This window comes from Variovorax sp. OV084, from assembly GCF_900111625.1.
Classification (GTDB): Bacteria; Pseudomonadota; Gammaproteobacteria; order Burkholderiales; family Burkholderiaceae_C; genus Variovorax.
This window is the reverse complement of the sequence record NZ_FOII01000007.1, coordinates 111,559-166,727: the sequence shown is the minus strand read 5'-3', so window position 1 is coordinate 166,727 and position 55,169 is coordinate 111,559. Positions and strand designations below refer to the sequence as shown.

The window sequence follows — 55,169 nt, the reverse complement described above, 5'->3', positions numbered from 1 at the left end:
CGCGGTCGAGCCAGGCCTCGGCCATGCCGCTGCCGCGCGTCATGTTGGGCGGGACTTCGCTGGCTGCGTTCATCGCGCCGCTGAAGCTCGCGACGTTCGACTTCGACATCATTCCGCAGCCGACCAGCGCGGCACTGGCCACCCCGGTGATGAGGGCTGCGCGCAAAAGGGTGCCATATTTGGTCATGAGCTTGATCTCCTGAGTTATGAAAGCCTCCACAGCATAGGCAGCACGGCGGGCTTGGCTTGTCGGCCACCACCCCGACTTTGACGGCCGCCTAACGGCTGATAAAGGGCTGAAAAAGGGCTGAAAGGCTGAAAGAAAATGCAACGATGACTTTCAACGCCCTCCCCACCGCCCGCGACGTGGTCGATTTCTGGCGCGAAGCCGGCCCGGACCGCTGGTTTGCCAAGAACGACGCCTTCGACGCCGACTTCGCCGCCCGCTTCTCGCACGCCCATCAGGCCGCAGCCCGCGGCGAGCTCGACCACTGGACATCCGACGCCGAAGGCGCCCTGGCCTTGCTGGTGCTGTTCGACCAGTTTCCCCGCAACACCTGGCGCGGCAGCCCGCACATGCTGGCCACCGACGGCAAGGCGCTGGCCGTGGCGAAGCAGGCAGTCGAATCAGGCTTCGACCTGCAGTGCGAACCGGTGCTGCGACGTTTCTTCTACCTGCCCTTCATGCATTCCGAAGTGCTGGCCGAGCAGGAGCGCTCGGTCGAACTCAACGCGGCGCTCGACGCCAATACGCAGCGCTACGCGGTGCTGCACCGGGACATCATTGCGCGCTTCGGCCGCTTTCCGCACCGCAACAGGATGATGGGGCGCAGCACCACGGCGGAAGAGCAGAAGTACCTCGACGAAGGCGGCTTCGCCGGCTGAAGCGAGGCTCAGGTGTCGTTGTGCGGCAGCGGCACGTTGCGCGTCGGCGACGGGTTCGGGTCGGCGATGCCCTTCGTGTCCTTCATCGAGCCGTAGGTACGCGCATAGACCCAGGTGAACTCGGCCCCCAGCAGGAAGATCTGCGCCGAGTAGTAAACCCACACCAGCACCACCACCAGCGAGCCCGCGGCCCCGTAGCCCGAGGCCACGCTGCTCTTGCCGATGTACAGCCCGATCAGGTGCTTGCCCACAGTGAAGAGTAGCGCCGTGACCGCCGCCCCCACCCACACGTCGCGCCACTGCACCTTGGCGCGCGGCATGATCTTGTAGATCATCGCGAAGATCGCCGTCACCATCGCGAAGCTGAAGACGAAGTTGACGGCCTGCGCCGTTGTCTCCCACGCTCCGAACACAGGCGACCACCACTTGCCCAGGGCCGCGAGCGCCGCACTCGCCACCAGCGACACCATCAGCAAAAAGCCGATGCCCATGATCATGCTGAACGACAGCATCCGCACGCGCAGCATGTTGAACAGCCCCTTGTTCTTGGCGCGGGCCGGCGCGCGCCAGATGCGGTCGAGCGCGTCCTGCAGTTCGCCGAAGACGGTGGTGGCGCCCAGCACCAGCAGCCCGATGCCGATCACCGTGGCGACGATGCCTTCGGCCGGCTTGTTGACGGCCTTCAGCATGCCCTGCACCGCAGCCGCACCCTGCTCGCCCATCAGGCCCGAGAGCTGCGCGAAGATCTCGCCGCGCGCGGCCTCCTGCCCGAAGACCAGGCCGGCCACCGCAATCACGATCAGCAGCAGCGGTGCAATGGAGAACACTGTGTAGTAGGCCAGCGCGGCGCCCATGCTCGGGGCGTAATCGTTCGACCAGGAGTTGAAGGCCCGCTGGCAGAGATCGAAGAGTGCGCGCAGTTGCTTGACCATGCTGAAGTGTCCCTGTGGAATCGCCCGGCGCCATGTCGATCCGGCGCCCGGCATGTTGAAAGCGTGCCTACGATAATCGCTCCACATGCACCCGTCTCCCCCCGCTGCCCAGCCCCAGTCGCCACGCGACCTTTTTGTTTCATTCACCTGGCTCGCGTTGCAGGGCTTCGGCGGTGTGCTCGCCATCGTCCAGCGCGAGATGGTCGAGAAGAAGAAATGGCTCACGCCCGAGCAGTTCCTCGAAGACTGGGCCGTGGCGCAGGTGATGCCGGGTCCCAACGTGATCAACCTCGCTCTGATGATCGGCGACCGCTACTTCGGCTTGCGCGGCGCACTCGCCGCCCTGGCGGGCATGTTGACCATTCCGCTGGTCGTCATCCTTGCGCTGGCCGTGCTGTATGCGCACTTCGCCGGCAACCCGCAGGTGGCGGCCGCGCTGCGCGGCATGGGCGCGGTGTCGGGCGGACTGATTGCCGCGACCGGTATCAAGCTGGTGCCGCAGTTGCGCAAGCATCCGCTGGGCTTTGCAACCTGCCTCTCCTTCATGGCGCTGGTGTTCGTGGCCATTGCGGTGTTCAAGATCCCGCTCGGATGGGTGCTGCTGGTGGTCGGTGGCGTCGCCTGCGTGTGGACCTGGAAGAAGATCGCGCCATGACCATCACGATGCAATGGCACGACTGGCTGGCCCTGTTCGGTCAATACGCGCTGCTGTCGCTGCTGTCGATCAGCGGCGCCATCACCACGGTGCCCGACATGCACCGCTACCTCGTAGTCCAGCACAGCTGGCTCACCGATGCGCAGTTCAGCTCCTCCATTGCCATCGCGCAAGCCGCGCCCGGCCCCAACGTGCTGTTCGTGGCGCTGATGGGCTGGAACGTCGGGCTCAACGCGGGCGGCGGCATCGGCGCCGGGCCCTCGGCCTGGCTGCTCGGCTTCTTCGGGCTGATGCTCACCATGGTCGGCATCATGCTGCCGAGCACCACCCTCACCTACTTCGCCACGCGCTGGGGCCACCGCAACCGCACGCGCCGCGAGGTGCGCGCCTTCAAGCAGGGCATGGCGCCCGTGGTGGTGGGCCTGCTGATCGCCACCGGCTGGGTGCTGGCGGCGGGAAACCATGCCGGCAATGCGCCTGCCTGGCACCTGTGGCTGCTGACCGGCGTTTCCGCCCTTATTGTCTGGCGCACGCGCATTCACCTGCTCTGGCTGCTCGGCGCCGGGGCGGCGCTGGGCGCCGTGGGCTTCGTCTGATCCTTCGTCTCATCTATTTCTTCTTCAGGAACACTCGACATGTCGCAACTCCGCCCGCTCGGCCGCTCCGGCCTCCTGGTTTCCCCGCTCGCCTTCGGCGGCAACGTGTTCGGCTGGACCGTCGACGAAGCGGCGTCGTTCAAGCTGCTCGATGCCTGGCTGGATGCGGGCTTCAACTTCGTGGACACCGCGGACGTGTATTCGGCATGGGTGCCGGGCCACACCGGCGGCGAGTCGGAGACGATCATCGGCAAGTGGCTCAAGCACAGCGGCAAGCGCAATCGCGTGGTGCTGGCCACCAAGGTCGGCAAGCCGATGGGCGAAGGCAAGGTGGGCCTGGCGCCCAAGTACATCCGCGAAGCGGTCGAGGCCTCGCTCAAGCGCCTGCAGACGGACTACATCGACCTCTACCAGTCGCACGACGACGATGCCGGCACGCCTCTCGAAGAATCGCTCGGCGCCTTCGACGACCTGATCAAGGAAGGCAAGGTGCGCGCCATCGGCGCCTCGAACTACAGCGCACCGCGGCTGGCCGAGGCGCTCGACGTGTCGGAACGCCTGGGCATCGCCCGCTATGAAAGCCTGCAGCCGCTGTACAACCTGTACGACCGCGCCGTGTTCGAAGATGCGCTGGAGCCGCTGTGCATCAAGCGCGAAGTGGGCGTGATCAACTTCTACGCTCTGGCCGCCGGCTTCCTCACGGGCAAGTACCGCACCGAGGCCGATGCCGCCAAGAGCGCGCGCGGCGCCAACACCACGAAGAAGTACCTCAACGAGCGCGGCCTGCGCATCCTCGACGCACTCGACAAGGTGGCCCAGCAGTACAACGCCAAGCCGGGCCAGGTCGCCATCGCCTGGCAGATCGCTCGGCCGGGCGTGACGGCGCCCATTGCCAGCGCCACCTCCATCGCGCAGCTCGAAGAGCTCGTGGTCGCGACGCAGCTGAAGCTCGACGCGGGCACCATCGAGATGCTCGACCGCGCCAGCGCCGAAGCAAAACACGCTGCCTGAGCGGCTCCCGGCGATGAGCGTGTTCGACACCATTGCAGCGCCCGCACTCGAGCACTTCGTCGACCTGCGCGTCGAGGTGGGCGTGCCGCAGGTGCTGGGCAACAGCCCGCGCGGACTGCGCCGCGTGGTGCCGATCACGGGTGGCGAAGCCATCGGCCACGGCTGGCGGGCGCGCGTGCTGCCGGGCGGCAGCGACTTTCAGCTGATAGTGAGCGACACGCTTTCCGAGCTCGACGCGCGCTACGGCCTGGAGACCGATGCCGGCGATATGGTCTACGTGCAGAACCATGCGATGCGTTCGGCCTCGCCCGAGGTGATGGGCAAGCTGCTGCGCGGCGAGACGGTCGATCCGTCGCAGGTGTACTTCCGCTGCAGCCCGCGCTTCGAGACCGCCTCGCCTTCGCTGAAATGGATCAACGAGCGCATGTTCGTCGGCGCCGGTGTGCGCCACCCGGCCGAGGTGGTGATGCGCTTCTTTGCGCTGGTCTAGCTGCTAGCCGTCGACCGGATTCATCGGCGTCGCAAGAATGCGCTGGTAGAAGGCCACGTCGAGCCAGCGGCCGAACTTGAAACCGGCCTGCCGCACCGTGCCCGAATGCTCGAAGCCCAGGCGCTCGTGCAGCGCGATGCTGCCGGCGTTGGCTGCATCGATGGCACCGACCATCACATGCACGTCGCGCGCGATGGCCTCGGCAATGATCGCTTCCATCAGCGTGCGGCCCAGGCCCTCGCCGCGGTGCGCGCTGTCGACATAGACCGAGTGTTCCACCGTGTACTTGTAGGCGGGAAAGGCACGGAACGTGCCGTAGCTGGCGAAACCCAGCAGCTTGCCGGCATCGTCCACGGCACCGATCACGGGAAAGCCGTTGGCGCGCTTGGTGGCGAACCACGCGACCATGTTCTCTGGCGTGCGCGGCTTGTAGTCGTACAACGCGGTGGAAGTGACGATGGCCTCGTTGAGGATGGCCAGGATCGCGGCGGAGTGCGCTTCTTCTGTGCAGGGGATGAGACGCATGGTGTCCTCGTTGAAATTTCGTTCAATATAGGAGAATAATAATCTCATATGAGAAACGATTCATCTCCTGCCGACACGCCCGGCCAGAACATCGACATGCTCATCGCCACCCGGCTGCTGGCGCTGAGGCAGGCGCAAGCACTGAGCCTCGCGGAGCTGGCTGAGCGTTCGGGCGTGAGCAAGGCCATGATTTCCAAGGTGGAGCGTGCGCAGAGCAGCCCCACGGCCGTGCTGCTGGGCCGGCTGGCCGCCGGGCTTGGGGTGCCGCTGGCGCAGCTCCTGACGGAAGAGAAAGAGCAGCCACAGCGCCTGCGCACGCGCGCCGAGCAAGAAATCTGGCGCGACCCGAAAGCCGGCTACCTGCGGCGCCAGGTCGCCGAGCGTCATGCGGGCAGCGGCGTCGAGTTGGTCGAGGTCGAGCTGCCGCGCTCGGCGCAGGTCGACTACCCGCGCTGGAGCGGCAAGCCCTACCGGCAATGCCTGTGGATGCTCGAAGGCGCGCTGCGGGTGGACTACGGCGACGAGCGCTTCGAACTCGCACCGGGCGACTGCCTCGACTTCGGCGTGGACCGGCCGCTGGTCTTCAAGGCGCTGGGGCGCACCGCCTGCCGCTATCTGCTGGCGGCAAGCCCGGAGTAGCCGCACGCGCAGGGTAGGCAAGCTCCGACACGCACTGGCGGTCGACGCCTGTGTGGCACCTGCCACCCCTCGGGATACTGCAAGGCATCTCAGCTTCCAGAGGAACGACGATGTCATTCGCGCTCTACATGATCGGTTTCGTGATCTTCCTGGGCGGCCTCATCTGGGGCGCCTCCGTCGCCGGCGTGCCGACGCTCTACATCGGCATCGGGGCGGTGATCCTGCTGGGGATCGGCATCTTCAGCGCGGTGAGCCGCACGCGTGGCAAGGATCCGTCCTGACCGGCCGGGTGCATCCATTAGGTTCACACAGGCTTCACGCCGCACGCACATGGCGTAGCTAACTTCGCATGCGCACCGCAGACCGCGGTGCGCATCGAATCCAGTTGGCTGCCCCATGCACACTTCTTCCAGCTTCTTTTCTCCCCTCGCCTCCTCATCCTGCGCAGCGCCCCAGCCGGCCCCGGCTCCGGCAGCAAGCCCCGGCAACATCAAGGTCGACCTTCTCGTCGTGGGCGCGAGCTTTGCGGGCCTGGCCTGTGCCCGGGCCGCGGCCCTTGCAGGCCTCAGCGTGATGGTGCTGGAGAAGAAGACCACCGCCGGCGCCAAGCTGCACACCACCGGCATCATCGTCAAGGACGCGGTCGACAGCGTGCCGTGGCTGGCCGAAGTGCCACCCGCGCTAGTGCGCCGCATCGAAGGCGTGCGGCTCTATGCGCCCAACATGCGCCACGTCGACCTGCACGCGCCGGGCTACTGGTTCTGGGCCACCGACGCGCCCGCCCTGCTCGACTGGATGGTCAGCTCGGCCCGCGCCAGCGGCGTCGACGTGCGGCTGGGCACGCTGTTCGAGCAGGCGCTGTGGCTCAACGGCCGGTGGGAAGTGCCGGTGACGCAAGGGCCCTGCATCACGGCCACCTACCTCGTGGGCGCTGACGGCCCCCACTCGCGCGTTGCCAAGGCGCTGGGCCTGTCGCGCAACACGCGCTTCCTCTACGGCATCGAGCACGAGTACCAGGGCGCGCGTATGGCGCCCGGCCTGCTGCATTGCTTCATCGACCGCAAGCTCGCGCCCGGCTATATCGGCTGGGCGCTCGACGGGGTCGGCGTGAGCCAGATCGGGCTGGCGCGCCGCATGGTGCACAACAGCGCGGGCGCGCTGAAGCTCGATCCGCTGCTGCGCAAGATTGCCTCGGTGGTCACGCCCGGCGACGCCCCGCCGGTCGCGGTGCGCGCGGGAATGATCCCGTGCGGCGGCGTGCTGCCGGTGGTGGCGCGCGAGCGGGCCCTGCTGGTGGGCGATGCGGCGGGCATGGTGTCGCCGGTGACTGCCGGCGGTATCCACACAGCGCTGCTGCACGGGGAGCGCGCGGGCGAGGCCGTAGCGCGCTTCGTGCGCGGCGAGGCCGGCGACCCGGCCACGTGGTTCGTTCGTGGCTACCCGGGCTTCCGGCTCAAGCGCGCGCTGCGCTGGGCCTTCGACCATTTCCAGAGCGACTGGATGTTCAACCACCTGCTGGGCACGCCGCAGATGCGACGGGTGGCGGAGCTCATCTACTTCCACCGCAAGGGTGGATCGCTGCCCAAAAGCTAAAAGAGACGGCGCTCAGGCGCCGCGCTGGCGCATCGCCTCGTAGAGGCACACGCCACTGGCCACCGAGACATTCAGGCTCTCGACCGCACCGGCCATCGGAATACTCACCAGCTCGTCGCAGGTCTTGCGCGTGAGCTGCCGCATGCCTTCGCCTTCGGCACCCAGCACCAGCGCCAGCGGGCGCTTGAAATCGCTCTGGTAAATGGTGCCCGGCGCGTCGTCGCTGGTGCCCACGCACCAGATATTGCGTTCCTTGAGTTCGTTCAGGGTGCGCGCGAGGTTGGTGACCATGAAGTAAGGCACCGTCTCGGCCGCGCCGCTCGCCACCTTGGCCACGGTGGCGTTGATGCCGGCCGCGTGGTCCTTGGGCGCGATGACCGCATGCGCGCCGGCGCCATCGGCCACGCGCAGGCAGGCGCCGAGGTTGTGCGGGTCGGTCACGCCATCGAGCACCAGCAGCAGGGGCACGGTGCCGGCCTCTTCGAGGCCCTCGAGCAGTTCGTCGAGCGAGCGGACCTGGGCCACGGGTTCAACCCGTGCCACCACGCCCTGGTGGCCGTGGCTGCCGCTGAGCTTGGACAGCCGCAGGCCGTCGGCCTCGACCAGCCGCACACCGGCTTCCTGCGCACGCGCGATGAACTGTTTCATGCGCGCATCGCGCCGGCTGGCGTCGAACATCACTTCGAGCACCGATTTAGGCGCGGTCTTGATGCGCACGCCCACGGCATGGAAGCCGAAGATCACTTTGGGGGAAGACATCCCTGGATTATCCCTACCCCCGGGACCTGGCCATTTCGCGTGGTCAGGCGATCGGCAAACCACTGAGCGCGCGGGTACGCTCGTCGTGCAGTTCCTGCACCGCCAGCGCGCTCGGATGCACCTTCGCACCGTTGCCCACGCTCTCCAGGTACTGGCAGGCCGCATGGCCCTCGGCTGCCTTTTCGTAGCGCGCGATCCAGGCGTCGCGCGCAGGCAGCTTCTCGGGCGACACCGGCCATATGCCCGGCTGGGGCCGCATGTGTTCGCCGATGCCGATGCGCCAGGGCTTGGCGCTCACCCGGGCACGAAAGCATTTCTGGTTGCGGCACATGCGTGCGTAGACCTTGTCGACGCCCATTGCATGAAAGCAGTCGGCCACCGCGGTGTCGGTCGGATCGAAGACGTCGTGCATCGCCAGCACCCGGAAGCCTGCGGGCGTGCGGTAGATGCGCAGGTGCCAGTCGGGGTGCTGCTGCATGAAGCGCCCGATGCGCTCGGCCGCCCGCTTCTCAGGCGCGGGGTTGCCGCTGTGCTCGCCGCGCTTCTTGCGCTGGCCGATGACCCATGCCACGACGAAGACCACGATGCCCGCGATCAGCCCGCCCAGCCAGGTCTTGGCGGCCCAGCCGCCGACCACCCCGGCGATCAGCGCCGGCACCAGCGCAAAGCCGAACACGCTGCCGCGCAAGGGCTCCTCGAAGTCGATGTCGACGAACAGCACGTCGGGCGTGTTGAGGCAGCGCGCGCCGTAGGTGTTGCGCGTGATGACGGTGTCGCCCTGGCGCTCGACGATTTCCTCGCGGATCGGCATGCCGTCGGCGCCGTTGTAGGGCATCTTGCGTTCGCGGCGCTCGAGCTTCTCGCCCTTGTGGACGATTCGATCGAAGGCATCGCGCGTGCGCTGGTCGGCGTGCGCCTGCGCGGCCAGCGGGCTCTCGTCGGACCAGCCGAAGCGGCGCACGGTGAACTGCTTGCCGGCCACGCTCTCCTGGATACGGCCTTCGGCCCAGAACTGGGGAACGATCATCGACTCAAGCCTTTCCGGCAATCAACAACCAGGCCATGACCGCCGCCAGCACGATGATCAACGCCGGCAGCCATTTGTAGCCGTCGCCATGCACGCGGCCCGGTTCCTCCATCTGGCGGCGGGGCATGTGCTGGGTCAGGGGGCTGAAACTTCCGAGCGCCGGATCGTCATGGTTGTCGACCAGCCGCTTGGCCGCAGACAGGCTCAGGCCCGTGGCTTCGCGCGTGAGGCGGATGGCCTCGATCTTGTTGCCCTGCGCCAGGGCTGCGAGTGCGATGGAGGGCATGGAGGCGAAGCCGCGGTCCTGCATGGCGGCGGCAGGCGCACCGCGTCCGCTGGCTTCGCCTTCCCCCCGCTCCAGCCTGTCGGCGTAGCGATCGACAGCGTCCTTGGCCGACTTGAGGTCCACGCCCGTGCGGGCGCGCACGATCTTTATGGCCTCGATCATCCTGCCGCGCTGCAGCGCCAGGACGGCGTCGGGCGGAAGCTCCTCCATGAATATCTCCTGTGTGGCTGGCTATTTACTTATGTTTAATAGCTTATTGCGCTTGTCAGGCGGGCGCCAGAGCCACTTTTTCATTAAGTGCGACACGACCGGCCTCGATGGTGATGCGTCGCTCGCATCGGGCCGCGATGCCCCGGTCGTGGGTGACGAGCACGAGCGTGGTGCCGAGTTCGCGATTGAGGTCGAACATCAGCCGCATCACCTGCTCGCCGGTGGCGAAGTCGAGGCTGCCGGTGGGCTCATCGGCCAGCAGCAGCGCCGGTTGCACCACGAAGGCGCGGGCCAGTGCCACGCGCTGCTGCTCGCCGCCCGAGAGCACCTTGGGGTAGTGCCCGAGCCGCTGGCCAAGGCCGACGCGGCCGAGCATTTCGGTGGCGGCCTTGCGCGCATCCTTGCGGTTGGCCAGCTCCAGCGGCAGCATCACGTTTTCGAGCGCGCTCAGGTTGCCGAGCAGTTGAAAGCTCTGGAACACGAAGCCCACGCGCTGCGCGCGCACGGCGGCGCGCTCGTCCTCGTCGATGGCGAAGATGTCTTCGCCGGCGATGCGCACCGTGCCGCGCGTGGGCGTGTCCAGCCCCGCGATGATCGACAGCAGCGTGCTCTTGCCGGAGCCCGAGGCGCCGACGATGGCCGCGGTTTCCCGCGCGCCGAGGGTGAAATCGATGTCCTGCAGAATGTCCAGCGTGCCGGCCGAATCGGTGACGGACTTGAAGACATGCTCGACGGCGACAATTGCATCAGACGGGGGTTGGGACATGGAAAGGCTTTGGTTTTGAATCGACGTGACTTTATCTTGACCACCGCCGCGCTCGGCAGCGCGGGGCTATGGACGACCGCGGCGCAGGCCCAGGCTCAGGCCCAAGTACCGATGGCTGGCAAGCCGGTGATCCTGGTGCTCGGCGATTCGCTGAGCGCAGAGTACGGCCTCAAGCGCGGCGAAGGCTGGGTACCCTTGCTGGAAAAAAGGCTTGCGCAGCAGAAGATCGCGGCCACCGTGGTCAACGCCAGCATCAGCGGCGACACCAGCTCCGGCGGGCGCTCGCGCCTTGCTTCGCTGCTGGCGCAGCACAAGCCCAGCCACGTGGTGCTGGAGCTCGGCGCCAACGACGCGCTGCGCGGCCTGCCGCTCTCCGACACCGAAAGCAACCTGATGCAGATCACCAAGGCCGCGCAGGCCGCGGGCGCGAAGGTGCTGATCGTCGGCATCCAGGTGCCGCCGAACTATGGCGGCGACTACACGCGGCGCTTCGAGGCGGTGTTCTCCAAGGTGGCGGGCGCGACCAAGTCCGCGCTCGTGCCCTTCCTGCTCAAGGGCGTGGCCGATGCGCCTGACGCGCTCTCGCTGTTCCAGGCCGACCGCATCCACCCGACGGCCGCGGCGCAGCCGCAACTGCTGGACAACGTCTGGCCCGAGCTGCGCAAGCTGCTGCCGAAATAATCAAGAAAAAAGCCGCCGCAGGCGCAGGCCTGCGGCGGCTTCTTGATGGGTACGCCAGGAGCGGATCAACCGTTCTTGGTGGGCAACTCGGGCACCGTGGGTGGATCGCGTTCGAGCGAGGCCACGTCGGTTTCCGGATCTCCGGGGGCCAAGCCGTCGCTGCTCGGATTGAGTTTGCGGTTCGCCTTTTCCCGGAGCTTTTCTTCCTTCTTCTTCTTCTTGGCCAGCTCTTTCTGGCGCTTCTCGTAGCCGTAATTGGGTGTTGCCACTGCTTCTCCTTGGGCGAGGCAGTCAGGGTGACTGCGCGTGGCCTACTGTAAGCGATAACGGTGCAGTCCCAAGACGGTACCCACTGACGCTCCCAGAGAGTGAGAAGCGATTTTTTACATCCGCGCCAGCGCCTGCTGCAAGTCGGCGCGCAGGTCCTCCACGTCTTCGAGGCCGATCGAAAAACGAACGAGCGTGCCCTTGTAAGGCCAGCGTGCCACGGAGGCATCGCGCATCAGGCCGATGTCGTACGGCACCACCAGGCTGATGGGACCGCCCCACGAATAGCCGAGGCGGAACAGCTGCAGGCTGTCGCAGAAACGGTCGACCTGCTCGGTGCTGTAGCGCTCGTCGAACACCACCGAGAACAGGCCTGCGGCCAGGTCGGTCTCGCCGCACAGCGCGCGCCAGTGCACGTGCCCGGGCGAGTCTTCGAGCGCGGGGTGCAGCACCTGCGCGATCTCGTCGCAGCCGTTGAGCCAGCCGGCCAACTCGCGCGCCGCGCGGTCGTGGGCGGCATAGCGCAACGCGATGCTGGGCAGCGAGCGCAGCAACGTCTCTACGTCGCCCACGCCGATGCCGAAGCCCATGCGCATGTGCGTGAGCTTGAGCGCGCGGTGCAGCCGCTCGTCGCGCGTGATCACGCTGCCCATGAGCACGTCGCCGCCGCCGCTCGGGTACTTGGTGAGCGCGTGCACCGAGATGTCGACGCCCTGCCCGCTGTCGTTGAAATCGAAAGGCGCAAAGGCCAGGCCCGCGCCCCAGGTGTTGTCGAGCGCGGTCATCACGCCGCGCGCGCGGCAAACGTTCACGAGCGCAGGCAGGTCGGGAAACTCCATCGTCACCGAGCCCGCCGCCTCGACCCAGACCAGCCGCGTGCGGTCCGACAGCTTGGCCGCGAGGTCGGCCGGATTCATCGCGTCGTACATGCGATGGGTAATGCCGAAATTCGCCAGTTCGCCGGTGGCCAGCGCCTTGTTGGGACCGTAGGCGTTGTCGGGGATCAGCACCTCGTCGCCGGTCTTGAGGAAGGCGAACGACACCAGCGCGATGGCCGCAAGCCCGCTGGGCACGAGCAGGCATTCGGTGCCGCCTTCGAGCGTGGCCAGGCGCTCTTCGAGCGTGAAGGTGGTGGGCGTGCCGTGCAGGCCGTAGGTATAGCCAGCCTTGGTGCGCCAGTCGCGCGCGCGCATGGCGGCCACGTCGGCGAAGAACACGGTCGATGCCTTGAACACGCCGGGCTGCGGCGCGGCGAAGGTGGCTGGCGGAACGTAGGGGTGGTGGATCAGGGTCGTGGAAGGCTTGCTCATGGAGCGATGCTAGCGCGAGCGCCGCATCCGGGGATTTCGCGGACGCGGTGATTGCGCCGCGTGGCGGCTCGGCAGACACTTCCCGCGTCATGCAGCTGACCCGACCACCCTCCCCCCATCTGCGGCCCTTTGTGCGGCTCCTGTGGGCCTCCGCGCCCGATGAGCCGCACGAGGGACGGCCGGGCGCGCGCGAACACGTGCTGCCCACGGGTGGCATGCACCTCGTGTTCCGGCTTTCGGGGCCGCCCTTGCGCCTGTTCCAGGACGATGCCGATGCGCGGGGCTTCACGGTGGGCCATGCCATGGTGGGCGGAGCCCGCTCGGCGTTCTTCGTGCGCGACGTGTCGGTGCAAACACGCTCGGTGGGCGCCATGCTGCAGCCGGGGGCGGCCAAGGCGCTGCTCGGTGTACCCGAGGACGCGCTGGCCGACCGCCACACATCGCTGGACGCGCTCTGGGGCGCGGACGCTGACTTCGCGTTAGAGCAGTTCCACGGCACCGACTCGCTGACGCGGCAACTAGCGATCGCCGATGCCCTGCTGGGCGCACGCCTCGCCGCCTCCGCCATGCACGGACTGCATCCTGCGGTGGCGCAGGCACTGGCCAGCATGGCAAGCGCGAGCGCCCGTGACGACGATGCGCAGGCCGGCGCCATCCGCGAACTGGTGAAGCAAAGCGGCTACAGCCACCGGCGCTTCATCGCTCTGTTCCGCGGCATGACTGGCCTGGCGCCCAAGCAGTACGCGCGCATGCGGCGCTTCGACCGCGTGATCGGGCAGTTCGCCATGGACCCCACCCAGCCCTGGGTAGATCTGGCGCTGCAGGCCGGCTACAGCGACCAGGCGCACTTCAACCGCGACTTCATGGCCATCGCCGGTATGTCGCCGCAGGCGTACCGGCGGGCAGCGCCAGCATCGTCCCGGCATGTGCGAATCTGACTACTCACCCGCAGGTCAAATTTGTTCAAGACTTGAAAAGCAACGGTCGCCAGAATCGCAGCCGTCTCATCAACCCGACTGGACAAGAGCATGGCCATCCACGAACTGTTTCCGTACCTCTGCGTCCACGATGCCGGCGCAGCCATCGAGTTCTATTGCAAGGTCTTCGAGGTGAAGGAAATCTTTCGCCTGACCGAGCCGAGCGGTCGCATCGGCCATGCGGAGCTGGACTTCAACAATGGCGCGATCCTGATGATCTCGGACGAATTCGCCGAATTCAACATCCACAGCGCAAAGACGCTGGGCGGCACGGCCGTCACGCTGCACCTGCACGTGGACGATGCCGACGCGGTGGTGGCGCGCGCGGTCGCCGCGGGCGCCACGTTGAACATGGCGCCGCAGGATCAGTTTTATGGGGAACGTTCCGGCGTCTTTCACGACCCCTTCGGCCATCGCTGGAACGTGGGGCACAGCATCGAGAAGCTGACGCCGGAAGAAATGCAGCGGCGCTATACCGCGATGCTCAGCGACGCCGGGTGAGCCGGCAGCGCCGCTTATTGCCGAAGGGTCGGCCGATGGATCAGACCGACCACTTCTCGATCAGCTTCTCGGCGCCCATGGAGTCGTAGCCTTCGAAAGGCTGGTGGATCCACGGGTTGGTGGCAAGGAATTCCACCTGGTAGTCGGGCGTGAAGGTCGACAGCGCCTTGGTCCAGATCACCGCGCTGCGCAGCTCGGTGATGGGCGGGTAGTTGTTGCGCAGCATGTCCATCACGGCATGCAGCGTGTGCCCCGAGTCGGCCAGGTCGTCCACCAGCAGCACGCGGCCGGCAATCTCGCCCTTGGGCGTGGTGATGAAGCGGGCGATGTCGAGGTGGCCCTGCACCGTGCCGGCGTCGGCGCGGTACGAGCTGGTCGACATGATCGCCAGCGGCTTGTCGAAGATGCGCGAGAGCACGTCGCCAGGGCGCATGCCGCCGCGCGCCAGGCACAGGATAGTGTCGAACTGCCAGCCCGACTGGTGCACCTTGATCGCGAGCTTTTCGATCAGGTTGTGGTACTCGTCGTAGCTGACGTAGAGATGCTTGCCGTCTTCGGTCAACATGGTTCTTCTTTTCCTCTTCAGTCGGCCAGGTAGGGGTGGCGCATCATGATCGTGTGGTCACGGTCGGGGCTGGTCGACACCATGTGGATCGGCACGCCAGTGACCTGCTCGATGCGCTGCAGGTACAGGCGCGCATTGATCGGCAGCTTGTCGTACTGCGTGACGCCGACGGTGCTTTCACTCCAGCCTTCGAGGGTTTCGTAGATCGGCGTGCAGCGCTCGATCTCGTCAGCGCCCATCGGCAGGATGTCGGTGATTTCGCCGTCGAGTTCGTAGCCGGTGCACAGCTCGAGCTTTTCGAGGCCGTCCAGCACGTCGAGCTTGGTGATGCACAGGCCCGACAGGCCGTTGACCTGCGCCGAGCGCTTGAGCAGCGCGGCGTCGAACCAGCCGCAACGTCGGCTGCGACCGGTGGTCACGCCCTTTTCGGCGCCCACGGTGCTCATGTGGTAGCCCGGGGTGCCGGGCGTGGCCCAGTCGAGTTCGGTGGGGAACGGACCGCCGCCCACGCGCGTGCAGTAGGCCTTGGTGATGCCGAGGATGTAGTGCAGCATGCCCGGGCCCACGCCCGAACCGGCAGCGGCATTGCCGGCCACGCAGTTGCTGGAAGTGACGTACGGGTAGGTGCCGTGGTCAACGTCGAGCAGCGTGCCCTGCGCGCCTTCGAACAGCAGGTTGGCGCCGTTCCTGTGCGCGTCGTTCAGCTCGCGCGAAACGTCGGCCATCATGGGCTTGAGCAGCTCGGCGTGCCTCATGGCCTCGTTGAAGACTTCGTCGAAGTCGATGGCCGGGGCGCTCAGCACCTGCGTCAGCACGTGGTTGTGCAGGTCGAGCAACACGCGCAGCTTGGCCGCGAAACGCTCGGGGTGCTTCAGGTCCTGCACGCGCAGGGCGCGGCGGGCGATCTTGTCTTCGTAGGCCGGGCCGATGCCGCGGCCGGTGGTGCCGATTTTCTCGATGCCGCCCTTTTCGCGGTAGGCCTCGCGCGCGATGTCCAGCGCGGCATGGAACGGCAGGATCAGCGGGCAGGCCTCGCTGATGCGCAGGCGCGAACGCACCTCGACGCCAGCCTTCTCCAGCCCTTCGATTTCCTCGAACAGCTTGGCGGCCGACAGCACCACGCCGTTGCCGATGTAGCACTTGACGCCAGGCCGCATGATGCCGCTCGGGATCAGGTGCAACGCGGTTTTCACACCGTTGATGACCAGCGTGTGGCCCGCGTTGTGGCCGCCCTGGAAACGGACCACACCCTGGGCGCTTTCCGTCAGCCAGTCGACCAGCTTGCCTTTGCCCTCGTCGCCCCATTGGGTGCCGACGACGACCACGTTTCTTCCGGTGGTTACGCTCATGCTCGTTCCATTACTTCAAAAATTCAGATCGCTCGGACATTCCACTGGCCAGCTTGCTCGACGAGCTCGCGGTCGCAGTGGAATTCATCGATTTCGCTGCCATGGCCCGGCAGCACGCAGACTACCGTTTCGCCGGCCTTGCGCAATTGGGCAATTGCCTGACGCAGCCCGGCCGCGTCGCTCCAGGGTGCACGGATGGCGGCGCGCAGCGGGCGGGCCGGCAGCACGCCAACCAGTTCGCGCACGTCGAGGCTGAAGCCGACCGCCGGACGGTTGCGGCCGAACACGGCCCCCACCTCGTCGTAGCGGCCACCACGAACCAGCGAATCGGCCGCGCCGGGCACGTAGATGCCGAAGCGCATGCCGCTGTAATACGCATAGCCGCGCAGGTCTGCCAGGTCGAAGCTGATCTGGCGACCGGCCACGCCCTGCAAACCGGCGGCGAGCTGCTTCAGGTCGGCCAGGGCAGCACCCACTGCGGGCGTGCCTTTCAGGGCCTTGGCGGCCTCGTCGAGCACCGACGCGTCGCCGTACAGCTGGATGAGGGCACGCAGCCCCTCGCGCGAGGCGGCGGGGAAATCCTTGGTGAGCGATTCGAGTTCGCTCGCGTCCTTGGCGGCCAGCGCTGCATGCACCCGGGCCAGCGCGGCCGCATCGACCGGCACGCCAGCGAACAAGGCGCGCACGATGCGAGCATCGGCCAGGTCGACGATCACGCCGTCGCGCAGGCCGGCGGCATCGAGGCAGTCGAGCGCCAGCAGCAGGGTTTCGGTGTCCGCTTCGAGACCGGCATGGCCGTAGATCTCGGCGCCGAACTGCAGGGGCTCACGGGTGGCGTGCGGGCGATCTGGCCGGGTGTGAAGCACCGGACCGCAATAGCACAGGCGGGCAACACCGTCACGGTTCAGCAGGTGGGCATCGATGCGCGCCACCTGGGGGGTGGTGTCGGCACGCAGGCCCATGCTGCGGCCGGAAAGCTGGTCGACAAGCTTGAAGGTTTGGAGATCGAGTGCCTCGCCGGTGCCCGAGAGCAGCGATTCGAGATGCTCGAGCAGCGGCGGCATCACCAGCTCGTAGCCATAGCCACGGGCGGTATCGAGCAGCTGGCGTCGAAGTTCTTCGATGTGGCGCGCCTCGGAGGGCAGCACATCGGCAATGTGATCCGGGAGGACCCAGGCGGACATGGGGATCGGGGGCGTGGTTAAACCGGGATTCTACCGGGACCGCGACCAGCCCAAGACTAGGCCAGGATCCAGAGCAGTATCAAACCCAGCAGGATGCTGCAAAGTCCGAAGAAACGAAGCTGACCGTCGCGCAGCTGCATGAGCTGCCCGAAGCCGCGCCGCCACCCTCCCGGCGAGACGAAAGGCAGGATGCCTTCGATCACCAGGACGAGCGCCAATGCGCTCCAGAAAGTGTCGGCGCTCACGGCTCCTGGCGAAGAATCAACGACGAGATGCGTTGGTGGTGGAGCCCGAGCCTTGCATGGCGCGGAAGAAGTCCGACGATGGGTCGAGCACCATCACGTCGCTCTTCTTGTTGAAGCTCTGCTTGTAGGCATCGAGGCTTCGGTAGAACTGCGCAAACTGCGGATCGCGGCCGAAGGCTTCGCTGTAAGCGGAAGCGGCCTGGGCATCGCCCTCGCCCTTGATCTTCTGGGCGTCGCGGTAGGCGTTCGCCACGATCACCTCGCGTTGGCGATCGGCATCGGCGCGAATCTTTTCGCCTTCAGCCGTACCGGTCGAACGCAGCTCGTTGGCCACGCGCTTGCGTTCGGCTTCCATGCGGCGATAGACCGATTCGGTGATGGCCTCTACATAGTCGACACGCGTGATGCGCACGTCGACCACGTCCACACCCCAGGGCTTGGCGCCCTTCACCACCGACAGCACTTCGCGCTGCACGTCGGCCATGAGGGCTTCGCGGCGCACCGAGATCAGGTCGCGCACGGTGCGCTTGTTGATGTTCTCCTGGAACGCATTGCGCACCACGCGGTTGAGCTGCATTGCACCGGCGTTCTCGTCGAGGCCGACGTTACGGATGTAGGCCTGCGGGTCGGAGATGCGCCAGCGCACGTACCAGTCGATCACCACGCGCTGCTTCTCGGCGGTGAGCATGGGCTCGGTGTCCACGCTCGACAGCGTCAGCAGGCGCTTGTCGATGTACGACACGTTCTGGAACGGCGGCGGCAGCTTGAAGTTCAGGCCGGGCTCGGTAATGACCTGCTTGATCTGGCCGAGGGCATAGACCACGCCGAACTGGCGCTGGTCGACCACGAAGAGGGTCGAGCTTGCCAGCACGAGCAGCACGAGGATCGACGTGGCGATGAATCCGATTCTGTTCATATTCTTTCGGGCCTTTCTCAACGCACGTCGCGGTCACGCGAGCGGCCATCGCGGCCACGCACGTCGGTCGTCGCAGGGGCCACCGGGATCACCGAGGACTGGGCCGGCGCGGTGCCGGCAACGTTGGGACTGGCCGCATCGACCGGGGTGGCCGCGGCGGCGCCGCTGTTGCCACTCATCTGCATGAGCTTGTCGAGCGGCAGGTACAGCAGGTTCGAGCCCTGCTTGCTGTCGACCAGCACCTTGGTCGTGCTGGCGTAGATCTGCTGCATGGCGTCGGTGTACATGCGGTCGCGCGTCACCTGCGGGGCTTTCTGGTACTCGGCCAGCACCGCGCTAAAGCGGCCTGCATCACCCTGGGCCTGCGCCACGATCCGCGCCTTGTAGGCCTCGGACTCTTCCTTCAGGCGCGAAGCCGTACCGGTGGCGAGCGGCACCACGTTGTTGGCGTAGGCCTGTGCATCGTTCTTGGTGCGCTCGCGCTCCTGGCCAGCCTTGAGCACGTCGTCGAACGCAGCCTGCACCTGCTCGGGCGGACGCACGCCGCCCTGCTGCAGGTTGATGCCGACGACTTCGACGCCGATCTTGTAGCGGTCGAGGATGGTCTGCATCAGCGCACGCACGCGCGGTGCGATCTGGTCGCGCTCTTCGGCCAGCGCGGCGTCCATCTTCATCTTGCCTACCACCTCGCGCACGGAGGTTTCGGCCACCTGCACGACGGTGTCGGCAGGCGACTTGCTCTCGTAGAGCCATGCGCGCGGGTCGCTCAGGCGGTATTGGACGGCGAACTTGATTTCGACGATGTTCTCGTCTTCGGTCAGCATGGCCGATTCGCGCAGGCCGGTGGAGCGCACGATGGCATCGCGGCCCACGTCAGCGGAGCGGATCTGCGTGGTCACCACCACTTCGTGGCGCTGAATGGGATACGGCAGGCGCCAGTTGAAGCCTGCACCCACGGTGCTCTTGTAGCTGCCGAACTGCGTGACGACGGCCTGCTGGCCTTCGTTCACGATGAAGAAGCCAGTGCCGAGCCAGATCAGGACGGCCACTGCGGCCACGAGGCCGAGGCCGAATCCTGCGTTTTTCATGTCGGGCCTGTAGCCGTTGCCACCACCGCCGCTGCTGCCGCCGTTGGGACGGTTGCCGCCACCCTTGCCGCCGAAGAAGCCACCGAGCTTGCGATTGAGGTCACGCCAGAGTTCGTCGAGGTCGGGCGGGCCCTGGTTGGGGCCTTGTCCGCGGGGACGGTTGTCGTTGCTGTTGTTGCCCGGAGGCGGAGGCGTCGGTGCGCCCGGGGGATTGGCATCGGGGGGGCGGTTGCCGGCCGGGCGGTCGCCGTTGGAGGACGACGGCTCGTCGCCGCGCCCCCATCGGCCATCGTTCAGGTTGAACATGCCCAGAAACCCTCTCCGCGCTGGCTTTGAATTCATTCGCTTCGTTCTCTTGTCAGTGGCGGGATTGTGCCCAATCAATCGGCTGCATCGTGCAATTCAGCGTTTGCCCCAGGGGTCATCGTATCGGCTACGGAACCCGACTGCCGGGCGAGCTCGGCGCGCAGCAGCGGCACGCCCTCGCCGCTCTTGGCGCTGAGGAAGATGCGGGGGACCTGCACGCCGTCGATTTCCATCTCGTCCTGCAGATGCAGCGGATGTTGCGCGCTTTCAAGGGCGTCGAGCTTGTTGAATACCAAAAGCTGCGGAACGGTGTCGGCACCGATCTCGCGCAGCACCGCCTGCACCTCGGCCATCTGCTCGGGGTAATGCGGGTTGGAGGCGTCGATCACGTGCAGCAGCAGGTCGGCGTCGACCGCCTCCTGCAGCGTGGCCTTGAAGGCATCGACCAGGCCGTGCGGCAGGTCGCGGATGAAGCCCACGGTGTCGGAGATCGACACCTGCCGCCTCCGTCCATCTTCGGTATTGCCCAGGTAGAGGTTGCGCGTGGTGGTGTCGAGCGTGGCGAACAGCTGGTCAGCCGCATAGGCGCGGGCCTTGACCAGCGCATTGAACAACGACGACTTGCCCGCGTTGGTGTAGCCCACCAGGGAGATGTTGAAGGTCTCGCGGCGCTCGCGCTGGCGGCGCTGCGTGCCGCGCTGCTTCTGCACCTTGGCGAGACGCTCGCGTGTGCGCTTGATCGACTCGCTGATCATCCGGCGGTCGAGCTCGATCTGCTTTTCACCCGGGCCGCCGCGCACACCGGCACCGCCGGTCTGGCGCTCCAGGTGGGACCAGCGACGGACCAGCCGCGTGCTGAGGTACTGCAGGCGAGCCAGCTCGACCTGCAGCTTGCCTTCGTGCGAACGCGCGCGCTGGGCGAAGATCTCGAGGATGAGGAAGGTTCGGTCGTAAACGGCGACGTCGAGCTGGCGCTCGAGGTTGCGCTGCTGCGCAGGGCTCAGGGCCTGGTCGAAGATGACCTCGCTCGCCCTGTACAGGGCGGCCAGCTCCTTGATTTCTTCGGCCTTGCCGCTACCAACGAACAATGCCGCATCGGGCGCCTTGCGCTTGCACGCAAGACGGGCGACGGGCGTCAGGCCCGCGGTCTGCGCAAGCAGGCCGAGTTCCTCGAGTTCGCTGTCGAAATGGGGCAGCCCGAAATCGACGCCGACGAGAACGGCGGCGCCTTCCTGGCGGGGGATCAGTTCAGACAAGCGGGATCAGAAATTGGGAAAAAGCGCGGCAGCAGAGCTGCCGCGCTCCGCGCGATCAGGCTGCGGCGTCGTCGTTCTCGGCAGCCGAGAAGTTGACGGCACGACCCGGCACGATGGTGGAAATGGCGTGCTTGTAGACCATTTGCGTCACCGTATTGCGAAGCAACACGACGTACTGGTCAAAAGACTCGATCTGGCCCTGCAGCTTGATACCGTTCACCAAATAAATGGAAACCGGCACGTGCTCACGACGCAGGGTGTTCAGAAACGGGTCTTGCAGAAGTTGCCCTTTATTGCTCACGATATTCTCCGTGTTCAAGAGTAGTTGTTGGAGAGATGACCTTAACACAGGGTTTCTGCGCTGCAGCAATCGGGGTCAAAAGCCTTGAGAAAATAACGGTTCTCAAAAGGCGGAACTTCCACTCCTGCTGCAACTCATTGGCCGCCATCGGCGGCCAAGCTCCCTCAATCGTCCTTGTCGGCAAATGGATTGTGCGAGCTCTTGAACTCGATGCGCAAGGGGGTACCCACAAGGTCGAATTCCTTGCGGAAGCGCCCCTCGAGGAAGCGCTTGTAAGCGTCGGTGACATGCTCCAGCGAATTCCCGTGGATCACGATCACCGGCGGGTTCATACCCCCCTGATGCGCATAGCGCAGCTTGGGGCGGTACATGCCGCCACGCTTGGGCGCCTGGAACTGCACCGCCTCCAGCAGCAGGCGTGTCAGCACCGGGGTCGACATCTTGCGCGTGGCCGACTTGTGGGCCTGCGCAATCGCCTGCCACACCGGGCCCAGGCCCTGGCGCTTGATGGCCGAGATGAAATGCAGCGCCGCGAACTTCAGGAACGGCAGCCGGGTCTCGATCTGCCGCTGGATCTGCTCGCGCTGATAGCTGTCGACCGCGTCCCACTTGTTGATGGCGATCACCACCGCGCGGCCACTCTCGAGGATGTAGCCGGCAATGTGCGCATCCTGGTCGGTCACGCCCTGCGTGGCGTCGAGCAGCAGCAGCACGACATTGGCCGACTCGATGGCCTGCAGCGTCTTGACCACCGAGAACTTCTCGATCGCCTCGAACACCCTGCCCTTACGACGCAGGCCGGCCGTGTCGATCAGCTCGAAGCGCTGGCCGTTTCGCTCGAAGGGCACGGAGATAGCGTCGCGCGTCGTGCCCGGCATGTCGAAGGCCACCAGGCGCTCTTCACCCAGCCAGGTGTTGATCAGCGTGGACTTGCCCACATTAGGCCGGCCGGCCACGGCCAGCTTGATCGGCTTGTTGACCTCGTCCTCGTCCGTCTCGTCGTCGGGATCAGGCAGGTTCAGCGGCTCGAGGGCAAGCTCGACAAGGTCGCGCATGCCCTGCCCGTGCGCAGCCGACACGCCATGCACGTCGCCGAAGCCGAGTTCGTAGAAGTCGACCAGCTTGGTGCCGTCGTGCATGCCCTCGGCCTTGTTGGCCGCCAGCACGCAGGGTTTGCCGAGACGGCGCAACTCGTTGGCGATGTCATGGTCTTGCGCGGAAAGGCCCTCACGGGCGTCGACCACAAAGATCACCACGTCGGCCTCGGCCACGGCCTGCCGAGTCTGCTTGGCCATTTCCTTGTAGATGCCGCTGCCCGCGTCAGGCTCGAAGCCGCCGGTGTCAATCACGATGAACTCGTGCTTGCCCAGGCGGCCGTTGCCGTAGTGACGGTCGCGCGTGAGTCCGGCGAAGTCGGCGACGATGGCGTCGCGCGTCTGGGTCAGGCGGTTGAAGAGGGTCGATTTGCCAACGTTGGGCCGCCCGACCAGGGCCACGACCGGCTTCATGGCCGGCCTTTCGATGGCTCGGTATTCATGGTCGGGCCTTGGAAAAAGAAAGAAAAGTTATTCAGGGCGATAGCCAAAAACGCCACCCTTGGCAGTCACCACCACGACCGTGTTGCCGGCCAGTACCGGCGTGACGGTGATGGCCGAGCCATCGGGCGTGATGCGATTGAGCAGCGCACCGTCTTCGCGCGAGACGAAATGCAGCGTGCCGGTGTCTTCGCCGACGATCAGCGAACGGCCCACGGCCAGCGGTGCGGTGAGGTTGCGACTCTTGAAGCGGCTCATCTGCCAGGCGCGTTCACCATCGGCACGGCGCCAGGCCACGACGCTGCCGTCGGACTCGGTGCCGTAGACAAAACCGCTGTCGCCGCTGACGCCGTCCGCGCCCGAAGCCGGCTTGCTCCAGACCAGCGAACCTCGCAAGGTCTCGACGCAGCCGACGCTGGCGTAGTAAGCGCGGGCGCAAACCGTGTCGCCAAAGCGGCTCACGCTGCCGGTCAGGTCGACCAGGCGCTCCACGTCGTTGGTGCCGCGCGGAGCCGCAATGGGCGACTCCCAGCGCGAAGTGCCGTTGGCGGGGTTGATGCCGACCAGACGGCCGCCGATGCCGGCCACCAGCGTGTCGCCCACGGCGATGAGCACGCCCGACTTGCGCAGCACCAGGTTTTCTCCGGCGCGCTGCTGGATCCAGAGGCGACGGCCGCTCTGGCCATCCCAAGCGCTGATGCTGCGGTCGGCGGTCTGCACGAACACGCGGCGGCCTGCCACCAGCGGTGCGGTGAAAGCCTGGGCCGAGAGCTTCTGCTTCCACAGGACCTTGCCGTTCTCGATGGCGACCAGCTCGTTGCTGGTGGTGACGACCGCGGCCATCGACCCGTCGCTGCCAACACCTGCAGCCAGCGGAGCACCGGCGCTGACGCGCCAGGTTTCGCGGCCGGCGCGAGCATCGATGGCGACCACCGTGCCGTCGCTGCCAGCCACGGTAACCGTGTCGCCGCTGACGTCGGTGCTGAGCGGGAACTGGACATCGGGGATGCGCACAGTCCAGGCCTGGCGCACGCCCATCAGGGCCGGGTTGGCAGGCAGCTCGGCCGGCTTCGGCTTGCTGGTGCCAGAACAGGCGGCGAGAAACGCTACCAAAACAAGAGCTGATCCCGCACGCAGGGCGGTCGATTCAGGCATGAAACGCTTGAAATTCATGATGCGGTCAGGGAGTTTTGGGGGCTGCGGGTGTGACGGTGACGACGGGTGCCAGGCTCTTCGGATCGACACCGACCGCGTTGAGCTTGATTTCAACCAGACGGCGATAGTCCGAGGTGGCGCCAAGGCCGGTCCACGCCTTGCGGTATTCGGTCTGCGCTTCGGCCCGCTTGCCTTGAGCCAGGTAGATATCGCCCTTGCGGTCGGCTACCAGCGGTTCGAATTCCTTGGGCACGCTGCCGTCGAGCTGCTTGAGGGCATCGTCGTAAGACTTGCTGTCGAGCAGTTCAGCTGCCAGCCGCAGCCGGGCGATGGCCTTGTAGCCGGGGTCGATGGCATTCTGCGCGACCCATTCGAGCTCGGCGCGCGAGCCTGCGGCATTGCCCTTCTCGTACAGCGTCTTGGCGACCAGCAGGCCGGCCTGTTGCGCGTAGGCGGTGCCGGCGAAGCGCTTCTTCATGTCGTCGAGCACGAGAGCGATGCGTGCCGGGTCGCCCGCCTGCGCCGTCTTCTCGACCTCGTCGTAGAGCGACGAGGCCTGCGCCGCCTTGTTGCGGCCATACCATTGCCAGCCGTTCCAGGCCACGAAGGCGCCAGCGACGAGCAGCACGACCGAAGTGATCAGGGTGCCGTAGGTATTCCAGAAATGCTTGAGCTGGTCGAGCTGTTCCTGTTCTTCGAGGTCGAGATGGGTTGCCATGCGCTGTCAGTTGTTGGGAGCCGGCGATTGTAGGGTGGCGGCCCAGGCGGCCACTTCAGCAAGTGGCCGGGAGGTTTGCGCGCCGCTTCCGTCGCGCAGCGCCTTGAGAGTCACTTCGCCGCGTGCAAGTTCATCGGCGCCGAAGATCAGGGCGTAGGTGGCGCCGCTGTTGTCGGCCCGCTTGAACTGCGACTTGAAGCTGCCGAGGCCATCCGCCGTGGCGGCGTGCATCTGCACACGCACGCCGGCGTCACGCAACTGCTGCAGCGTGCGCAGCACCACCGGCATGGCGGAGGCATCGGGCACGACGGCATAGACATCGGGGGCCCGTACCGGGATCTGGGTGCCCTGCTCCTTCATGAGGTCGAGCACGCGCTCCACGCCGATCGCCCATCCCACTGCAGGCGCCGACTTGCCGCCGAGTTGCTCGAACAGGCCGTCATAGCGGCCGCCGGCGCACACCGTGCCCTGCGAGCCGAGCCGGTCGGTCACGAACTCGAACACGCTGAGGTTGTAGTAGTCGAGGCCGCGCACGAGGCGCGGGTTGATGGTGTAGGCAACGCCGTTGGCATCGAGGATGGCCTTCAACCCCTCGAAGTGCGCCAGCGATTCGGCACCGAGGAAATCCATCAGTCTCGGCGCCGACTCGACCACATCCTTCATCGCCGGATTCTTGGTGTCGAGGATGCGCAGCGGGTTGCTGTGCAGGCGGCGCTTGCCGTCCTCGTCGAGCTTGTCGGCATGCGCCTCGAAATGCGCGATGAGCTGGGCACGGTGCTGCGCCCGCTCTGCCGGTTGGCCAAGGCTGTTGAGCTCCAGCCGCACGTCGGTCAGGCCGATCGCCTTCCAGAGCGCGCTCGCGAGCAGGATCAATTCAGCGTCGACGTCGGGACCAGCAAAGCCCAGCGCCTCGACGTCGATCTGGTGGAACTGCCGGAAACGCCCGCGCTGCGGCTTTTCGCGCCGGAACATCGGCCCGATGGCCCACAGGCGCTTGCCGCCGTCGTAGAGCATGTTGTGCTCGATCGCGGCCCGCACGATACCGGCGGTGTTCTCGGGGCGCAGCGTCAGGTGGTCGTTGTCGCCGTATTTGTCCGAACGGTCGTGGAAGGAGTACATCTCCTTCTCGACGATGTCCGTCACTTCGCCGATGCCGCGCACGAACAGCGCCGTGTGCTCGAGGATCGGCGTGCGGACGTTACGGTACGCATAGCGCCCCATCAGGTCGCGCACGGTGGCCTCGAGCCATTCCCAGCGCGCCGATTCGGGCGGCAATATGTCGTTCATGCCTTTGACGGCATTCAATTTTTCAGCCATGAGTCTGCGGAGGTGTCAGGCCGCGACAGCGTGTTCGCCGCCGAAGCGCTTTTCGATGTAGGTTTCGACGAGCTGGTGAAACTCGTTGGCGATATTGTCGCCGCGCAGCGTGAGTGCCTTTTCGCCGTCGATGAAGACCGGCGCGGCGGGTGCCTCGCCGGTGCCGGGCAGGCTGATGCCGATGTCGGCATGCTTGCTCTCGCCAGGGCCGTTGACGATGCAGCCCATGACGGCCACCTTCATCGTCTCAACGCCCGGATATTTCTTGCGCCAGACCGGCATCTGCATGCGCAGATAGTCGTCGATCTGCTTGGCCAACTCTTGGAAAGTAGTGCTGGTGGTGCGGCCGCAGCCCGGGCAGGCCGTAACGCTGGGCACGAACACGCGCAGCCCCAGCGCCTGGAGGATTTCGGAGGCGATCACCACCTCCTGCGTGCGCGACTCGCCCGGCTGCGGCGTGAGCGACACGCGAATGGTGTCGCCGATGCCCTCCTGCAGCAGGATCGACAGCGCCGTGGCCGATGCCACCGTGCCCTTGGTGCCCATGCCGGCCTCTGTGAGGCCCAGGTGCAGCGCATAGTCGCAGCGGCGGGCCAGCTCGCGGTAAACCGAGATCAGGTCCTGCACACCGCTCACCTTGCACGACAGGATGACCTGGTTGCCGGCCATGCCCATCGATTCGGCGAGCTTCGCGGACTCGATGGCCGAGGTGATCAGCGCCTCGTACATCACCTGCTTGGCGTCCCACGGCTCAGCGCGCTGGCTGTTGGTGTCCATCAGGCTGGCGAGCAGTTCCTGGTCGAGGCTGCCCCAGTTGACGCCGATGCGCACCGGCTTGTTCCAGCGCATGGCCGCGTCGATCATCTGGCCGAACTGGCGGTCGCGCTTGTCGCCCTTGCCCACGTTGCCGGGGTTGATGCGGTACTTGCTCAGCGCTTCGGCGCAGGCCGGATAGTCGGTGAGCAGACGGTGGCCGTTGTAGTGGAAGTCGCCGATCAGCGGCACGTCGATGCCCATGCGATCGAGCTGCTCGCGGATGTAGGGCACCTGCGCAGCGGCTTCGGGCGTGTTGACTGTGATACGGACCATTTCCGAGCCGGCGATGGCCAGCTCCTTCACCTGGATCGCGGTGCCGATGGCATCCACGGTGTCGGTGTTGGTCATGGACTGCACGCGCACGGGGGCGTCGCCACCCACCGTAACCACACGCGAGCCCCAGGTCACGCTGGACTGGCGCGAGCGGCGCGCCTTGGGCGCCGCCGATGGAATGGGATCGGGATAGCAGTCGGTCACGATTTCACCTCGAAGCGCGCCACGCCACCGCCGCGCGTGACAGGCGTCAGATCGTAAGGCTTGCCGCTTACCTGCACATCGACCGCCGACGCACGGCCCACCACCACCGACAGTGGCAGCGCGCCCGACAGGCCGACCGTTTCGCCGGCCTGCAGGCTGCGACGCAGCAACTGCTTGCCGCCGGCTTCGGTTACGGTGATCCAGCACTCTTCACGTGCCACGAAAACGAGTTGCTGGCTACTTGCGCTTGCGGCAGTCGCCACGGGCGCGGCGGGGGCAACCGCAACCGCTGCGGGGGCAGATGGCGCATTGGCAGCGACTGCGGCGGGCGCTTGGCCCACCGGAGCGCTCGGTGCCACAGCCTGCGAGGGCACCGTTTCGGCCACGGCGCCAGTTGCGCTGGCCGAAGCCGGTCCGTTCGCTGGCGCCGATTCCGTATCGGCCTCGCTGCGCGCCGTCAGGCGCGACACGGAAACACTGATCTGGTCGAACACCGATTGCGGCAACCAGAACAACGCAGCCGCGCCAACCAGCAGCACCAGCACCACGATCAACAATCCGCGCGAAGGCAGCCCGCTGGAGCGTCCGCTGCTGTTCCAGCGCGGCGTGCCCGAGGTGATGTTCGTCCGAAGGGTTCGGTCGGCCTCGGCCAGCGACACCCTTTGCGTGCTGGGCAGCTTCGCAAGCACGGGCGCCGGGTCGATGCGCAAAGCACGGCAGACACTGCTCGCCAGGGCGCGAGCGAAGACCGGGTCCGGCAACGAGGCAATGTCGTCCGCTTCAAGCGCCATGAGCTTCTGCGGCGGCACCTTGAGGGCGGCCGCCACCATCTCGATGTGCAGGCCATGGGCCTCGCGCGCTTCGCGCAGCAGGTCGCCGGCGGTCTTGTGCGTGATGTCGCCTTCTTCCAGCGGCAGCGCTGCGGAAGTGCCGAACTCCGAAACCCGATCAGTCATTGAAATTCCCGCGCTCGTACGCTGTTGCCTCCCGCGACTGGGGGAAGCGTCGTTGCAGTTGGCCTCCCAACTGCGCGACTGCCTCGCGGTTGTTCAGCTTTCGTTCGATCTTGATGCCGAGCCAGAGCGTCTCGGCGCTGGCCGAGGCACTGTTGTTGACGCGGCGAATGTAGAACTGCGCGCGCGACCATTCTTCGCGCTGCGCCAACACCGAAGCAAGGTTGAAGCCAACCACCGGATTGCCGGCGTCGATCTCGTAGGCCTGCATGAGGCTGCGCTCGGCTTGCACGCGCTGCCCGGCCTTGAGCTCGCACACGCCCTGCGTCATGAGCGTCTTGGCGCGGTCGGCATAGCTCGGCACTGCCAGCGCCTCGGTGAACTGCGCAGCCGCATCGCCATAGCGGTTCTGCTGGCACAGCAGCCAGCCGTAGTTGTGGCGCGCGTTGGGGTCGCGCGGATTGATGGCGATGGCACGGCGGAAGCTGTCTTCGGCCATGCCGGCATCGTCGAGCCGCATGTAGACCAGGCCGCGCAGGTTGTAGGCGTCGGCGTTATTGGGGTCGGCGACCAGCGCCTGCTTGATCTCGTCGAGCGCGACGGTGGTCTGGCCATGCTCGAAATAGCCGGCGGCCAGTTCCATGCGCAGGCGCGCGCGGCGCTGCCGGCTGGACTCGTCGGATTCGGTGACCACCTCGGTCCCCTTGCCCGAGCTGGTGTCGGCCAGGCTGGTGGTGGTGGTGCGCGTGTTCACGCAGCCCGCAAGCAGCAACGCCACGGCGACACCCGCGAAACCTGTAGTCAGCATCCGCTGCACATTCGCGGTCGTCGTCGGAATGACCATGCTCATCAGTTCAATGCTCCTGGGGGGCGGCCTTGCGGACCGGATGCAAAACAACGGGGCGCTCGGTTGCACGGCGCTGGGCCATGCGCTCGGCCGCGCGGGTGCGGTCCTTGACGTCGCCGGCGAGCTGGCCGCAGGCGGCATCGATGTCATCACCGCGCGTCTTGCGCACCGTAGTCACGAGACCAGCTTCGCTCAGCGTCCTGGCGAATGCCAGCACGCGCGGCTGCGGCGAACGCAGCAGACCCGAGGCCGGAAACGGGTTGAAAGGAATCAGGTTGAACTTGCACGAGATGCCGTGCGTGCGCACCAGTTCGAGGAGTTGCCGCGCATGCTCGGGCTGGTCGTTCACGCCATCCAGCATGCAGTATTCGAAGGTGATGAAATCGCGCGGCGCATGCGCCAGATAGCGCTTGCAGGCCTCGATCAGTTCGGCGATCGGGTATTTGCGATTGAGCGGCACGAGGTCGTCGCGTAGCGCGTCGTTCGGCGCATGCAGCGAAACGGCCATGGCCACCGGGCAATCGGCGCCCAGGCGGTCGATCATCGGCACCACGCCGGAAGTCGACACCGTCACGCGGCGGCGCGACAGCCCGTAGGCATTGTCGTCGAGCATGGTGCGCAGCGCGGGCACCAGCGCCGAGTAGTTCTGAAGCGGCTCGCCCATGCCCATCATCACCACGTTGGAGATGACGCGCTCGTCGCGCTTCAGGTGCTTGCGCAGGAAGTGTTCGGCAAACCAGAGCTGGGCGACGATTTCGCCCGTGCTCAGGTTGCGGCTGAAGCCCTGATGCCCGGTCGAGCAAAAGCGGCAACCGACCGCACAGCCGGCCTGGGACGACACGCACAAGGTGCCGCGGTCGTCCTCGGGAATGAATACGGCTTCGACGGCATTGCCGTCACCGACGTCGAACAGCCACTTGATCGTGCCGTCCTTGGATTCGTGCTGCGTGATGACCGGCAGGGCCTCCACGCGCGCAGTGGTCGCGAGTTTCTCGCGCAGCGACTTCGCCAGATCGGTCATCTGGGTGAAGTCGCTGGCGCCACGCTGGTGAATCCAGCGGAACAGCTGCGTGGCGCGGAATTTTTTCTCGCCGAGTTTTTCGCAGAACGCAGCCAACCCCTCGAGATCGAAGTCGAGCAGATTGGCCGTGGTCATGGAATCGGTCGAGATGCGGCTTCAGCGTGCGTAGACGTTGAGGCCGGCGAAGAAGAAAGCGACTTCGTTCGCTGCGGTTTCGGCAGCGTCCGAACCGTGCACGGCGTTGGCGTCGATGCTGTCGGCGAAGTCGGCGCGGATGGTGCCGGCGGCTGCCTTCTTGGGGTCGGTGGCGCCCATCAGATCGCGATTCTTGGCGATGGCGTTTTCGCCTTCGAGCACTTGCACGAACACGGGGCCCGAGATCATGAACTCGACGAGGTCCTTGAAGAAGGGACGCTCCTTGTGCACGGCGTAGAACTGTTCGGCTTCGTTGCGCGACAGGTGCACCAGCTTGGCGGCGACGATCTTGAGGCCAGCAGCTTCAAAACGGGAAACGATCTTGCCGATGACGTTCTTGGCAACTGCGTCGGGCTTGATGATGGAGAGGGTACGTTCGATAGCCATTGAAATGCTTCCTGGAGCTTTGATTTTGAAGTGTTTTGTCACAACTGCAACGAATTTGTTGCGTCACATATCGACAAAGCCTCTGATTTTAACCGGCGCAGCCTTGCGGATTGGTGAAAACCCCGCGAAAGGCCGCGCTCCGACGGCTGGCTTTCAGCGCCCGCGACGGCGTCCGCCGCCTTGGCCGCCCTGACCGCCGAAGCCGCCACCACCGCCCCCGCCTCCACCACGACGCGGGCCTCCGCGCTGCTCCTTGCGCTGGCGCGAGAAGCTGTCGGCACCGATGTACCCCAACGAGGTCTTCATCGGATCGGGCTGGTTGGCGCCGCTCGGTTGACGGTCGTCGCCCTGCTGGCGATTGCCGCCGCCCTGGCGGTTGCCGCTGTTGCCACGGCGTCCCTGCCCCTGGGGCGGGCCGCCATTGCCACCGCCACGATTGGGGCGGGCACCCCGGTCGCCGCGCGGCGGACGGCCATCTCCAAGCGGATTCGGAATCGGCGCTTCGCGTCCGCCATCTTCGCGTGCATCGCGCATGTCGCGCGGCGGCTGGCCACCACCGCCGCCATTGCGGTTGCCCCGGCGCTTCTTGTTGCGTCCGTTGCGACCATTGCCGCCACCGCCCTCCTGCCCGGGGCCGCGCTGCTGCTGTTGCGGACCGGGCCGGGCAGCCGCGCCACCGGAGGCCTGGAACAGCGCTCGGATGTCGCGCTCGTCGAGCTCCATCCAGGCACCGCGCTTCAGGCCGCGCGGCAGCACCATGGCACCGTAGCGGATGCGGATCAGCCGGCTGACCGCATGGCCCACCGACTCGAACAGGCGGCGCACTTCGCGGTTGCGCCCTTCGGAAATGGTCACGCGATACCAGCAATTCGAGCCCTCGCCGCCACCGTCTTCGATGGTGCCGAACTGCGCCATACCGTCGTCGAGGCGCACGCCGTCGAGCAGCTTCTGCTTTTCTTCGCTGGTGAGCGCGCCCAGCACGCGCACGGCGTACTCACGCTCCAGGCCGAAGCGCGGGTGCATGAGCTGATTGGCCAGGTCGCCGGAGCTGCTGAACAGCAGCAGGCCTTCGGTGTTCAGGTCGAGACGACCGACCGACTGCCACTTGCCCTGCTGCAGGCGCGGCAGCTTGCGGAACACGGTCGGGCGGTTCTGCGGATCGTCATGCGTGACCACCTCGCCCACGGGCTTGTGGTACGCGATCACGCGGGGCGGCGGAGGCGCGATGCGGTAGCGGATCGGCTTGCCGTTGATCTTGACCTGGTCGCCGAACTGGATGCGCTGGCCGATGTGGGCCGGCTCGTTGTTGACGGAAATGCGGCCCTGGAGAATCAGCTGCTCCATTTCGAGCCGCGAGCCGAGGCCGGCCTGCGCCAGCACCTTGTGCAGTTTGGGCGAATCGGCCTCGGGCAGCAGCACGCGCTTGAGCGGCGGGACTTCGGGGCTTTCTTCGTCGGCATCGAACTGGCCGGAGATGACGTCCGCGAAGCGGATCGGCTCGGGCGGCAACGCATTGCGCTGCTCGCGCTCGGCGGCGCGACGGGCACGGTCGAGGTCGTCTTCTTCCTCGTCGGGCTCTTCTTCGTCTTCGTCCTCGTCCCGCTCTTCGTCGTCCTGGTCGTGGATGCGATCGACTTGTTCGGGCTGAGGTGCCTGGGAGGCGGCCTCTACCGGCGCAGGCTCACGAACTTCTTCTGCGGCAGCGGCGACGGCAATCGGGGCTTCCTCGGCGACAACAGCAGCAGCGGCTTTTGGCTCAGCCACTTCGGGCGGCTCCGCACCAGGCGACACCAAAGCCTTGTCCTGCTCCACTGGCTTCTTCTTGCGGGGCGCACGCGGCTTCTTGGGTGCTTCAGCCTCTGCCGGTGCGGTGACTTCCTGCGCCGTGACCTCTGGCGCTACCGATTCAATAGCATCAACCGCAGCCTTCTTGGGCGTGGTCGCCCTCTTCTTCTTTTTGACTTCGGGCTCGGCCGGCAGCATCGCCGCGTCTTCGGTGTCGGTTGTGCTCATGAGGTTTTTCCGGGAGAGGGAGCGTGAGGGTCGGCCTCGTCCTGGGACGGGGCATCGGGTTCTGGCGACGGCGCCTGGGCGGGCTCGGCGGGGGATTCGGTGTCTGCCGCGTTCTCGGCAAACTGCGCTTCGGCGGCTTCGACCGCTTCTTCGGCGACTTCTGGCGCCATGTCGATGACGGCGGGCTCTTCTGCCGGCACTGCTTCGTCTTGCTGCGAGGCAGCGACTTCCTGCTCCGCCTCAGTCACTTCGGCTTCGGCTGCGGCGGGCTCCAGCTCTGCCATCGCCGATGCATCCGCATCGCCCTCGGCCAATGCTTCGGCCTCCGGCGCGGCATCGATAGGCAGCCCCTGCTGCTCACCCGACGCCCGTTCGAGCGCATCGACCAGCGCGGCCTGCTGCGCGGGCGTCTCGATCAGCGGGAGCTGATCGAGCGAGGCAAGGCCCAGGTCGTCAAGAAACTGGCGCGTGGTTGCGTACAGCGCCGGGCGGCCGACCGTTTCGCGGTGGCCGATGACTTCGACCCAGCCGCGATCTTCCAGTTGCTTAAGGATCAACGAATTGATCGTCACGCCGCGGATGTCTTCCATGTCGCCGCGCGTGGCCGGCTGCCGATAGGCAATGATGGCCAGCGTTTCGAGTGCGGCGCGCGTGTAGCGCGGCGGCTTCTCGGGGTGCAGGCGGTCGAGGTGGTCGCGCATCTCCGGCCGGCTCTGGAAGCGCCAGCCGCTGCCGACGCTCACAAGCTCCAGGCCGCGTTGCGCCCAGTCTTCCTGCAGTTCAAGCAACAGCACCTTGATGGTGTCCACACCCAGTTCGTCGTCGAACAGCACGCGCATATCGCGCACCGGCAACGGCTGGCTCGAACAGATCAAGGCGGTTTCGAGAATGCGCTTGGCATCCGCCGTATTCATGGTTCGCGTTATCCGGGAAAAGGCGCCTCAGGGACGCTTGTTCAGAAGGATGAAAGGAGTAGGCGCTGCAGGCACGCGGCAAATGCAACGCAAGGCCGGCCTTGGGTGACCGGCGCGGCCCTCGGGCCGTCAGGCGCGATTGTAATCCAGCCCCCAGGACTGCAAAGCCTGGACGAGATCTGGCGGTGGCGGCGAACGGAACTCCATCGCCTCTTGCGTGACGGGATGCACGAAGGCCAGCCTGAATGCATGGAGCGCCTGGCGAGACAGCCCGGCAGCCGGCGCGCCGCCGTAGAGCGCATCGCCCACCAGCGGATGCCCGATCGACGCCATGTGCACGCGGATCTGGTGGGTGCGCCCGGTTTCGAGCGTGCAGCGCACGGCACAGCCTTCGGCGTTGCTGTCGAGCCGCTCGATCAGCGTGCGTGCCGTCTTGCCCGCATGCCGCTCGAGATCGACCACGGCCATGCGCAGCCGGTTGCGCGGGTCGCGGCCGATGGGGGCGTCGACCTGGCGGGCTGCGGCGCCCTCCCAAGGCTTGTGGCCGATGGCCAGGTACTGCCGCTTGACCTCGCGGGCGGCGATCAACGCCACCATCGCGTCCATGGCGGCGCGGGTGCGCGCCACCACCATCAGTCCACTGGTGTCGCGGTCGAGCCGGTGCACGATGCCGGCGCGCGGCAGCAGCACTGCCTTCGGGTCCAGCGCCAGCAGGCCGTTCAGCAGCGTGCCGCTCCAGTGCCCGGGCGCCGGATGCACCACGAGGCCGGCGGGCTTGTCGACGATGCGCAGGTGCTCGTCCTCGTACACAGTGACGATGTCCATCGCCTCGGGCCGGAAGGCCTGGCTCTGGGGCGTGGGGCGCAATTCGATGCGACCGGCCTGCCCCGCCTTCACTGTGGCCGAGACCTTGGTGAGTGTGCGGCCCTGCAGCTCCACCGCGCCAGCCTCGATCAATTGCTGCAGATAGCTGCGGGAAAATTCGGGTACCAGCGCGGCAAGCGCGCGGTCCAGCCGCTGGCCGTGCTGGGCCGGATCGATGACGAAAGGCCGCTGCTCGCTGGGCTCGATCGGATCGGCGCCCTCTTCGATCTCGGCCACCTCGGCGGTCTCGGGGATATTGCTCAAAGGGTCGGTCGATATAATTGAGGGCAACTGTTTCACGAAAGCCGTATGTGATGTTTCGCGCCAAATTATCGGTCCCCAGCTGGATCGCGCTCAGCGCGGCGGCTCTGCTGGCAGCTGGCTGCTCGTCGACCTCCGTCGACAAGACTGCCAACTGGAGCCCCAACCGCATCTACTCTGAAGCCAAGGAAGAGGCCGGATCGGGCGCCTACGACAAGGCCGTTCCGCTCTACGAGAAGCTCGAAGGCCGCGCTGCCGGCACACCGCTCGCGCAGCAGGCGCAGCTGGAAAAGGCCTACGCCCAGTACAAGTCGGGCGAAAAGGCGAGCGCCATCGCCACCATCGACCGCTTCATGAAGTTGCATCCGGCGAGCACAGCTCTCGACTATGCGCTGTACCTCAAGGGCGTGATCAACTTCAACGACGACCTCGGCATGTTCGCGTTCATGACGCGCCAGGACCTGTCCGAGCGCGACCAGAAGGCCGCCAAGGAATCGTTCGAGTCGTTCAAGGACCTCGTCACGCGCTTCCCTGATTCGCGCTACGCCCCTGACGCGCGCCAGCGCATGAACTACATCGTGAACTCGCTCGCGCAGTACGAAGTTCACGTGGCACGCTACTACTACTCGCGCGGCGCCTACCTGGCAGCCATCAACCGGGCCCAGATCGCACTGGCCGACTACCGCGAAGTGCCGGCGCTCGAAGAAGCCCTGTTCATCATGGTGAAGTCGTACGACGCCCTCGGCATGAAGGACCTGCGCGACGACGCCCAGCGCGTGCTGACCACCAACTATCCGCAGAGCACCTACCTCGCTAACGGTTTCAAGGGCAAGGACGACCCTTGGTGGAAGCTCTGGTAAAGCCACCAGAGCACGCGCTCTTCCTGGCCAGAAACTAGGTCTTGAGCGCGTCCAGCGCGGCCTCGAAATCCGATTCGTTTTCGAGCCGCCGCATCGGCGGCAGCGCCGACAGCAACCGGCGGCCATAGCCCATGGCCACCAGCCGCGTATCGCAGATCGCCAGCACACCGCTGTCGGTTTCCCGCCGAATCAACCGTCCTGCTCCCTGCTTGAGCGCCACGGCCGCCTCGGGCAGCGAATAGTCGGCAAACGAACTGCGCCCCTGTGATTCCAGGCGCTGCGAGCGCGCCTCGACCAGCGGATCGTTCGGCGGCGGGAACGGCAGCTTGTCGATCACCACCAGCTGCAGCGCATCGCCCGGCGCATCGAAGCCCTCCCAGAACGAAGCCGATGCCACCAGCACGCAGCCAGCGCGCCCGGCGCTCGCGCCTTCGCGAAAGCGGTCCATCAGCACGCGCTTGGGCAGCTCGCCCTGCACCAGCACTTCGGGTCGCACCTGTGCGTCGAGCAGTTCGAACTGCTGCTTCATCGCATCGCCGATGGTGCGCAGCGCGCGCAGCGTGGTCGTCAGCACCAGCGTGCGGCCACCGAGCTCCGTCGCGCCGCGCGCAGCCAATTCCGCGACGCGTTGACTGTGCGACGGATCGTTGGGCTTGGGAAACGCACGCGGCACATAGAGCGCGGCCTGCGACGCATAGTCGAACGGGCTCTGTACGCGAAGCACTTCCGCGTCCTGCAGTCCGCAGGGCTCGGTGAACCAGCGCAGCGTGGGCTCGTCGCCCAGCGTGGCGGAGGTGAAGACCCAGGCGCGGCCGCTGTCTTCCTGCGCCGCTGCCTCGCGCGCTGGCCGCTCACCGTAGCCGTCGAGATCTTCGTCGTCGCCATCGTCGCCAACATCAGCGTCTGCCTCGACGATCTTGAGCACCCGCTTGCGCATGGCATCGGCGATGTCCAGCGGCGATTCGATGAGCCGCAACTGCGTGCCCAAGTCGACCCAGCGCACCGAATCGACCTCGCATGGCAAGGCGAAGCGCGCGGTACGTTTCGCGAGTTGGCGGGCCCGCTCGTGCAGCCGCACGAAGTCGGGCGAGATTTCGCTGACGGTGGCAAGTCCCTCCGCCGCCAGCTCGAACGCGTGCAGCAGATCGTCCAATGCGCGCTGCCATGCGTCGGGATCGATGCCCTCAGGCGACGCACCCAGCCAGCGCAGCTTGGCGCCCGGCCATTGCTTGCCGACCACCAGCCGCAGTTCGCGCGCGGCCCGTTCGAGCGCGCCGACCAGTTGCTGCCAGTCGACGAGGCCGCGCGCATGCTGCAAGCCGGCCGCCAGCATGTCGCGCGCGAAGTCGAGCGCCTGGCCGCTGCCGAGCTGCGCGCCGAGAAACTGCACGCCGGTTTCGTTGAGCTGGTGGGCTTCGTCGAACACCACCACGCTCACGGTCGGCAGCAGCTCGGCCATGCCGGTCTCGCGCACTGCAAGGTCGGCAAAGAAAAGATGGTGGTTGATGACCACGATGTCGGCCGCCAGCGCCTCGCGCCGCGCCAGGTTGACGTGGCACGGCTTGAACTGCGGGCATTGCGCGCCCAGGCAGTTCTCTCGCGTGGAGGTGATCAGCGGAATCAGCGGCGAGCGCTCGTCGAGCCCCGGCAGCTCGGCCAGGTCGCCCGTCCGCGTGGCCTTCGACCACTGCTCGATCTTGGCGAGCGTGCGCAGGCTGCCGCGCTCCGGCAATGAAGCGTCATGGCGCGCCTGGTCGAGCCGATGCAGGCACAGGTAGCTGGCGCGCCCCTTGAGCAGCGCCGTGCGCACCGGCAGGCCGAAAGCTTCGACAAGACGCGGCAGGTCACGGCCGAACAGCTGGTCCTGCAGCGTCTTGGTGGCGGTCGACAGCAGCACGCGCTCGCCACTCAGCAGGGCCGGCACGAGGTACGAAAAGGTCTTGCCCACCCCGGTGCCAGCCTCGACCACCAGCACGCCGCCCTGGTCGATGGTGCGGGCGACGGCCATTGCCATTTCGGTCTGCCCCGAGCGTTCGCGGAACTGGTCGGCGGCACGCGACAGCGCGCCGTCCTGCGCGAAGGCGTCGCGCACCTTGTCTTCGAGCGCACCTGTCACGCCGGCTCTTTCGGATCGAGGTCGTTTTCGAGGCGCGTGATCTGGTCACGCAGCGCGAGGCGGCGCTTTTTCAGGCGCCGCAGCAGCAGCTCGTCTTGCGGCGAACCCTCGGCCAGCCGGTCGATGGTGGCGTCGAGATCGGCGTGCTCGATACGCAGTTCGATCAGCTGACGGGAAAGGGAGTGAAGATTGGAGTCCAACGGTGGGGAGCGCGCGCGAGGTTTTTTTTGCGGCACATGTTCATTCGATAATACGTCCTGACACGAATCTCCGAGCAGACAGAAACACGCGCTTCAGGCGCATATGCCTCATGACCCAAGGCTTTCGACTCGCCGCGGCCACCGGACTCCACAAGGGAGACCGCCCGTACCAACAAGACCAGGTGCTGCTGATGAGCCATCCGCGCGTGCCTGGCTGCGTGCTGGGCATCGTGGCCGACGGCATGGGCGGCCGCAGCGGCGGGCGCAAGGCCTCCGACCAGGTGCTGATGACGGCACGCCAGCTCTTCACCCGCTACCAGCCCGGCCGCGACGACCCGGAAGCCGTGCTGAAGCAGATCCTCGAAGATTCGCACACGGTCATCAAGCTCACCGCCGTCTCCAGCGAGCAGGAGCCGCACAGCACGCTGGCGGCCTTCCTCATGACCCCCAAGGGCGACTGCGCCTGGATCCACGCCGGCGACTCGCGCATCTATCACTTCCACGACGGCCAGCTCATCAGGCGCACGCGCGACCATTCGTACGTGCAGGTGCTGATCGACCGCGGCCAGATCACCGAGGCCGAGGCCAACATCCATCCGCAGGGCAACATCCTGCTCGGCTGCCTGGGCATGACGACCACGCCGCCGCCCATCGACCCCTACTACATCCCGAAGCTGGCGCCGGGCGACCTGTTGATGGCTTGCAGCGACGGGCTCTGGCACTACTTCAGCCCGGAAGAACTGGCGAGCGTGCTGTATGCACAGCCGCCGCGCGATGCGGTCGAAATCCTGGTGGGTGAAGCGCGCCGCCGGGCCCGGGGCACGGGCGACAACATCTCGATTGCCGTTCTGAAGCTCGATCCGCTGCCGGTCGCCGCCTGAGCGGTGCCCGGTCAGGGCGTGGGCGACGAAGCTGCCGGCGCCGGCAGTGGTGCCCCGCGCGGCTTGCTGCGGTTGGCGTTCTGCCGCTCGCGGCTGGCCCTGTGCTCTTCGGCGCGTTTCTGCTTGTCCTCGAAACGCTTGGCGGCCGTGGGCGCCTCGGCCTGACGCTGGGCCGCCTTGGCCTGCTCGTCGGCATGCGCCTGCTGCTTGGACTGGAATTGGCGCTCGCGCTCGGCCGCCTCGGCCGCTGTAGCCGCGCGGCTGGTCGCGTGGTCGGCAGCGCGCTGCTCGCGCTCCTTCTGGCCCTGGATCGACTGTTCCTGCTTCTCGCGAGAGTCCTGCGGGCGCTGGGTGCCAGCCTTCTGGTCGAGCTTCTGCAGCTCGGCCGCGCCGCTGCGCTGGCGCAGGATGTCGTTGATCGCGGTTTCCTGCCGCTTGATGTTGTCGGTTTCCGTGCGGCGACGGCTGCGGCTCTCGCGCAGGCAGTCTTCCACCGCGAACTTCTTGTAGCAGGCAGCCCGCTCTTCGACGAAGCGCTTCTCGATGGCCTCGCGCTCGGTGGAAAGCCGGCGCTTTTCGCCCTCGAGGTCGGCATTGCCCGCAGCGGCGTTGGACTGCGCCCACAGCGGCAGGCTGGCCAACGTCATGAGCAGGGCAAGAGCGATTTTTTTCATGTGAGTCGGGTGTCGACGATGCGGCGTTCCAGGGCGAGAAACTCGCTCGATTGCATTTCGGTGAGCCGGGAAACCGTGCGCGGAAACTCGTGCGACAGCGGCCCCTCGGTGTACAACGCCTCGGGCGGAACCTCAGCCGACATGATGAGCTTGCAGCGCCGGTCGTACAAGACGTCGACCAGCCAGGTGAAACGACGTGCTTCCGAAGCCATGCGCACCGGCATGTGCGGCACGTCGGACAGCAGCACGGTGTGGAACTGGCTCGCGATTTCGAGATAGTCGTTCTGCGAACGCGGACCACCGCACAGCGTCTTGAAATCGAACCAGACCACGCCGCCGGCCTTGCGCCGCGCACGGATCTCGCGCTGCTCGATGTGCAGCACCGGGTTTTCGTCGGCCGTCTCGGCCAGCTTGTCGAAGGCCTTGCGCATTTCCTTCTCGGCCACCGCGTCATTCGGCGTGAGGTACATGCGCAGTTGCTCGAGCGTGCGGCGCCGGTAGTCGGTGCCGTTGTCGACGCTCAGCACTTCGAGCTTTTCGTTCAGCAGCGCGATGGCCGGCAGGATGCGGTCGCGGTGCAAGCCACCGGGATACAGATCGTCCGGCTTGAAATTCGAGGTGGTGACGAAACCCACGCCGTTCTCGAACAGCGACACCAGCAGCCGATGAAGAATCATCGCGTCGGTGATGTCCGCCACGTGGAACTCGTCGAAGCAGATCAGCTTGTAGCGCTTGGAAATGCGAAGCCCAAGCTCGTCGAGCGGATTGACTGTGCCCTGCAACTCGCGCAACTCGCGGTGCACTTCGCGCATGAACTCGTGAAAGTGCAGGCGCGTCTTGCGCCGCAATGGCACGGCGTTGAAGAACAGGTCCATCAGGAAGCTCTTGCCTCGCCCGACGCCACCGTACATGTAGACGCCGCGCGGAAGCTCTGGCCGGTTGATGAACTTCTTCAGCGCATTCGAGCGCTGGGCCTTGTACTCGGCCCATTCGTTGGCGCAGCGATCCAGCGCCTCCACGGCGTGCAGTTGCGCTGGATCGCTGTGGAACCCGCGCGCTGCGAGTTCCGCCTCATAGGCCTGTTTGACGCTGGTCAAAAGAAAGATCGCGAGATCAGAAGTTCAGCGTGCGCTTGTCCACGGCGAGTGCCGCTTCCTTCGTTGCTTCCGACAGCGACGGGTGAGCGTGGCAGATGCGCGCGATGTCTTCGGCGCTGGCCTTGAACTCCATCGCCACGACGGCTTCGGAGATCAGCTCGCTGGCCTGCGGGCCCACGATGTGCACGCCCAGGATCTCGTCGGTGGCAGCATCGGCCAGGAACTTGACCATGCCGGTCGTGTCGCCCAGCGCGCGCGCGCGGCCGTTCGCGAGGAACGGGAAGGTGCCGGCCTTGTAGGCGCGGCCCGCGGCCTTGAGCTGCTGCTCGGTCTGGCCGACCCACGCGATCTCGGGGTTGGTGTAGATCACCCACGGGATCGTGTTGAAGTTGACGTGACCGTGCTGGCCCGCAATGCGCTCCGCAACGGCAACGCCCTCTTCCTCGGCCTTGTGCGCCAGCATCGGGCCGCGCACCACGTCGCCGATGGCCCAGACGTTGGGCAGGCTCGTCTTGCACTCGTCGTCCACGGCAATGGCGCCGCGCTCGTCGAGCTTCAGGCCCACGGCTTCGGCGTTCAGGCCGATGGTGTTGGGCACGCGGCCGATCGACACGATCAGCTTGTCGACTTCCAGCGTCTGGGCTTCGCCCTTGGCATTGGTCCACGCAACGCTCACGCCCTTCTTCGACGACTTGATCTCGCCGACCTTCACGCCGAGTTCGATCTTGAGCTTCTGCTTGTCGAAGGCCTTCTTGGCTTCCTTGGCGATCTGCTCGTCCACCGCGCCCAGGAAGGTCGGCAGTGCTTCGAGCACCGTGACTTCCGCGCCGAGGCGACGCCACACCGAACCCATTTCGAGGCCGATGACGCCCGAGCCGATCAGGCCCAGCTTCTTCGGCACCGCGCCGATGCGCAGCGCGCCGTCGTTCGAGAGGATGTTCTCCTCGTCGAACGGCGCACCGGGCAGTGCGCGGGCGTTGGAGCCCGTGGCCACGATGATGTGCTTGCCGCTGATCGACTCTTCGGCGGCGCCCGCCACCTTGATCTCATAGCCGGCTTCGTCGGTCTTCACGAACGAGCCACGGCCATGGAAGAACGTGATCTTGTTCTTCTTGAACAGGTACAGGATGCCGTCGTTGTTCTGCTTCACGACCTGGTCCTTGCGGGCCAGCATCTTGTCGAGGTCGAGGCCCAGGCCTTCGACCTTGATACCGTGGTCGGCAAAGTGATGGCCGGCCTGGTCGAAATGCTCCGACGATTGCAGCAGCGCCTTCGATGGGATGCAGCCGACGTTGGTGCAGGTGCCGCCCGGTGCGGGGCCGCCCTTGCCGTTCTTCCACTCGTCGATGCAGGCCACGTTGAAGCCGAGTTGCGCGGCGCGAATGGCCGCGATGTAGCCGCCGGGGCCGCCGCCGATGACGACGACGTCGAATTGCTTGTTTGCCATCTGGTTCTTTCTCCTCAGATGTCGAACAGCAGGCGCGACGGGTCTTCCAGCGCTTCCTTCATGGCAACCAGGCCCAGCACGGCTTCGCGGCCGTCGATGATGCGGTGGTCATAGCTCATGGCGAGGTAGTTCATCGGACGGATCACGATCTGGCCGTTTTCAACCACGGCGCGGTCCTTGGTGGCGTGCACGCCGAGGATGGCCGACTGGGGCGGGTTGATGATCGGGGTCGAGAGCATCGAGCCGAAGGTGCCGCCGTTCGAGATGGAGAACGTGCCACCGGTCATGTCTTCGATGCCCAGCTTGCCGTCTTGCGCCTTCTTGCCGAACTCGGCGATCTTCTTCTCGATGTCGGCAAAGCTCATCTGGTCGGCGTTGCGCAGGATCGGCACCACCAGGCCGCGCGGCGAACCGACGGCAATGCCGATGTCGAAGTAGCCGTGGTACAGGATGTCGTTGCCGTCGACCGAGGCGTTGATCACCGGGTACTTCTTCAGCGCATGCACAGCGGCCTTCACGAAGAAGCTCATGAAGCCGAGCTTCACGCCGTGTTCCTTGGTGAAGTTGTCCTGGAAGCGCTTGCGCAGCTCCATGACGGGCGCCATGTTGACTTCGTTGAACGTGGTCAAGATGGCGTTGGTCGACTGCGATTGCAGCAGGCGCTCGGCGATGCGGGCGCGCAGGCGGCTCATCGGCACGCGCTGTTCCGGACGCTCGCCCAGGTCGGGCGCGCCAGTCGGTGCAGCAACTTGCGGCAGAGCCGGCTTGGCGGCCGGTGCCGCGATGGTGGCGGCAGCCGCGGCAGGCTTGGCGCCCGAGGCAACCGCGCCGAGCACGTCGCCCTTGGTGACGCGGCCGTCCTTGCCGGTGCCGGCAACGTCGCTGGTCTTCAGGTTGTTGTCGGCCAGCAGCTTGGCTGCGGCGGGCATGGCCACGTCGGACTTCGAACCGCCGGTGGCGGCAGCAGCTGCTGCCGGGGCAGGCGTAGCGGCAGCCGGAGCTGCTGCTGCGGGCGCTGCCGCCGGGGCGCCAGCCGAAGCCTTGCCTTCGGTGTCGATCTTGGCGATCAGCTGATCGGCCACCACGGTGGCGCCATCGGGCTGCACGATTTCAGCCAGCACGCCAGCCGAAGGGGCGGGCACTTCGAGCACGACCTTGTCGGTCTCGATCTCGATCAGGATTTCATCGACGGCGACGGCTTCGCCGGCCTTCTTCTTCCACGTGAGCATGGTGGCTTCGGCCACGGATTCGGAAAGCTGGGGGACTTTGACTTCTACGATAGACATTTGGAGTGAGCTCCGTTTTGTTCTTCAGGGTATTCGTGTGAAAGGAAACTGGTTTTACTTGGTCAGCACGAAGCCCTTGAGCTTGCCAAACGCGCCATCGACGAGCGCCTTCTGCTGTTCCTGGTGCAGGTGCGAGTAGCCCACCGCCGGCGATGCCGAAGCGGCACGGCCGGAGTAGCCGAGCTTCTGGCCGTCCTGCATGTTTTCGTGGATGTAGTGCTGCACGAAGAACCAGGCGCCCTGGTTCTGCGGCTCGTCCTGGCACCAGACCACGTCGACGAGGTTGGGGTACTTCTTGATCTCGGCGGCGAAAGCCTTGTGCGGGAACGGATAGAGCTGCTCGACGCGGATGATCGCCACGTCTTCGTCGCCACGTTCTTCGCGCTTCTTGGCCAGGTCGTAGTACACCTTGCCCGAGCAGGCGATCAGGCGCTTGACCTTCTCGGCCTTCAGGCCCTTGCTGTCGGGAATGACGGTCTGGAAGCTGCCCTTGGTGAACTCGGACAGCGGCGAGGTCGCGTCCTTGTTACGCAACAGCGACTTCGGCGTCATGATGATCAGCGGCTTGCGCAGGTTGCGCACCATCTGGCGGCGCAACACGTGGAAGATCTGGCTGGCCGTGGTCGGCTGCACCACCTGCATGTTGGTGTCGGCGCTCAGTTGCATGAAGCGCTCCAGGCGTGCCGAGCTGTGCTCGGGGCCCTGGCCTTCGTAGCCGTGCGGCAGCATCATCGTGATGCCGTTGACGCGGCCCCACTTCACTTCGCCCGAGGCGATGAACTGGTCGATCACCACTTGCGCGCCGTTCACGAAGTCGCCGAACTGGGCTTCCCAGATGACGAGCGTGTTCGGGTCGTTCGAGGCGTAGCCGTATTCGAACGCGAGCACGGCTTCTTCCGACAGGATCGAGTCGATCACGACGAACGGAGCCTGGTTGTCGGCCACGTTCTGCAGCGGCGTGTAGGTGCCGGTGTCGAACTTCTCGCGGTTCTGGTCGTGCAGCACGGCGTGGCGGTGCGTGAACGTGCCGCGGCCCGAGTCTTCACCCGACAGGCGCACCGGGTAGCCGCTGGCCACCAGCGAGGCGAAGGCCATGTGCTCGCCCATGCCCCAGTCGACGTTGACGTCGCCGCGGCCCATGGCTGCGCGGTCGTCCAGCACCTTCTTCACGAGCGGATGCACCGTGAAGCCTTGCGGCACGGTGGTGATCTTCTCGGCCAGGCGCTTCCATTCGGTGGACGGGATGGCGGTATCGCCGGCGTCGGTCCACTTCTTGTTGAGGTACGGGCTCCAGTCGACGGCGTACTTGCTCTTGAAGTTGGTGAGGACGGGGTCGACGGTGTTCTTGCCTTCGTCGAAGGCGGCGCGCTGCGCCTTGACCATGTCGTCGCCGAGCGTGTCGCCCAGGCCTTGAGCGGCCAGCTTGTCGGCGTACAGCTTGCGCGTGCCGGGGTGCTGGGCGATCTTCTTGTACATCAGCGGCTGCGTGAGCGAGGGGGTGTCCTGCTCGTTGTGGCCCAGCTTGCGGAAGCAGATGATGTCGACGACCACGTCCTTCTGGAACTCCATGCGGAAGTCGAGCGCGATCTGGGTGGCGAGCACCACGGCTTCGGGATCGTCGCCGTTCACGTGCAGCACCGGCGCTTCGATCATCTTGACGATGTCCGAGCAGTACAGCGTCGAGCGGCTGTCGCGCGGGTCGCTGGTGGTGAAGCCGATCTGGTTGTTGATGACGATGTGCACCGTGCCGCCGGTGGAGTAGCCACGGGTTTCGGCCAGCGCCAGCGTTTCCATCACGACGCCCTGGCCTGCGAAGGCGGCGTCGCCGTGCACGATCACGGGCAGCACCTGCTTGCCCAGCGGGTCGCCGCGGCGGTCCATGCGGGCGCGCACCGAGCCTTCGACCACGGGGTTCACGATTTCAAGGTGCGAGGGGTTGAACGCGAGGCTCAGGTGCACCGGGCCGCCGGGGGTGGTCACGTCCGAGCTGAAGCCCTGGTGGTACTTGACGTCGCCGCTGGGCAGGTCTTCGGGGGCGGTGTGGTCGAACTCGGCGAACAGGTCGGCCGGCATCTTGCCGAGCGAGTTGACCAGCACGTTCAGGCGGCCGCGGTGGGCCATGCCGATCACGATTTCCTGCACGCCCTTGACGCCGGCCTGGTTGATCAGCTCGTCCATGGCGACGATGAAGCTCTCGCCGCCTTCGAGCGAGAAGCGCTTCTGGCCGACGTACTTGGTGTGCAGGAAGCGCTCGAGGCCTTCTGCCGCGGTCAGGCGGTTGAGCACATGCTTCTTCTGCTCGGCGCTCAGCTTGGGGTTGGTGCGGGCGCTTTCGAGCCGCTGCTGCCACCAGCGCTTGTGGTTCTGGTCGGTGGTGTACATGTACTCGGCGCCCATCGTGCCGCAGTACGTTTCGCGCAAGGCGTTGAGCAGGTCGCGCAGCGACATGGTCTCCTTGCCGAAGAAGGTGTTGCTGGTGTTGAACACCGTCTCGAGGTCGGCGTCGGTGAAGCCGTAGAACGAGGGCTCGAGTTCCGGAATGGCGGGACGCTCGGCGCGCTTGAGCGGGTCGAGGTCGGCCCAGCGGGCGCCGACGTTGCGGTAGGCGGCAATCAGCTGCTGGACGGAAGTGCGCTTGCGGCCGAGTTCGGAATCGGCGCCGCTGGCCTGCACGACCTTGGTCGTGCCCTGCTTCGCGCGTTCGGCGAAAGCGTTGATGACCGGCAGGTGCGGGACATCGCGGGTGTTGGTGCCGTCGGCGGCGGGAACGTTCTGCAACGCGTCGAAATACGAACGCCAGTTGTCAGGCACGCTGCCGGGGTTGGAGAGGTAGTTCTCGTACATCTCCTCGACATAGGGCGCATTGCCGCCGAAGAGGTACGTGTTGCCTTGATAGGCGGTATACGCCGATGGCGTCGATGAATCGCTCATGATCCGCTGACCTTCGCTTCCCTGAAGGAAGCACTAGCTGGTTAAGAAACCTTCCGCGACACGGCTGAACCGATTGGCGGATGCGACTGTGGCTGGGGAAGGGCCTGAGTACCTTGGCATTGTGCCACGTCAACCATATGACGGTTCAACGGGGCTTCGCAACCCCCTGCCCTGCTCACTCAGCCCGAAGAAAGTAACTGTTTGATCTGCTGCAGCGTGGCGGGGTCGTCGATGGTGGTCAGGTCGCCGGGGTCGCGCTGCTCGCACACGGCCTGGATGGCGCGGCGCAGCAACTTGCCGCTGCGGGTCTTGGGCAGGCCGCTGACGAAGCGCACGCGGGCCGGCCGCGCCAGGGCGCCGAGCTGGTCGGCGACTACTTTCATGATCTCGCCTTCGAGCTTGAGTGCCACGTCGGCGTCAATCACGGCCTTGCCGTCCCTGGGGACCACGAAGGCCATCGCGACCTGCCCCTTCAGGGCATCGGCCACGCCGACCACCGCCACTTCGGCCACGTTGGAATGGCCCGAAATGCTTTCCTCGATCTCGCGCGTGCCAAGGCGATGGCCCGCCACGTTGATCACGTCGTCGGTGCGCCCGAGGATGTAGAAATAGCCATCCTCGTCGCGAATGCCCCAATCGAAGGTCGAATAAACCATCTTGCCGGGCACGCTTTTCCAGTACGTATTGACGAAGCGCGCGTCGTCCTTCCACACGGTCTGCATGAAGCCCGGCGGGGTCGGCCCCTCGACCACGACCACGCCCTTCTCGTTCGCGCCGGTCAGCTCTTCGCCCGTCGACTCGTGCAGGATCTTGATGCTGTAGCCGTACATCGGCACGCCCGGGCTGCCGAACTTGCTGGCCTTGGCCTCCACCCCGTTGGCGATCGTGATCATCGGCCAGCCCGATTCGGTCTGCCAGTAGTTGTCGATGATCGGCACGCCCAGGCCCTCGCTGATCCAGCGGGCGGTCGGCTCGTCGAGCGGCTCGCCGGCCAGGAACAGCGCGCGCAGTGTCGACAGGTCGTATTTTTTCAGCAGTGCCGGATCCTGCTTCTTGAGCACGCGCACGGCCGTGGGCGCGCTGAACATCACCGTGACCTTGTACTTCTCGACAAGGCGCCACCAGATGCCGCCATCGGGCTGCCGTTCGATGCCCTGCGTCGGCAGGCCTTCGTACATGATGGTCGCCATGCCGGCGATCAGCGGGCCGTAGACGATGTAGCTATGGCCCACCACCCAGCCGATGTCGCTGGTGGAGAAGTAGGTTTCCCCGGGCCGGCCATCGAAGATGTGCTTCATGCTCGCAGCCAGCGCGACCGCATAGCCGCCCACGTCGCGCTGCACGCCCTTGGGCTTGCCGGTCGTGCCGCTCGTGTAGATGGTGTAGCTGATGTCGGTCGAGGCGAGCCACGTGCAAGGCACCTTGGCATCGATGTGCTTCTGCCGCAGTTCGGCGGCGAGATGGTCACGACCCGCCGTCAGTTCCATCGGCGCGAGACCGCGGTCGGTCAGCAGCACCGCCGAAGGCTTGTGCCTCGACAGCCGGATCGCGTCGTCGAGCAGCGGCTTGTATGCGATGACCTTGCCGCCGCGCGAGCCGGCATCGGCGCTCACGATCACCTTGGGCTCGGCGTCTTCGATGCGCGTGGCCAGCGAGCCGCTCGCGAAGCCGCCGAACACCACGCAGTGGATCGCGCCGATGCGCGCGCAGGCCAGCATGGCAAAGGCGGCTTCCGGAATCATCGGCATGTAGATGAGCACGCGGTCGCCCTTGCCCACACCCAGCTCGACAAGGCTGGCGGCAGTGCGCTGCACCTCGGCGTGCAGCTCAGTAAAGCTGTAGCTCTTCTCGACGCCGGTTTCGGTGGAAACGAAGATCAGCGCGGGCTGGTCGCCTCGTGCCGCCAGATGACGGTCGATGGCGTTGTGGCAAAGATTGGTCGTGCCGCCCACGAACCAGCGCGCGAACGGCGGCTGGCTGGCGTCGAGGATCTGTTGCGCGGGCGCCTGCCAGTCGATCAGCTTCGCCTGCTCGGCCCAGAAGGCCTCGGGCGCATCGACGGATTGGCGATAGAACTCTTCGTAGCGGCTCATCTTGATTTGTCTCCTGTTATTTATTCCGTTCCGGCGGCAGCGCCAAAACTGAATTCATAATTATGGAGACCGATCTTGCAGCAAGCTGACGGCCGGAACAATCCGGCCGAGCCCTGCCGCGCAGGCTGCAGGGCCTGCGGTCCGATTACCGGACGAGCGAAAGCAGTTCAGGAAATGCGGGGTGCTCCGCCGTACGCAGCCACTCGAAGCCGACCATCTCGGTCGTCACGAGCTCAGCACCGGCGCCGGCCAGCCGGTCGAAGGCGGCGTCACGGTTGCGCTCGGTGCGCGAACTGCAGGCATCAGTAACGACCCAGACTTCAAATTCGTCTTCCAGCAGGTCGAGCGCGGTCTGCAGCAGGCAGACATGGGCTTCGCAGCCGGCGATCACGATGCTGTTGCGCTCCTCGGCCGCGGCAGCGGGCTTCTGCAGATGCTTGGGCAGGCTGCGTGCATTGCCCTGCGGCGCCTTGGCCGGCACGCGCAGCCACTCTCCGAGGCCTTCCTCCACGCCGCTGAAGTGCATCTTCGACAGGGTGCGCTGGCACAGCGCGCGGATGTCGGGCAGGTTCTCGCCCAGGCTGGATGGGTTGTGCTCGGTGCCGAACACCGGCACCTGGAACAGCCGCGCCATCTTGCCGAGCCGCACTGCGTTCTGCGCGACCGCCTCCCCCTCGAAGATCGCCGGCATCAGCCGCGCCTGGTAGTCGACCAGAACGAGTTGGGATTGCGAGGCGTCGAGCAGCATGAACAGTTTCTTTCAGGTATCGGTTGAATTGGGCTGAACCGTACCACCGAAAAGACCGGCTTGGCGCGGGCCGCCATCGACGCGTTGCACGAGTTGCGCCACGTAGGCTTTGAACAGCGCATCGGCCGACTGCCTGAACATGCGGATGCGCCCGGTGTGCTGCATCAGCAGCAGGCCGACGCCGTGCGCGAACAGCGAAGTATTTTCCCGCAGGGCGTTGTCCGCATCGAGCCCCATCGCCTGCAGCGCTTCTTCGCACGGGCGCAAGGCCTGGTAGAGATGGTCATTCAGTTCGTGATCGAGCTCGCTGGTCAGGCCGCGCGGGCGCATGCCCTGCACCAGATAGAAGCCCAGGTCGAGCTCGCGCGGGTTCGCGGCATAGAAGTCGAACCACGCCTGGGCCTTGGCGGCGAGCGTCTGGGCGGGGCTGTCCGGCGCCACGGGGGCATCGGCCACGGCCGCCTGCAAGCGCTGTATCGACTCGCCGAGCAAGGCCGCGTAGATCGCCTCCTTGCTCTCGAAGTACGAATAGATCGCGCCCGGCGTGTAGCCGGCCTTGCGGGCAATTTCGCGAATGCTCGCACCTTCGATGCCGGCCTCCAGGAAGACCGCGCGAGCGGCGTCGAGCACGAGCGTGCGGCGGGCGTCGGTGAGCGCCTGGCGGCGTTGGAGCTTGGCGTGCATGGGCGGGACTATAGCCCTTGAATTGATCACAGCTCCAATTTTTTAATCGTTGATTGAAAAATTGAACGATGTTTAAATTTGAGCCAAAACCCAGGAGACAAGCACGATGAACGCCCCGCTCCCCAGCGCCACCCTCATGTCCGGCACCGACTACCGCGAGTCGCTGCGCCGCTACACCCCCAACGTCTTCGTCGACGGCCGCCGCGTCGACAGCGTGGCCGACGAACCGGCCTTCCAGCCCGGCATCAATGCCATCGCCCTCACCTACGACTACGCCCTGAAGAAGGAATACGCGCCGCTGATGACCGCCGTGCAGCACACCAGCGGCAAGCGGGTCAACCGGCTGTCCCACATCAACACGGGCTCCAGTGACCTGCTCAACAAGCTCGAGGCCGTGCGGCTGGTCTGCCAGGAAACGGGCTGCGCCCAGCGCTACCTGACGCACGATGCGCTCAATGCCATCGCCCAGGTGTCGGCCCGCATCGACGACGCCCGCGGCAGCACCGAGCACACCGCCCGCTTCCACGACTACCTGCACCGCGTGCAGGACCAGGACCTGACGCTGGGCGTTGCCATGACCGACGCCAAGGGCGACCGCAGCCGCCGGCCGCACGAGCAGGCCAACGTCGACAGCTACCTGCACGTGGTGGAGCGCAACGCACGCGGCATCGTCATCTCGGGCACCAAGGCCATCGTGACCGGCGCGCCCTATGTGCACGAACTGTTGGTCATGCCCTGCCGCAACATGGGCAAGGAAGACGCAGATTTCGCCGTCTGCTGCGCCGTGCCGCTGGACGCGCCCGGCCTCACCATCGTCGCCCGGCCAGCCGGCCGGCCCGGTGAAAAGCTCGAGCACGGCGATGCGCTTTTCAGCCGCAAGTACGGCCAAAGCACCGGCGTGTGCATGTTCGACAGGGTCTTCGTGCCGTGGGAGCGCGTGTTCTACGCCGGCGAATGGGAGCACTCCGGCCACCTGACCTACAGCTACGCCACGCACCACCGCCACAGCTGCATCGGCGCCCGCGCCGGCTTCGGCGACCTGCTGATCGGCGCCGGCGCACTGATGTGCGAGGCCAACGGCTTCGACCCGGGCAAGGAAAGCCACCTGCGCGAGCAGATGGTCGAGCTCATCACCATCACCGAGAGTTTCTTCGCCTGCGGCGTGGCGGCCAGCGTCTACGGCAAGGCCGACGAGCACTGCGACGTCTTCATGCCCGACCCGGTATTCAGCAACATCGGCAAGCTGCTGCTGGCCACGAAGATCTACGACATGCACCGCATCGCACACTACGTGAGCGGCGGCCTGATCGTCACCCTCCCCGGCCCCGACGAGGATCACAACCCCGAGACCGCCGCCCGCCTTTCGGACGTGCTGCGGGCCAACCCGGCCATTCCCTACGAGCAGCGCATCGAAACAGCCCGCTTCATCGAAGACCTGACGGCTGGCTACCAGGGCGGCTGGTACAGCGTGATCAGCCTGCACGGCGGCGGTTCGCCCGCAGCGATGAAGCAGGAAATCTGGCGCAACTACCCTGTCGGCTCCAAGGTCGAGTTGGTCGAACGCATCCTCGAACGCGGCATCGCGGCCGACGGCTCGCCCGCCGCCGCGCCGCACGACCCGGGCCGTGCCATCACCCGCAACCGCCAGCCCGGCAAATGCTGCGACACCGGCTGCACCACGCCCGGGCAACCCGTGATGGTCGATCTGCCGGCATCGCGGCGCGCCTAGACTCAGGCGGATGAAGATCTTCTCGAAGCGGCTGTGCCTCGCAGCGCTGGGCGTGGGTGCCGCGCTGCTCGTCGTGGCCTGCGGCGGCGTGCGCAAGGCCACGGTGCCGATGGCGACCTCGCTCGAAAAAAGCAGCTGTGCGCGCAGCGATGTCGACACGCTGCTGGTGATGCTTCCCGGCGCGTACTCGACGCCCAACGAGTTCGAGCGCGAAGGCTTCGTCCGCGCCGTCCGCGACAACCGCATCGCGGCGGACGTGATGCTGGTCGACGCGCATCTCGGCTACTACAACAACAAGACCATCCTCGATCGCTTGAGCGCCGACGTGATGGCGCCGGCGCGCAACCACGGCTACAAGCACATCTGGTTCGTCGGAATTTCCCTCGGCGGCTTCGGCGGAATGCTCTATGCGCAGACGCACCCGGGCGAACTCGCGGGGCTGGTGACGCTCGCGCCCTACCTCGGCGAGCGCACGCTTGGCACCGATATCGCCAATGCCGGCGGCCTTGCCAAGTGGAACGGACCGCTTGTCGATCCGGCCGAGCGCCCGCCCCGCACGCCCAACGAAACACAGCTCTGGCAATGGCTGCGCGGCTATGCGGGATTCACGAACACGGCGGGCGCCCGGCCGCCGCTCTATCTCGGCTATGGCGTCGACGACCGCTTTGCCTTCAGCAACCGCTTGCTTGCGGAAGTGCTGCCGGCCGAACGCGCATTCACGACCGAGGGCGGCCACGACTGGCCCGAATGGACTCGCCTCTGGCGCCGCATGCTGCCGACCCTGCCGCTGCCCGGTTGCCCCAGCTGACGGCGCCGCGCTTCAATTCGGCCGCAGGCGCAGCAGCTTGCCATCCGCCTCGTCGGTCAGCACGTAGAGCAATCCGTCGGGCCCCTGCTTCACGTCGCGGATGCGGGCACGGCCCTCGGCCAGCAGCTTGTGCTCGGCCACTACCTTGCCGCCCTTCAATTCGATGCGGTCGAGGTAGCCGAACTTGAGCGAACCCACGAACAGATTGCCCTTCCAGCCCGCGCCATATCGGTCGCTGGTCAGAAACGCCATGCCGGACGGTGCGATCGACGGCACCCAGTAGTGCAGCGGCTGCTCCATGCCGTCTTTGGCGGTGATGCCGTCGCCGATCTTGCCGCCGCCGTAGTTCTCGCCGTAGGTGATCACGGGCCAGCCGTAGTTGCGGCCGGCCTGCGGGATATTGATTTCGTCGCCGCCTTGCGGGCCGTGCTCGGTCATCCAGAGGCGGCCGTCGGGCGCGAGCGTGGCGCCCTGCCCGTTGCGGTGGCCGTAGCTCCAGATCTCTGGCAATGCACCCGCCTCGCCAACGAAGGGGTTGTCCTTAGGCACCGCGCCGTCCTTGCCGATGCGCACGATCTTGCCAAGGTGGTTGTCGAGCTTCTGCGCATCTTCCTTGCGGCTGAAACGGTCACCGAGCGTGAGGAACAGCGTGCCGTCGCGCGCCTCGACGATGCGGCAGCCGAAATGATTGCGGCTCGCCACCTTGGGCTGCTGGCTGAAGATGATCTTCAGGTCTTCGAGCTTCGTGCCGTCGGCCGACAGATTGGCGCGGGCCAGCGCCGTGCTGTTGGCTGAGCCGCCCGCATCGGGTTCGGAGAAGCAAAAGTACAGCGTGCGGTTTTTCTCGAAGCCCGAGTCAGCCAGCACGTCGAGCAAACCGCCTTGGCCGCCCGCCGCGATGGGAGGCAAACCTGCGATGGGTGCGCCGATTTTCCCGTCGGCACCGATCAGTCGCAGACGGCCCGGCCGCTCCGTCACCACGAATCGACCGCCCGGCAGAAAGGCGACGCCCCAAGGGTTTTCCAGGCCCGTAGCCACCGTTTCGGGGCGCATCTGCGCCATCGCATTGACACAAAAACCCAGCGCGGCAACCGCTGCAAAGCGGCAAACAAGAGAAAAGGACGGCTGGATCTGCAAGTTCATGACTTTTCCGGGTAGTTTCGGCGATCTTGGCGAGAAATAGCGACCGAATCCAGCCCGACCGCCTGTTCACCCGAAGTCCGAGGGCCCATTCGCGGTCAACCACTTATGGGCAATAAACGTCCACCGTTACATTTTTTCTTCGGCCGGATCAAAATTTTTCATGTAAATCAATGACTTACAGATGCATTCGCTAATTCTGATTAAATTGACATAACCGCGCGTCATCAATATCCTACGCGCCATGCGTTTTTTCGTCCTACCCGCGTCCCTCCTATTTGCCGTCGCTGTCCATGCGGCCCCCCAACAGGAAAAAACCGATGACGAGTTGGCACGAATGCTCGCCGACAAGGGCATCATCGGGCAGCTCAAGCAGGTTCGCCAAACCGTCACGGAGCGCACCTCCGACCTGGTGGTGACCGCCATCGGTTTCTTGGGCGTCCCCTATCGCCGCGGCGGCAACACCGCCGAATCGGGTTTCGATTGCAGCGGCTTCGTCCGTGCCATGTACAACCAGACGGTCGGCCACATGCTCCCGCGCCGCGCCGAAGAGCAAGCCGCCGCCACCGAGAAGATCGATGCCAGCCAGCTCAAGCCCGGTGACCTCGTGTTCTTCAACACCATGCGCCGCGCCTTCAGCCATGTCGGCATCTATGTCGGTGAAGGCAAGTTCATCCACTCGCCCCGCTCCGGCGCCCAGGTTCGCGTGGAAGACATGAACGGCAGCTACTGGCAACGCCGCTTCGACGGCGCCCGCCGCGTGCTCGGCGGCCCGACGGATGAAGTGAAGGCTGCGGCCGTCGCCAATACCGGCAACTGAGCCTCCCTCCGAATTCAGAACGAAAAAAATCCCGCCTCGGCGGGATTTTTCATGGGCGCTCGATCAGCAGCGCCCTTCTGTCTTGTCAGCTCTTCTTCGCAGGCGGCAGATCGGTACAGGTACCGTGCGCCACTTCCGCCGCCATGCCAATGCTTTCGCCAAGCGTCGGATGCGGGTGGATGGTCTTGCCGATGTCGATCTCGTCCGCGCCCATCTCGATGGCCAGCGCGATCTCTCCGATCATGTCGCCGGCATGCGTGCCGACGATGCCGCCGCCAAGGATGCGATGCGTCTCGGCATCGAACAGCAGCTTGGTGAAGCCTTCGTCACGGCCGTTGGCGATGGCGCGGCCCGAAGCAGTCCACGGGAAGTGGCCCTTCTTGACCTTGATGCCTTCGGCCTTCGCCTGGTCTTCGGTGAGGCCCACCCACGCCACCTCGGGGTCGGTGTAGGCCACGCTCGGGATCACGCGGGCGTTGAAGGCGGCGCTGGAAAGCTCCTTGTCGCCCTTCTGCTCGCCAGCGATGACTTCGGCCGCCACATGCGCCTCATGTACCGCCTTGTGCGCCAGCATGGGCTGACCCACGATGTCGCCGATGGCGAAGATGTGGGGCACGTTGGTACGCATCTGGATGTCGACCGGAATGAAGCCGCGGTCGCTCACGGCCACGCCGGCCTTCTCGGCACCGATCTTCTTGCCGTTGGGGCTGCGGCCCACGGCCTGCAGCACCAGGTCGTACACCTGCGGCTCCTTCGGCGCCTGCTCGCCCTCGAAGGTGACCTTGATGCCCTCCTTCGTGGCCTCGGCGCCGACCGTCTTGGTCTTGAGCATGATGTTGTCGAAGCGCGGCGCGTTCATCTT

57 protein-coding genes (2 of these 57 only partly in view) are annotated in these 55,169 nt (G+C 66.0%); 16 read left to right on the top strand and 41 right to left on the bottom strand.

Going from position 1 to position 55,169, the window contains the following annotated elements:
• A protein-coding gene (locus tag BMW87_RS19665) for a CHRD domain-containing protein (RefSeq protein ID WP_093052127.1) crosses the window boundary here: on the bottom strand, positions 1-187 show its beginning. The gene continues 263 nt to the left of window position 1, outside the view; only the first 187 of its 450 coding nucleotides appear in the window; it begins with the start codon at positions 185-187; the stop codon falls past the left edge of the window.
• 146 nt (positions 188-333) lie between these two features.
• Here BMW87_RS19665 and BMW87_RS19660 point away from each other — a divergent pair, with 146 nt between their 5' ends.
• Positions 334-885 (top strand): DUF924 family protein, encoded by a 552-nt coding sequence (locus tag BMW87_RS19660; RefSeq protein ID WP_093078120.1) that lies wholly within the window; start codon positions 334-336, stop codon positions 883-885.
• Positions 886-893: 8 nt separating this feature from the next.
• Here the strand turns inward: BMW87_RS19660 and BMW87_RS19655 are convergent, their stop codons facing one another.
• Positions 894-1,817, bottom strand: coding sequence for a YihY/virulence factor BrkB family protein (locus tag BMW87_RS19655; protein ID WP_093078119.1), 924 nt, complete (start codon positions 1,815-1,817; stop codon positions 894-896).
• Positions 1,818-1,902: 85 nt separating this feature from the next.
• On the opposite strand from BMW87_RS19655, the gene BMW87_RS19650 reads away from it, so the two are divergent.
• From BMW87_RS19650 to BMW87_RS19635, 4 genes are read left to right on the top strand one after another with little or no spacing between them, the layout of a single operon-like run.
• Positions 1,903-2,472 (top strand): chromate transporter, encoded by a 570-nt coding sequence (locus BMW87_RS19650; RefSeq protein ID WP_093078117.1) that lies wholly within the window; start codon positions 1,903-1,905, stop codon positions 2,470-2,472.
• Entirely contained in the window at positions 2,469-3,068 is a 600-nt protein-coding gene (locus BMW87_RS19645; protein WP_093053164.1) for a chromate transporter, read from the top strand. The genes BMW87_RS19650 and BMW87_RS19645 overlap by 4 nt, the downstream gene beginning before the upstream one ends.
• 39 nt (positions 3,069-3,107) lie before the next feature.
• Entirely contained in the window at positions 3,108-4,079 is a 972-nt protein-coding gene (locus BMW87_RS19640; RefSeq protein WP_093078116.1) for an aldo/keto reductase, read from the top strand.
• Between the two features lie 13 nt (positions 4,080-4,092).
• Positions 4,093-4,569 carry a DUF3237 domain-containing protein gene (locus BMW87_RS19635; protein ID WP_093078114.1) on the top strand — a complete coding sequence of 159 codons (477 nt, stop codon included), beginning with the start codon at positions 4,093-4,095 and terminating at the stop codon, positions 4,567-4,569.
• Between the two features lie 3 nt (positions 4,570-4,572).
• Here the strand turns inward: BMW87_RS19635 and BMW87_RS19630 are convergent, their stop codons facing one another.
• Positions 4,573-5,094 carry a GNAT family N-acetyltransferase gene (locus BMW87_RS19630; RefSeq protein WP_093078113.1) on the bottom strand — a complete coding sequence of 174 codons (522 nt, stop codon included), beginning with the start codon at positions 5,092-5,094 and terminating at the stop codon, positions 4,573-4,575.
• 48 nt (positions 5,095-5,142) lie between these two features.
• Here BMW87_RS19630 and BMW87_RS19625 point away from each other — a divergent pair, with 48 nt between their 5' ends.
• The 3 genes from BMW87_RS19625 to BMW87_RS19620 all read left to right on the top strand — a co-directional run bounded on the left by BMW87_RS19625 (position 5,143) and on the right by BMW87_RS19620 (position 7,326).
• Positions 5,143-5,733, top strand: a complete 591-nt coding sequence (locus tag BMW87_RS19625) for a helix-turn-helix domain-containing protein (RefSeq protein WP_093078111.1) — start codon at positions 5,143-5,145, stop codon at positions 5,731-5,733.
• Positions 5,734-5,843: 110 nt separating this feature from the next.
• Positions 5,844-6,014, top strand: coding sequence for a hypothetical protein (locus tag BMW87_RS35125; RefSeq protein ID WP_176928733.1), 171 nt, complete (start codon positions 5,844-5,846; stop codon positions 6,012-6,014).
• A gap of 115 nt (positions 6,015-6,129) precedes the next feature.
• Positions 6,130-7,326 (top strand): NAD(P)/FAD-dependent oxidoreductase, encoded by a 1,197-nt coding sequence (locus BMW87_RS19620; RefSeq protein ID WP_093078110.1) that lies wholly within the window; start codon positions 6,130-6,132, stop codon positions 7,324-7,326.
• 12 nt (positions 7,327-7,338) lie between these two features.
• Here the strand turns inward: BMW87_RS19620 and rlmB are convergent, their stop codons facing one another.
• From rlmB to BMW87_RS19600, 4 genes are read right to left on the bottom strand one after another with little or no spacing between them, the layout of a single operon-like run.
• Positions 7,339-8,085: a 23S rRNA (guanosine(2251)-2'-O)-methyltransferase RlmB gene (rlmB, locus tag BMW87_RS19615; RefSeq protein WP_007828317.1), complete on the bottom strand. Its 747-nt coding sequence runs from the start codon at positions 8,083-8,085 to the stop codon at positions 7,339-7,341.
• A 43-nt stretch (positions 8,086-8,128) separates the two neighbouring features.
• Entirely contained in the window at positions 8,129-9,112 is a 984-nt protein-coding gene (locus BMW87_RS19610; RefSeq protein ID WP_093052157.1) for an inorganic phosphate transporter, read from the bottom strand.
• Positions 9,113-9,116: 4 nt separating this feature from the next.
• Positions 9,117-9,608 (bottom strand): hypothetical protein, encoded by a 492-nt coding sequence (locus tag BMW87_RS19605; RefSeq protein ID WP_093078108.1) that lies wholly within the window; start codon positions 9,606-9,608, stop codon positions 9,117-9,119.
• 55 nt (positions 9,609-9,663) lie between these two features.
• Positions 9,664-10,374, bottom strand: a complete 711-nt coding sequence (locus BMW87_RS19600) for an ABC transporter ATP-binding protein (RefSeq protein WP_093052161.1) — start codon at positions 10,372-10,374, stop codon at positions 9,664-9,666.
• Positions 10,375-10,410: 36 nt separating this feature from the next.
• Here BMW87_RS19600 and BMW87_RS19595 point away from each other — a divergent pair, with 36 nt between their 5' ends.
• Positions 10,411-11,055: an arylesterase gene (locus tag BMW87_RS19595; protein WP_176928734.1), complete on the top strand. Its 645-nt coding sequence runs from the start codon at positions 10,411-10,413 to the stop codon at positions 11,053-11,055.
• A 65-nt stretch (positions 11,056-11,120) separates the two neighbouring features.
• Here BMW87_RS19595 and BMW87_RS19590 read toward each other — a convergent pair whose 3' ends face one another.
• Together BMW87_RS19590 and BMW87_RS19585 are read right to left on the bottom strand one after the other, a co-directional pair.
• On the bottom strand, positions 11,121-11,324 hold the full coding sequence (locus tag BMW87_RS19590; RefSeq protein ID WP_093052173.1) for a hypothetical protein: 204 nt from the start codon (positions 11,322-11,324) through the stop codon (positions 11,121-11,123).
• A 114-nt stretch (positions 11,325-11,438) separates the two neighbouring features.
• On the bottom strand, positions 11,439-12,632 hold the full coding sequence (locus BMW87_RS19585) for a PLP-dependent transferase (protein WP_093078107.1): 1,194 nt from the start codon (positions 12,630-12,632) through the stop codon (positions 11,439-11,441).
• Positions 12,633-12,721: 89 nt separating this feature from the next.
• Between BMW87_RS19585 and BMW87_RS19580 the strand changes: the two genes are divergently transcribed.
• Together BMW87_RS19580 and BMW87_RS19575 are read left to right on the top strand one after the other, a co-directional pair.
• Positions 12,722-13,570, top strand: coding sequence for an AraC family transcriptional regulator (locus BMW87_RS19580; protein ID WP_093078105.1), 849 nt, complete (start codon positions 12,722-12,724; stop codon positions 13,568-13,570).
• A gap of 90 nt (positions 13,571-13,660) precedes the next feature.
• Positions 13,661-14,110, top strand: coding sequence for a VOC family protein (locus BMW87_RS19575; protein ID WP_093052182.1), 450 nt, complete (start codon positions 13,661-13,663; stop codon positions 14,108-14,110).
• A gap of 40 nt (positions 14,111-14,150) precedes the next feature.
• Here the strand turns inward: BMW87_RS19575 and BMW87_RS19570 are convergent, their stop codons facing one another.
• The 20 genes from BMW87_RS19570 to BMW87_RS19475 form a co-directional block, all read right to left on the bottom strand.
• Positions 14,151-14,675: a phosphoribosyltransferase gene (locus BMW87_RS19570; protein ID WP_081269111.1), complete on the bottom strand. Its 525-nt coding sequence runs from the start codon at positions 14,673-14,675 to the stop codon at positions 14,151-14,153.
• Positions 14,676-14,692: 17 nt separating this feature from the next.
• Positions 14,693-16,024 (bottom strand): adenylosuccinate synthase, encoded by a 1,332-nt coding sequence (locus BMW87_RS19565; RefSeq protein WP_093078104.1) that lies wholly within the window; start codon positions 16,022-16,024, stop codon positions 14,693-14,695.
• Positions 16,025-16,047: 23 nt separating this feature from the next.
• Positions 16,048-17,208 (bottom strand): ATP phosphoribosyltransferase regulatory subunit, encoded by a 1,161-nt coding sequence (locus BMW87_RS19560; protein WP_093078102.1) that lies wholly within the window; start codon positions 17,206-17,208, stop codon positions 16,048-16,050.
• Positions 17,209-17,264: 56 nt separating this feature from the next.
• Entirely contained in the window at positions 17,265-17,453 is a 189-nt protein-coding gene (locus BMW87_RS19555; protein ID WP_081269108.1) for a DUF2065 domain-containing protein, read from the bottom strand.
• 16 nt (positions 17,454-17,469) lie between these two features.
• Complete coding sequence (gene hflC / locus BMW87_RS19550; RefSeq protein ID WP_093052191.1) at positions 17,470-18,369, bottom strand: protease modulator HflC; 900 nt, start codon at positions 18,367-18,369, stop codon at positions 17,470-17,472.
• 17 nt (positions 18,370-18,386) lie between these two features.
• Positions 18,387-19,763 (bottom strand): FtsH protease activity modulator HflK, encoded by a 1,377-nt coding sequence (hflK, locus tag BMW87_RS19545; RefSeq protein WP_093078101.1) that lies wholly within the window; start codon positions 19,761-19,763, stop codon positions 18,387-18,389.
• A gap of 74 nt (positions 19,764-19,837) precedes the next feature.
• Positions 19,838-21,019, bottom strand: coding sequence for a GTPase HflX (gene hflX, locus BMW87_RS19540; RefSeq protein WP_093078099.1), 1,182 nt, complete (start codon positions 21,017-21,019; stop codon positions 19,838-19,840).
• Positions 21,020-21,074: 55 nt separating this feature from the next.
• Complete coding sequence (gene hfq / locus BMW87_RS19535) at positions 21,075-21,320, bottom strand: RNA chaperone Hfq (protein ID WP_012747311.1); 246 nt, start codon at positions 21,318-21,320, stop codon at positions 21,075-21,077.
• 164 nt (positions 21,321-21,484) lie between these two features.
• Positions 21,485-22,828 carry a ribosome biogenesis GTPase Der gene (der, locus tag BMW87_RS19530; RefSeq protein ID WP_056598124.1) on the bottom strand — a complete coding sequence of 448 codons (1,344 nt, stop codon included), beginning with the start codon at positions 22,826-22,828 and terminating at the stop codon, positions 21,485-21,487.
• A gap of 57 nt (positions 22,829-22,885) precedes the next feature.
• Complete coding sequence (gene bamB, locus BMW87_RS19525) at positions 22,886-24,028, bottom strand: outer membrane protein assembly factor BamB (protein ID WP_093078098.1); 1,143 nt, start codon at positions 24,026-24,028, stop codon at positions 22,886-22,888.
• A 7-nt stretch (positions 24,029-24,035) separates the two neighbouring features.
• Entirely contained in the window at positions 24,036-24,728 is a 693-nt protein-coding gene (locus BMW87_RS19520) for a YfgM family protein (protein WP_093052203.1), read from the bottom strand.
• A 6-nt stretch (positions 24,729-24,734) separates the two neighbouring features.
• Positions 24,735-26,045, bottom strand: a complete 1,311-nt coding sequence (hisS, locus tag BMW87_RS19515) for a histidine--tRNA ligase (RefSeq protein ID WP_093078096.1) — start codon at positions 26,043-26,045, stop codon at positions 24,735-24,737.
• Positions 26,046-26,060: 15 nt separating this feature from the next.
• Positions 26,061-27,338 carry a flavodoxin-dependent (E)-4-hydroxy-3-methylbut-2-enyl-diphosphate synthase gene (gene ispG, locus BMW87_RS19510; protein WP_093052209.1) on the bottom strand — a complete coding sequence of 426 codons (1,278 nt, stop codon included), beginning with the start codon at positions 27,336-27,338 and terminating at the stop codon, positions 26,061-26,063.
• A complete protein-coding gene (locus tag BMW87_RS19505; protein WP_093078095.1) occupies positions 27,335-28,294 on the bottom strand; it encodes a helix-turn-helix domain-containing protein in 960 nt (319 codons plus the stop codon). The genes ispG and BMW87_RS19505 overlap by 4 nt, the downstream gene beginning before the upstream one ends.
• Entirely contained in the window at positions 28,287-29,141 is an 855-nt protein-coding gene (gene pilW, locus BMW87_RS19500; protein ID WP_093052215.1) for a type IV pilus biogenesis/stability protein PilW, read from the bottom strand. The genes BMW87_RS19505 and pilW overlap by 8 nt, the downstream gene beginning before the upstream one ends.
• 4 nt (positions 29,142-29,145) lie before the next feature.
• Positions 29,146-30,294, bottom strand: coding sequence for a dual-specificity RNA methyltransferase RlmN (rlmN, locus tag BMW87_RS19495; protein WP_093078093.1), 1,149 nt, complete (start codon positions 30,292-30,294; stop codon positions 29,146-29,148).
• Positions 30,295-30,315: 21 nt separating this feature from the next.
• Positions 30,316-30,741: a nucleoside-diphosphate kinase gene (gene ndk / locus BMW87_RS19490; RefSeq protein ID WP_093052220.1), complete on the bottom strand. Its 426-nt coding sequence runs from the start codon at positions 30,739-30,741 to the stop codon at positions 30,316-30,318.
• A 153-nt stretch (positions 30,742-30,894) separates the two neighbouring features.
• The gene (locus BMW87_RS19485; RefSeq protein WP_093078092.1) at positions 30,895-32,754 is read right to left on the bottom strand and encodes a pseudouridine synthase; all 1,860 of its coding nucleotides are present in this window, start codon (positions 32,752-32,754) and stop codon (positions 30,895-30,897) included.
• On the bottom strand, positions 32,751-33,668 hold the full coding sequence (scpB, locus tag BMW87_RS19480) for an SMC-Scp complex subunit ScpB (RefSeq protein ID WP_093078090.1): 918 nt from the start codon (positions 33,666-33,668) through the stop codon (positions 32,751-32,753). Before scpB ends, BMW87_RS19485 begins: the two co-directional genes overlap by 4 nt.
• A 129-nt stretch (positions 33,669-33,797) precedes the next feature.
• Positions 33,798-34,796: an RluA family pseudouridine synthase gene (locus tag BMW87_RS19475; RefSeq protein WP_371258826.1), complete on the bottom strand. Its 999-nt coding sequence runs from the start codon at positions 34,794-34,796 to the stop codon at positions 33,798-33,800.
• A gap of 50 nt (positions 34,797-34,846) precedes the next feature.
• Between BMW87_RS19475 and BMW87_RS19470 the strand changes: the two genes are divergently transcribed.
• Positions 34,847-35,653: an outer membrane protein assembly factor BamD gene (locus BMW87_RS19470; RefSeq protein WP_093052233.1), complete on the top strand. Its 807-nt coding sequence runs from the start codon at positions 34,847-34,849 to the stop codon at positions 35,651-35,653.
• 34 nt (positions 35,654-35,687) lie between these two features.
• Here BMW87_RS19470 and BMW87_RS19465 read toward each other — a convergent pair whose 3' ends face one another.
• Together BMW87_RS19465 and BMW87_RS19460 are read right to left on the bottom strand one after the other, a co-directional pair.
• Entirely contained in the window at positions 35,688-37,769 is a 2,082-nt protein-coding gene (locus tag BMW87_RS19465) for a DNA repair helicase YoaA (RefSeq protein WP_093078089.1), read from the bottom strand.
• On the bottom strand, positions 37,766-37,969 hold the full coding sequence (locus tag BMW87_RS19460; protein ID WP_093052238.1) for a YdcH family protein: 204 nt from the start codon (positions 37,967-37,969) through the stop codon (positions 37,766-37,768). The genes BMW87_RS19465 and BMW87_RS19460 overlap by 4 nt, the downstream gene beginning before the upstream one ends.
• A gap of 110 nt (positions 37,970-38,079) precedes the next feature.
• On the opposite strand from BMW87_RS19460, the gene BMW87_RS19455 reads away from it, so the two are divergent.
• The gene (locus BMW87_RS19455) at positions 38,080-38,850 is read left to right on the top strand and encodes a PP2C family protein-serine/threonine phosphatase (protein WP_093052241.1); all 771 of its coding nucleotides are present in this window, start codon (positions 38,080-38,082) and stop codon (positions 38,848-38,850) included.
• A gap of 11 nt (positions 38,851-38,861) precedes the next feature.
• Here BMW87_RS19455 and BMW87_RS19450 read toward each other — a convergent pair whose 3' ends face one another.
• The 8 genes from BMW87_RS19450 to BMW87_RS19415 all read right to left on the bottom strand — a co-directional run bounded on the left by BMW87_RS19450 (position 38,862) and on the right by BMW87_RS19415 (position 49,810).
• Positions 38,862-39,524, bottom strand: coding sequence for a hypothetical protein (locus BMW87_RS19450; RefSeq protein ID WP_093078087.1), 663 nt, complete (start codon positions 39,522-39,524; stop codon positions 38,862-38,864).
• Positions 39,521-40,621, bottom strand: a complete 1,101-nt coding sequence (gene zapE / locus BMW87_RS19445) for a cell division protein ZapE (RefSeq protein ID WP_093078086.1) — start codon at positions 40,619-40,621, stop codon at positions 39,521-39,523. The genes BMW87_RS19450 and zapE overlap by 4 nt, the downstream gene beginning before the upstream one ends.
• 16 nt (positions 40,622-40,637) lie before the next feature.
• On the bottom strand, positions 40,638-42,068 hold the full coding sequence (gene lpdA, locus BMW87_RS19440; protein ID WP_093052249.1) for a dihydrolipoyl dehydrogenase: 1,431 nt from the start codon (positions 42,066-42,068) through the stop codon (positions 40,638-40,640).
• 14 nt (positions 42,069-42,082) lie between these two features.
• Positions 42,083-43,354 (bottom strand): 2-oxoglutarate dehydrogenase complex dihydrolipoyllysine-residue succinyltransferase, encoded by a 1,272-nt coding sequence (odhB, locus tag BMW87_RS19435; protein WP_093078084.1) that lies wholly within the window; start codon positions 43,352-43,354, stop codon positions 42,083-42,085.
• A gap of 54 nt (positions 43,355-43,408) precedes the next feature.
• Positions 43,409-46,285: a 2-oxoglutarate dehydrogenase E1 component gene (locus BMW87_RS19430; RefSeq protein ID WP_093052255.1), complete on the bottom strand. Its 2,877-nt coding sequence runs from the start codon at positions 46,283-46,285 to the stop codon at positions 43,409-43,411.
• A gap of 179 nt (positions 46,286-46,464) precedes the next feature.
• Positions 46,465-48,402 carry a propionate--CoA ligase gene (locus tag BMW87_RS19425; RefSeq protein WP_256216848.1) on the bottom strand — a complete coding sequence of 646 codons (1,938 nt, stop codon included), beginning with the start codon at positions 48,400-48,402 and terminating at the stop codon, positions 46,465-46,467.
• A 121-nt stretch (positions 48,403-48,523) separates the two neighbouring features.
• The gene (locus BMW87_RS19420) at positions 48,524-49,126 is read right to left on the bottom strand and encodes an isochorismatase family protein (RefSeq protein WP_093052261.1); all 603 of its coding nucleotides are present in this window, start codon (positions 49,124-49,126) and stop codon (positions 48,524-48,526) included.
• Between the two features lie 12 nt (positions 49,127-49,138).
• Positions 49,139-49,810, bottom strand: coding sequence for a TetR/AcrR family transcriptional regulator (locus BMW87_RS19415; protein ID WP_093078081.1), 672 nt, complete (start codon positions 49,808-49,810; stop codon positions 49,139-49,141).
• Between the two features lie 106 nt (positions 49,811-49,916).
• Between BMW87_RS19415 and BMW87_RS19410 the strand changes: the two genes are divergently transcribed.
• Positions 49,917-51,539, top strand: a complete 1,623-nt coding sequence (locus BMW87_RS19410; RefSeq protein ID WP_093078079.1) for a 4-hydroxyphenylacetate 3-hydroxylase family protein — start codon at positions 49,917-49,919, stop codon at positions 51,537-51,539.
• 10 nt (positions 51,540-51,549) lie between these two features.
• A complete protein-coding gene (locus BMW87_RS19405) occupies positions 51,550-52,347 on the top strand; it encodes an alpha/beta fold hydrolase (RefSeq protein ID WP_093078077.1) in 798 nt (265 codons plus the stop codon).
• A gap of 12 nt (positions 52,348-52,359) precedes the next feature.
• On the opposite strand, the gene BMW87_RS19400 is transcribed toward BMW87_RS19405, so the two are convergent.
• Positions 52,360-53,490, bottom strand: coding sequence for a PQQ-dependent sugar dehydrogenase (locus BMW87_RS19400; RefSeq protein WP_093078076.1), 1,131 nt, complete (start codon positions 53,488-53,490; stop codon positions 52,360-52,362).
• A gap of 241 nt (positions 53,491-53,731) precedes the next feature.
• Between BMW87_RS19400 and BMW87_RS19395 the strand changes: the two genes are divergently transcribed.
• Positions 53,732-54,307, top strand: a complete 576-nt coding sequence (locus BMW87_RS19395) for a C40 family peptidase (protein ID WP_093052277.1) — start codon at positions 53,732-53,734, stop codon at positions 54,305-54,307.
• A gap of 85 nt (positions 54,308-54,392) precedes the next feature.
• Here the strand turns inward: BMW87_RS19395 and lpdA (BMW87_RS19390) are convergent, their stop codons facing one another.
• Positions 54,393-55,169, bottom strand: the 3' end of a protein-coding gene (gene lpdA, locus BMW87_RS19390) for a dihydrolipoyl dehydrogenase (protein WP_093078074.1). Its footprint extends 1,041 nt past the window's final position; 777 of the gene's 1,818 nt are visible here — the last part of the coding sequence; its start codon lies beyond the right edge, outside the window; it ends in the stop codon at positions 54,393-54,395.

What these genes read in the sequence shown, in the direction of transcription:
- BMW87_RS19660 (WP_093078120.1), top strand. Translation starts at nt 334, where the DNA reads ATGACTTTCAACGCCCTCCCCACCGCCCGCGACGTGGTCGATTTCTGG.
- BMW87_RS19655 (WP_093078119.1), bottom strand. Translation starts at nt 1,817, where the DNA reads ATGGTCAAGCAACTGCGCGCACTCTTCGATCTCTGCCAGCGGGCCTTC.
- BMW87_RS19650 (WP_093078117.1), top strand. Translation starts at nt 1,903, where the DNA reads ATGCACCCGTCTCCCCCCGCTGCCCAGCCCCAGTCGCCACGCGACCTT.
- BMW87_RS19645 (WP_093053164.1), top strand. Translation starts at nt 2,469, where the DNA reads ATGACCATCACGATGCAATGGCACGACTGGCTGGCCCTGTTCGGTCAA.
- BMW87_RS19640 (WP_093078116.1), top strand. Translation starts at nt 3,108, where the DNA reads ATGTCGCAACTCCGCCCGCTCGGCCGCTCCGGCCTCCTGGTTTCCCCG.
- BMW87_RS19635 (WP_093078114.1), top strand. Translation starts at nt 4,093, where the DNA reads ATGAGCGTGTTCGACACCATTGCAGCGCCCGCACTCGAGCACTTCGTC.
- BMW87_RS19630 (WP_093078113.1), bottom strand. Translation starts at nt 5,094, where the DNA reads ATGCGTCTCATCCCCTGCACAGAAGAAGCGCACTCCGCCGCGATCCTG.
- BMW87_RS19625 (WP_093078111.1), top strand. Translation starts at nt 5,143, where the DNA reads ATGAGAAACGATTCATCTCCTGCCGACACGCCCGGCCAGAACATCGAC.
- BMW87_RS35125 (WP_176928733.1), top strand. Translation starts at nt 5,844, where the DNA reads ATGTCATTCGCGCTCTACATGATCGGTTTCGTGATCTTCCTGGGCGGC.
- BMW87_RS19620 (WP_093078110.1), top strand. Translation starts at nt 6,130, where the DNA reads ATGCACACTTCTTCCAGCTTCTTTTCTCCCCTCGCCTCCTCATCCTGC.
- rlmB (WP_007828317.1), bottom strand. Translation starts at nt 8,085, where the DNA reads ATGTCTTCCCCCAAAGTGATCTTCGGCTTCCATGCCGTGGGCGTGCGC.
- BMW87_RS19610 (WP_093052157.1), bottom strand. Translation starts at nt 9,112, where the DNA reads ATGATCGTTCCCCAGTTCTGGGCCGAAGGCCGTATCCAGGAGAGCGTG.
- BMW87_RS19605 (WP_093078108.1), bottom strand. Translation starts at nt 9,608, where the DNA reads ATGGAGGAGCTTCCGCCCGACGCCGTCCTGGCGCTGCAGCGCGGCAGG.
- BMW87_RS19600 (WP_093052161.1), bottom strand. Translation starts at nt 10,374, where the DNA reads ATGTCCCAACCCCCGTCTGATGCAATTGTCGCCGTCGAGCATGTCTTC.
- BMW87_RS19585 (WP_093078107.1), bottom strand. Translation starts at nt 12,632, where the DNA reads ATGAGCAAGCCTTCCACGACCCTGATCCACCACCCCTACGTTCCGCCA.
- BMW87_RS19580 (WP_093078105.1), top strand. Translation starts at nt 12,722, where the DNA reads ATGCAGCTGACCCGACCACCCTCCCCCCATCTGCGGCCCTTTGTGCGG.
- BMW87_RS19575 (WP_093052182.1), top strand. Translation starts at nt 13,661, where the DNA reads ATGGCCATCCACGAACTGTTTCCGTACCTCTGCGTCCACGATGCCGGC.
- BMW87_RS19570 (WP_081269111.1), bottom strand. Translation starts at nt 14,675, where the DNA reads ATGTTGACCGAAGACGGCAAGCATCTCTACGTCAGCTACGACGAGTAC.
- BMW87_RS19565 (WP_093078104.1), bottom strand. Translation starts at nt 16,024, where the DNA reads ATGAGCGTAACCACCGGAAGAAACGTGGTCGTCGTCGGCACCCAATGG.
- BMW87_RS19560 (WP_093078102.1), bottom strand. Translation starts at nt 17,208, where the DNA reads ATGTCCGCCTGGGTCCTCCCGGATCACATTGCCGATGTGCTGCCCTCC.
- hflC (WP_093052191.1), bottom strand. Translation starts at nt 18,369, where the DNA reads ATGAACAGAATCGGATTCATCGCCACGTCGATCCTCGTGCTGCTCGTG.
- hflK (WP_093078101.1), bottom strand. Translation starts at nt 19,763, where the DNA reads ATGTTCAACCTGAACGATGGCCGATGGGGGCGCGGCGACGAGCCGTCG.
- der (WP_056598124.1), bottom strand. Translation starts at nt 22,828, where the DNA reads ATGAAGCCGGTCGTGGCCCTGGTCGGGCGGCCCAACGTTGGCAAATCG.
- bamB (WP_093078098.1), bottom strand. Translation starts at nt 24,028, where the DNA reads ATGAATTTCAAGCGTTTCATGCCTGAATCGACCGCCCTGCGTGCGGGA.
- BMW87_RS19520 (WP_093052203.1), bottom strand. Translation starts at nt 24,728, where the DNA reads ATGGCAACCCATCTCGACCTCGAAGAACAGGAACAGCTCGACCAGCTC.
- hisS (WP_093078096.1), bottom strand. Translation starts at nt 26,045, where the DNA reads ATGGCTGAAAAATTGAATGCCGTCAAAGGCATGAACGACATATTGCCG.
- BMW87_RS19505 (WP_093078095.1), bottom strand. Translation starts at nt 28,294, where the DNA reads ATGACTGATCGGGTTTCGGAGTTCGGCACTTCCGCAGCGCTGCCGCTG.
- pilW (WP_093052215.1), bottom strand. Translation starts at nt 29,141, where the DNA reads ATGAGCATGGTCATTCCGACGACGACCGCGAATGTGCAGCGGATGCTG.
- rlmN (WP_093078093.1), bottom strand. Translation starts at nt 30,294, where the DNA reads ATGACCACGGCCAATCTGCTCGACTTCGATCTCGAGGGGTTGGCTGCG.
- ndk (WP_093052220.1), bottom strand. Translation starts at nt 30,741, where the DNA reads ATGGCTATCGAACGTACCCTCTCCATCATCAAGCCCGACGCAGTTGCC.
- BMW87_RS19485 (WP_093078092.1), bottom strand. Translation starts at nt 32,754, where the DNA reads ATGAGCACAACCGACACCGAAGACGCGGCGATGCTGCCGGCCGAGCCC.
- scpB (WP_093078090.1), bottom strand. Translation starts at nt 33,668, where the DNA reads ATGAATACGGCGGATGCCAAGCGCATTCTCGAAACCGCCTTGATCTGT.
- BMW87_RS19470 (WP_093052233.1), top strand. Translation starts at nt 34,847, where the DNA reads ATGTTTCGCGCCAAATTATCGGTCCCCAGCTGGATCGCGCTCAGCGCG.
- BMW87_RS19455 (WP_093052241.1), top strand. Translation starts at nt 38,080, where the DNA reads ATGACCCAAGGCTTTCGACTCGCCGCGGCCACCGGACTCCACAAGGGA.
- BMW87_RS19450 (WP_093078087.1), bottom strand. Translation starts at nt 39,524, where the DNA reads ATGAAAAAAATCGCTCTTGCCCTGCTCATGACGTTGGCCAGCCTGCCG.
- lpdA (WP_093052249.1), bottom strand. Translation starts at nt 42,068, where the DNA reads ATGGCAAACAAGCAATTCGACGTCGTCGTCATCGGCGGCGGCCCCGGC.
- odhB (WP_093078084.1), bottom strand. Translation starts at nt 43,354, where the DNA reads ATGTCTATCGTAGAAGTCAAAGTCCCCCAGCTTTCCGAATCCGTGGCC.
- BMW87_RS19430 (WP_093052255.1), bottom strand. Translation starts at nt 46,285, where the DNA reads ATGAGCGATTCATCGACGCCATCGGCGTATACCGCCTATCAAGGCAAC.
- BMW87_RS19420 (WP_093052261.1), bottom strand. Translation starts at nt 49,126, where the DNA reads ATGCTGCTCGACGCCTCGCAATCCCAACTCGTTCTGGTCGACTACCAG.
- BMW87_RS19415 (WP_093078081.1), bottom strand. Translation starts at nt 49,810, where the DNA reads ATGCACGCCAAGCTCCAACGCCGCCAGGCGCTCACCGACGCCCGCCGC.
- BMW87_RS19410 (WP_093078079.1), top strand. Translation starts at nt 49,917, where the DNA reads ATGAACGCCCCGCTCCCCAGCGCCACCCTCATGTCCGGCACCGACTAC.
- BMW87_RS19405 (WP_093078077.1), top strand. Translation starts at nt 51,550, where the DNA reads ATGAAGATCTTCTCGAAGCGGCTGTGCCTCGCAGCGCTGGGCGTGGGT.
- BMW87_RS19400 (WP_093078076.1), bottom strand. Translation starts at nt 53,490, where the DNA reads ATGAACTTGCAGATCCAGCCGTCCTTTTCTCTTGTTTGCCGCTTTGCA.
- BMW87_RS19395 (WP_093052277.1), top strand. Translation starts at nt 53,732, where the DNA reads ATGCGTTTTTTCGTCCTACCCGCGTCCCTCCTATTTGCCGTCGCTGTC.